At 62.9% G+C, this 56,536-nt stretch carries 51 protein-coding genes (1 of these 51 cut by a window edge); 36 read left to right on the top strand and 15 right to left on the bottom strand.

Annotated features, from left to right (window positions below):
* From AB3X39_RS00300 to glpD, 9 genes are all read left to right on the top strand, one after another.
* Window positions 1-1,343 carry the 3' portion of an acyl-CoA dehydrogenase C-terminal domain-containing protein gene (locus AB3X39_RS00300; protein ID WP_369415347.1) on the top strand. The gene continues 496 nt to the left of window position 1, outside the view, so only the last 1,343 of its 1,839 coding nucleotides appear in the window; its start codon lies beyond the left edge, outside the window; its stop codon occupies window positions 1,341-1,343.
* Window positions 1,344-1,377: 34 nt separating this feature from the next.
* Window positions 1,378-1,854, top strand: coding sequence for a DUF2147 domain-containing protein (locus AB3X39_RS00295; protein WP_369415346.1), 477 nt, complete (start codon window positions 1,378-1,380; stop codon window positions 1,852-1,854).
* 5 nt (window positions 1,855-1,859) lie between these two features.
* The gene (locus tag AB3X39_RS00290; protein WP_369415345.1) at window positions 1,860-4,262 is read left to right on the top strand and encodes a 3-hydroxyacyl-CoA dehydrogenase/enoyl-CoA hydratase family protein; all 2,403 of its coding nucleotides are present in this window, start codon (window positions 1,860-1,862) and stop codon (window positions 4,260-4,262) included.
* A 30-nt stretch (window positions 4,263-4,292) separates the two neighbouring features.
* Window positions 4,293-5,495 (top strand): acetyl-CoA C-acyltransferase, encoded by a 1,203-nt coding sequence (locus AB3X39_RS00285; protein WP_369415344.1) that lies wholly within the window; start codon window positions 4,293-4,295, stop codon window positions 5,493-5,495.
* A gap of 24 nt (window positions 5,496-5,519) precedes the next feature.
* Window positions 5,520-6,284, top strand: a complete 765-nt coding sequence (locus AB3X39_RS00280; RefSeq protein ID WP_369415343.1) for an enoyl-CoA hydratase — start codon at window positions 5,520-5,522, stop codon at window positions 6,282-6,284.
* Window positions 6,285-6,301: 17 nt separating this feature from the next.
* Window positions 6,302-7,138, top strand: a complete 837-nt coding sequence (locus tag AB3X39_RS00275) for an SGNH/GDSL hydrolase family protein (RefSeq protein ID WP_369415342.1) — start codon at window positions 6,302-6,304, stop codon at window positions 7,136-7,138.
* Between the two features lie 130 nt (window positions 7,139-7,268).
* Entirely contained in the window at window positions 7,269-7,505 is a 237-nt protein-coding gene (locus AB3X39_RS00270; protein ID WP_369415341.1) for a hypothetical protein, read from the top strand.
* A gap of 83 nt (window positions 7,506-7,588) precedes the next feature.
* Window positions 7,589-8,698, top strand: coding sequence for a BMP family ABC transporter substrate-binding protein (locus tag AB3X39_RS00265; protein WP_369415340.1), 1,110 nt, complete (start codon window positions 7,589-7,591; stop codon window positions 8,696-8,698).
* Window positions 8,673-10,178, top strand: a complete 1,506-nt coding sequence (glpD, locus tag AB3X39_RS00260) for a glycerol-3-phosphate dehydrogenase (RefSeq protein WP_369415339.1) — start codon at window positions 8,673-8,675, stop codon at window positions 10,176-10,178. Before AB3X39_RS00265 ends, glpD begins: the two co-directional genes overlap by 26 nt.
* Here the strand turns inward: glpD and AB3X39_RS00255 are convergent.
* Entirely contained in the window at window positions 10,160-11,806 is a 1,647-nt protein-coding gene (locus AB3X39_RS00255) for a DUF6600 domain-containing protein (RefSeq protein WP_369415338.1), read from the bottom strand. The two genes, glpD and AB3X39_RS00255, sit on opposite strands and share 19 nt — an antisense overlap.
* 320 nt (window positions 11,807-12,126) lie before the next feature.
* On the opposite strand from AB3X39_RS00255, the gene rsmH reads away from it, so the two are divergent.
* The 16 genes from rsmH to AB3X39_RS00175 all read left to right on the top strand — a co-directional run bounded on the left by rsmH (window position 12,127) and on the right by AB3X39_RS00175 (window position 32,693).
* On the top strand, window positions 12,127-13,089 hold the full coding sequence (gene rsmH / locus AB3X39_RS00250; protein ID WP_369415442.1) for a 16S rRNA (cytosine(1402)-N(4))-methyltransferase RsmH: 963 nt from the start codon (window positions 12,127-12,129) through the stop codon (window positions 13,087-13,089).
* Window positions 13,086-13,421 (top strand): cell division protein FtsL, encoded by a 336-nt coding sequence (gene ftsL, locus AB3X39_RS00245; RefSeq protein WP_369415337.1) that lies wholly within the window; start codon window positions 13,086-13,088, stop codon window positions 13,419-13,421. Before rsmH ends, ftsL begins: the two co-directional genes overlap by 4 nt.
* Complete coding sequence (locus tag AB3X39_RS00240) at window positions 13,421-15,238, top strand: peptidoglycan D,D-transpeptidase FtsI family protein (RefSeq protein ID WP_369415336.1); 1,818 nt, start codon at window positions 13,421-13,423, stop codon at window positions 15,236-15,238. The genes ftsL and AB3X39_RS00240 overlap by 1 nt, the downstream gene beginning before the upstream one ends.
* Window positions 15,238-18,186 carry a bifunctional UDP-N-acetylmuramoyl-L-alanyl-D-glutamate--2,6-diaminopimelate ligase MurE/UDP-N-acetylmuramoyl-tripeptide--D-alanyl-D-alanine ligase MurF gene (murF, locus tag AB3X39_RS00235; RefSeq protein ID WP_369415335.1) on the top strand — a complete coding sequence of 983 codons (2,949 nt, stop codon included), beginning with the start codon at window positions 15,238-15,240 and terminating at the stop codon, window positions 18,184-18,186. The genes AB3X39_RS00240 and murF overlap by 1 nt, the downstream gene beginning before the upstream one ends.
* Entirely contained in the window at window positions 18,176-19,357 is a 1,182-nt protein-coding gene (gene mraY, locus AB3X39_RS00230; protein WP_369415334.1) for a phospho-N-acetylmuramoyl-pentapeptide-transferase, read from the top strand. Before murF ends, mraY begins: the two co-directional genes overlap by 11 nt.
* Window positions 19,358-19,388: 31 nt before the next feature.
* Window positions 19,389-20,879, top strand: coding sequence for a UDP-N-acetylmuramoyl-L-alanine--D-glutamate ligase (gene murD, locus AB3X39_RS00225; RefSeq protein ID WP_473964875.1), 1,491 nt, complete (start codon window positions 19,389-19,391; stop codon window positions 20,877-20,879).
* The gene (gene ftsW, locus AB3X39_RS00220) at window positions 20,876-22,117 is read left to right on the top strand and encodes a putative lipid II flippase FtsW (protein WP_369415332.1); all 1,242 of its coding nucleotides are present in this window, start codon (window positions 20,876-20,878) and stop codon (window positions 22,115-22,117) included. The genes murD and ftsW overlap by 4 nt, the downstream gene beginning before the upstream one ends.
* A complete protein-coding gene (murG, locus tag AB3X39_RS00215) occupies window positions 22,117-23,232 on the top strand; it encodes an undecaprenyldiphospho-muramoylpentapeptide beta-N-acetylglucosaminyltransferase (protein WP_369415331.1) in 1,116 nt (371 codons plus the stop codon). The genes ftsW and murG overlap by 1 nt, the downstream gene beginning before the upstream one ends.
* Window positions 23,229-24,650 (top strand): UDP-N-acetylmuramate--L-alanine ligase, encoded by a 1,422-nt coding sequence (gene murC / locus AB3X39_RS00210; protein ID WP_369415330.1) that lies wholly within the window; start codon window positions 23,229-23,231, stop codon window positions 24,648-24,650. The genes murG and murC overlap by 4 nt, the downstream gene beginning before the upstream one ends.
* Window positions 24,647-25,609 carry a D-alanine--D-alanine ligase gene (locus AB3X39_RS00205; RefSeq protein WP_369415329.1) on the top strand — a complete coding sequence of 321 codons (963 nt, stop codon included), beginning with the start codon at window positions 24,647-24,649 and terminating at the stop codon, window positions 25,607-25,609. The genes murC and AB3X39_RS00205 overlap by 4 nt, the downstream gene beginning before the upstream one ends.
* Window position 25,610: 1 nt before the next feature.
* A complete protein-coding gene (locus AB3X39_RS00200) occupies window positions 25,611-26,480 on the top strand; it encodes a cell division protein FtsQ/DivIB (protein ID WP_369415328.1) in 870 nt (289 codons plus the stop codon).
* A gap of 28 nt (window positions 26,481-26,508) precedes the next feature.
* Window positions 26,509-27,738 (top strand): cell division protein FtsA, encoded by a 1,230-nt coding sequence (gene ftsA / locus AB3X39_RS00195; protein WP_369415327.1) that lies wholly within the window; start codon window positions 26,509-26,511, stop codon window positions 27,736-27,738.
* 117 nt (window positions 27,739-27,855) lie between these two features.
* On the top strand, window positions 27,856-29,244 hold the full coding sequence (gene ftsZ / locus AB3X39_RS00190; protein WP_369415326.1) for a cell division protein FtsZ: 1,389 nt from the start codon (window positions 27,856-27,858) through the stop codon (window positions 29,242-29,244).
* Between the two features lie 55 nt (window positions 29,245-29,299).
* Complete coding sequence (gene lpxC, locus AB3X39_RS00185) at window positions 29,300-30,235, top strand: UDP-3-O-acyl-N-acetylglucosamine deacetylase (RefSeq protein ID WP_369415325.1); 936 nt, start codon at window positions 29,300-29,302, stop codon at window positions 30,233-30,235.
* A 23-nt stretch (window positions 30,236-30,258) separates the two neighbouring features.
* Window positions 30,259-31,359, top strand: a complete 1,101-nt coding sequence (locus tag AB3X39_RS00180) for a hypothetical protein (RefSeq protein WP_369415324.1) — start codon at window positions 30,259-30,261, stop codon at window positions 31,357-31,359.
* A gap of 167 nt (window positions 31,360-31,526) precedes the next feature.
* A complete protein-coding gene (locus tag AB3X39_RS00175; RefSeq protein ID WP_369415323.1) occupies window positions 31,527-32,693 on the top strand; it encodes a hypothetical protein in 1,167 nt (388 codons plus the stop codon).
* A 14-nt stretch (window positions 32,694-32,707) separates the two neighbouring features.
* Here AB3X39_RS00175 and ruvC read toward each other — a convergent pair whose 3' ends face one another.
* Genes ruvC through dusB form a run of 4 tightly spaced genes read right to left on the bottom strand, consistent with a single transcriptional unit; the run spans window position 32,708 to window position 36,230 of the window.
* On the bottom strand, window positions 32,708-33,256 hold the full coding sequence (gene ruvC, locus AB3X39_RS00170; protein ID WP_369415441.1) for a crossover junction endodeoxyribonuclease RuvC: 549 nt from the start codon (window positions 33,254-33,256) through the stop codon (window positions 32,708-32,710).
* A gap of 37 nt (window positions 33,257-33,293) precedes the next feature.
* Window positions 33,294-34,880 carry a bifunctional phosphoribosylaminoimidazolecarboxamide formyltransferase/IMP cyclohydrolase gene (gene purH, locus AB3X39_RS00165; protein WP_369415322.1) on the bottom strand — a complete coding sequence of 529 codons (1,587 nt, stop codon included), beginning with the start codon at window positions 34,878-34,880 and terminating at the stop codon, window positions 33,294-33,296.
* A gap of 58 nt (window positions 34,881-34,938) precedes the next feature.
* Window positions 34,939-35,202, bottom strand: a complete 264-nt coding sequence (locus AB3X39_RS00160) for a helix-turn-helix domain-containing protein (RefSeq protein ID WP_369415321.1) — start codon at window positions 35,200-35,202, stop codon at window positions 34,939-34,941.
* Window positions 35,199-36,230 (bottom strand): tRNA dihydrouridine synthase DusB, encoded by a 1,032-nt coding sequence (gene dusB / locus AB3X39_RS00155; protein WP_369415320.1) that lies wholly within the window; start codon window positions 36,228-36,230, stop codon window positions 35,199-35,201. The genes AB3X39_RS00160 and dusB overlap by 4 nt, the downstream gene beginning before the upstream one ends.
* Window positions 36,231-36,366: 136 nt before the next feature.
* Between dusB and AB3X39_RS00150 the strand changes: the two genes are divergently transcribed.
* Window positions 36,367-36,843, top strand: a complete 477-nt coding sequence (locus AB3X39_RS00150) for a YqaA family protein (protein WP_369415319.1) — start codon at window positions 36,367-36,369, stop codon at window positions 36,841-36,843.
* 3 nt (window positions 36,844-36,846) lie between these two features.
* On the opposite strand, the gene AB3X39_RS00145 is transcribed toward AB3X39_RS00150, so the two are convergent.
* Together AB3X39_RS00145 and ssb are read right to left on the bottom strand one after the other, a co-directional pair.
* A complete protein-coding gene (locus tag AB3X39_RS00145) occupies window positions 36,847-37,785 on the bottom strand; it encodes a DUF2726 domain-containing protein (RefSeq protein ID WP_369415318.1) in 939 nt (312 codons plus the stop codon).
* Window positions 37,786-38,016: 231 nt separating this feature from the next.
* Window positions 38,017-38,529 carry a single-stranded DNA-binding protein gene (gene ssb / locus AB3X39_RS00140; RefSeq protein WP_369415317.1) on the bottom strand — a complete coding sequence of 171 codons (513 nt, stop codon included), beginning with the start codon at window positions 38,527-38,529 and terminating at the stop codon, window positions 38,017-38,019.
* 112 nt (window positions 38,530-38,641) lie between these two features.
* Here ssb and recQ point away from each other — a divergent pair, with 112 nt between their 5' ends.
* Window positions 38,642-40,564: a DNA helicase RecQ gene (gene recQ, locus AB3X39_RS00135; protein ID WP_369415316.1), complete on the top strand. Its 1,923-nt coding sequence runs from the start codon at window positions 38,642-38,644 to the stop codon at window positions 40,562-40,564.
* A 9-nt stretch (window positions 40,565-40,573) separates the two neighbouring features.
* On the opposite strand, the gene metH is transcribed toward recQ, so the two are convergent.
* From metH to AB3X39_RS00120, 3 genes are all read right to left on the bottom strand, one after another.
* Complete coding sequence (gene metH, locus AB3X39_RS00130; protein WP_369415315.1) at window positions 40,574-43,363, bottom strand: methionine synthase; 2,790 nt, start codon at window positions 43,361-43,363, stop codon at window positions 40,574-40,576.
* 41 nt (window positions 43,364-43,404) lie between these two features.
* Window positions 43,405-43,644, bottom strand: a complete 240-nt coding sequence (locus AB3X39_RS00125; RefSeq protein WP_369415314.1) for an HP1242/YdcH family protein — start codon at window positions 43,642-43,644, stop codon at window positions 43,405-43,407.
* Between the two features lie 81 nt (window positions 43,645-43,725).
* Window positions 43,726-44,781, bottom strand: coding sequence for a homocysteine S-methyltransferase family protein (locus AB3X39_RS00120; protein WP_369415313.1), 1,056 nt, complete (start codon window positions 44,779-44,781; stop codon window positions 43,726-43,728).
* Window positions 44,782-44,986: 205 nt separating this feature from the next.
* On the opposite strand from AB3X39_RS00120, the gene AB3X39_RS00115 reads away from it, so the two are divergent.
* Genes AB3X39_RS00115 through AB3X39_RS00105 form a run of 3 tightly spaced genes read left to right on the top strand, consistent with a single transcriptional unit; the run spans window position 44,987 to window position 46,437 of the window.
* On the top strand, window positions 44,987-45,412 hold the full coding sequence (locus AB3X39_RS00115) for a BLUF domain-containing protein (protein ID WP_369415312.1): 426 nt from the start codon (window positions 44,987-44,989) through the stop codon (window positions 45,410-45,412).
* A gap of 16 nt (window positions 45,413-45,428) precedes the next feature.
* Window positions 45,429-45,935, top strand: a complete 507-nt coding sequence (locus AB3X39_RS00110) for a hypothetical protein (RefSeq protein WP_369415311.1) — start codon at window positions 45,429-45,431, stop codon at window positions 45,933-45,935.
* Window positions 45,936-45,972: 37 nt separating this feature from the next.
* Window positions 45,973-46,437: a hypothetical protein gene (locus AB3X39_RS00105; RefSeq protein ID WP_369415310.1), complete on the top strand. Its 465-nt coding sequence runs from the start codon at window positions 45,973-45,975 to the stop codon at window positions 46,435-46,437.
* A 16-nt stretch (window positions 46,438-46,453) separates the two neighbouring features.
* On the opposite strand, the gene AB3X39_RS00100 is transcribed toward AB3X39_RS00105, so the two are convergent.
* Window positions 46,454-46,759, bottom strand: coding sequence for a BTH_I0359 family protein (locus tag AB3X39_RS00100; RefSeq protein WP_369415309.1), 306 nt, complete (start codon window positions 46,757-46,759; stop codon window positions 46,454-46,456).
* Between the two features lie 113 nt (window positions 46,760-46,872).
* Window positions 46,873-47,973, bottom strand: a complete 1,101-nt coding sequence (locus tag AB3X39_RS00095; protein WP_369415308.1) for a hypothetical protein — start codon at window positions 47,971-47,973, stop codon at window positions 46,873-46,875.
* Between the two features lie 94 nt (window positions 47,974-48,067).
* Here AB3X39_RS00095 and AB3X39_RS00090 point away from each other — a divergent pair, with 94 nt between their 5' ends.
* From AB3X39_RS00090 to AB3X39_RS00070, 5 genes are read left to right on the top strand one after another with little or no spacing between them, the layout of a single operon-like run.
* Window positions 48,068-48,631 carry a PhaM family polyhydroxyalkanoate granule multifunctional regulatory protein gene (locus AB3X39_RS00090; protein WP_369415307.1) on the top strand — a complete coding sequence of 188 codons (564 nt, stop codon included), beginning with the start codon at window positions 48,068-48,070 and terminating at the stop codon, window positions 48,629-48,631.
* A gap of 31 nt (window positions 48,632-48,662) precedes the next feature.
* A complete protein-coding gene (locus tag AB3X39_RS00085) occupies window positions 48,663-50,153 on the top strand; it encodes an FAD-linked oxidase C-terminal domain-containing protein (RefSeq protein ID WP_407069709.1) in 1,491 nt (496 codons plus the stop codon).
* 3 nt (window positions 50,154-50,156) lie between these two features.
* A complete protein-coding gene (gene glcE / locus AB3X39_RS00080; RefSeq protein WP_369415306.1) occupies window positions 50,157-51,278 on the top strand; it encodes a glycolate oxidase subunit GlcE in 1,122 nt (373 codons plus the stop codon).
* Between the two features lie 29 nt (window positions 51,279-51,307).
* Window positions 51,308-52,582, top strand: coding sequence for a glycolate oxidase subunit GlcF (gene glcF / locus AB3X39_RS00075; protein WP_369415305.1), 1,275 nt, complete (start codon window positions 51,308-51,310; stop codon window positions 52,580-52,582).
* A 38-nt stretch (window positions 52,583-52,620) separates the two neighbouring features.
* On the top strand, window positions 52,621-53,367 hold the full coding sequence (locus AB3X39_RS00070; RefSeq protein WP_369415439.1) for an SDR family oxidoreductase: 747 nt from the start codon (window positions 52,621-52,623) through the stop codon (window positions 53,365-53,367).
* Here AB3X39_RS00070 and AB3X39_RS00065 read toward each other — a convergent pair.
* Window positions 53,364-54,287, bottom strand: a complete 924-nt coding sequence (locus AB3X39_RS00065) for a LysR family transcriptional regulator (RefSeq protein ID WP_369415304.1) — start codon at window positions 54,285-54,287, stop codon at window positions 53,364-53,366. The genes AB3X39_RS00070 and AB3X39_RS00065 overlap by 4 nt on opposite strands.
* A gap of 139 nt (window positions 54,288-54,426) precedes the next feature.
* Here AB3X39_RS00065 and AB3X39_RS00060 point away from each other — a divergent pair, with 139 nt between their 5' ends.
* A complete protein-coding gene (locus tag AB3X39_RS00060) occupies window positions 54,427-55,380 on the top strand; it encodes an NAD-dependent epimerase/dehydratase family protein (RefSeq protein WP_369415303.1) in 954 nt (317 codons plus the stop codon).
* Window positions 55,381-55,398: 18 nt separating this feature from the next.
* Here the strand turns inward: AB3X39_RS00060 and AB3X39_RS00055 are convergent, their stop codons facing one another.
* Both AB3X39_RS00055 and AB3X39_RS00050 read right to left on the bottom strand, forming a co-directional pair.
* Complete coding sequence (locus AB3X39_RS00055) at window positions 55,399-55,905, bottom strand: hypothetical protein (RefSeq protein WP_369415302.1); 507 nt, start codon at window positions 55,903-55,905, stop codon at window positions 55,399-55,401.
* Window positions 55,906-55,908: 3 nt separating this feature from the next.
* Window positions 55,909-56,418, bottom strand: coding sequence for a glycoside hydrolase family 108 protein (locus tag AB3X39_RS00050; protein ID WP_369415301.1), 510 nt, complete (start codon window positions 56,416-56,418; stop codon window positions 55,909-55,911).
* Window positions 56,419-56,536 lie beyond the last annotated feature (118 nt).

Raw genomic sequence — 56,536 nt, 5'->3', positions numbered from 1 at the left:
GCTTGACCGAGCCGCATTGCGGCACCGATCTGGGCTTGCTGCGGACCAAAGCCGTGCCGTGCGCCGACGAAGGTGCGCCCGCCGGCAGCTATCGCATCACGGGCGAAAAGATCTTTATCTCGGCCGGTGACCACGATCTGGCGGCCAACATCGTGCATTTGGTGTTGGCGCGCTTGCCGGATGCGCCGGCGGGGTCCAAAGGTATTTCACTCTTTGTGGTGCCGAAGTTTTTGACCGATGACACCGCCGCGGCTGCGGGCGGGATCGGTGCCAAGAACGGCATCTTCTGCGGTGGCCTGGAGCACAAGATGGGCATCCATGGCAACGCCACCGCCCGCATGGTGCTGGAAGACGCGCTGGGTACTTTGGTGGGGGAGCCGCACAAGGGTTTGCAGGCGATGTTCGTGATGATGAATGCCGCGCGCCTTGGTGTCGGTTGCCAATCGCTTGGCCTGACCGAAGTGGCCTATCAAAACGCGGTGGCCTACGCCCGCGACCGGCTCCAGATGCGCGCGCTCACCGGCCCGAAAGCACCGGACAAGCCCGCCGACCCGATCATCGTCCACCCCGATGTGCGCAAGATGCTGCTGACGGCCCGCGCTTGGGCCGAAGGCGGGCGGGCGCTGGCGATCCACACGACGCTGATGCTGGACCGCGAGCTGCATCACCCTGACGAGGCGGTGCGCCGCGAAGCCGCCGATGAAGTCGCGCTGCTCACGCCCATCGTCAAGGCGTTTTTGACCGACAACGCTTGGTCGGCCACCTCGGCGTGCATGCAGGTGTATGGCGGGCACGGCTACATCCGCGAGTGGGGCATGGAGCAGTTCGTGCGCGATGCGCGCATCAACATGATCTACGAGGGCACCAACACCATTCAGTCGCTCGATCTGCTCGGGCGCAAGGTGCTGGCGGACAACGGTGCCAAACTCAAGAAATTCGGTCGCAAAGTGGCCGCGTTCATCGAGGCCTACGGGGTGGACGAGTCGATGCAGGAGTTCATCAACCCGCTGGCTGATTTGGGCGACAAGGTCAACAAGCTCACCACCGAATTGGGTTTTCGGGCCTTCCAAAACCCCGATGAAGTGGGGGCCGCGGCGGTCGATTACCTGCGGGTTTGCGGGCACTTGGTCTTTGCCTACTTCTGGGCCCGCATGGCGCAGGTGGCTTTGTCGGCGCAGGCATTAAGCAAGCAAAGCGGTGCGCAAGCCGATCCGTTCTATACCGCCAAACTGGCCACAGCGCGCTTTTACTTTGCCAAACTGTTGCCCGAAACGGCCAGCTTGATCCGCACCGCCCGCAGTGGTGCCAAGCCGCTGATGGCGCTGGATGAAGCCTTGTTCTGAATCCGGTCCAAGATCCGAGCCAAGGAGAGAGACGATGAAAGCCTTTCTGATCGCTGCCCTGCTGGGAGCAGCCACACTGGCCCAAGCCCAAACCGGGATGGTTGCCACGACACCGGCCATAACACCGCTGACCCCGGTGGGGGCGTGGAAAACCATCGACGACGACGGCAAGACCGAGAAGTCGATGGTGCGCATCACCGAACGCGCCGGGGTGCTGACGGGGCATATCGAGCGTTTGCTGGCGCCGGGGGCGAATCGCGAAGCAACCTGCGACTTGTGCAATGACGAGCGCAAAAACATGCCCTTGATGGGCTTGACCATCTTGCGCGATATCCGTCGCAACGCGGATGACCCCACGCTTTGGGAGGGTGGCGACATCCTGGATCCCAAAAACGGCAAAACCTACAAGGTGCGCCTCAGGCCGGTGGACGGCGGGCGCAAACTGGACGTGCGGGGCTACATCGGCATGCCGATGCTGGGCCGGACTCAAACCTGGATTCGAGTGGAGTGATTCCCATGGCTTTCAATGTTCGCAAAGTCGCTGTGCTGGGTGCCGGCGTGATGGGGGCGCAGATTGCGGCCCATCTGGTCAACGTGCGGGTGCCGGTGGTGCTGTTTGATCTGCCCGCCAAGGAGGGGCCGAAAAACGGCATTGCCCTGCGCGCCATCGACAACCTGCGCAAGCTCAAACCTGCGCCGCTGGGGTTGGCGGAGGAGGCGGGGCGCATCGAGCCAGCCAACTACGACGACGATCTGGACCGCTTGGCTGAGTGTGATCTGGTGATCGAAGCGATTGCCGAGCGCATGGACTGGAAGTTGGCGCTCTACGCCAAGGTGGCCGACCACATCGCGCCGCACGCCATCGTGGCCTCCAATACCTCGGGGCTGTCGATCACTCAGCTGGGTGCGGGCTTGCCCGAGGCGCTGCGGGGGCGTTTTTGCGGCATCCACTTCTTCAACCCGCCACGCTACATGAGCTTGGTGGAGTTGATTCCGACGGCGAGCACCGTGCCGAGCATCTTGGATGCCCTGGAAAGCTTTGTCACCCGCACGCTCGGCAAAGGTGTGGTGCGGGCCAAGGACACGCCCAACTTCATCGCCAACCGCGTGGGCGTGGCGGGCATGCTGGCCACGATGATCGAGGCACAGAAGTTCGGTTTGTCCTTCGATGTGGTCGATGATCTGACCGGCAAAAAGCTTGGTCGGGCCAGCTCCGGCACTTTCCGCACCGCTGACGTGGTTGGGCTGGACACGATGGCGCACGTGATCCGCACGCTGCAAGACAACCTCTCGCCCGAGACCGATCCGTTCCACGCCATCTACGCCGTGCCAGCGGTGGTGACGCAGTTGATCGCTGCCGGGGCTTTGGGTCAAAAGAGCGGTGCGGGGTTCTATCGCAAGGTCGGGCGCGAGATCCAGCAGCTCGATGTGAATGACGTCAAGGCTGCCAGCAGCGCCAGCTACGTGGCCTCGGGCGCGCAGGCCGAGCCGATCATCGAGCGCATCTTGAAAAAACCCGCGCCGGAGCGGCTGCTGCTGCTGCGTGAATCGAGCCACCCACAAGCGCAGTTTTTGTGGGCCATCTTGCGCGACGGCTTCCATTACGCCGCGGTTCATCTGGCCGAGATCGCCGACAACGCCCGCGAGATCGACTTCGCCATGCGTTGGGGCTTTGGGTCCAAACAAGGGCCGTTTGAGCTTTGGCAGGAAGCCGGCTGGCAGCAAGTGGCGGGCTGGATCAGCGAAGACATCGCTGCCGGGCGGGCGTTGTGCGCTGCACCGTTGCCCGATTGGGTGTTTGACGGTCGCACTGGGGTGCACAGCCCACAGGGCTCATGGAGCGCGGCACGCCGCACCGAGGTGCAACCTTCCATGCTGCCGGTGTATGCGCGCCAGCTTTTTCCTGAGTCGGTGCTGGGCAGCGGCGCGGCCGAGGCCTTGCGCAGCGGCACGGAGCTGTTTCGCAACGAGGAGGTGCGGGTCTGGACCTTGGATGGCGAGGTGCTGATCGCCAGCATCACCGCCAAGCTGCATCTGATCAGCCCCACCGTGACAGCGGGCTTGTTGCACGCCATCGCGCTGGCTGAGGCCGAGTACGCCGGCTTGGTGATCTGGTCGCCCGACGATGTGTTCTCGGCCGGGGCCAATCTAGAAACGCTGATGCCGGTGTTCATGAAAAGCGGTGGCAAGGGCATCGCGCCTGAACAAAAGAAGTTGCAAGACTTGATGTTGCGTCTGCGTTACGCCAGTGTGCCGACGGTGGCTGCGGTGCGTGGGCTGGCGCTGGGCGGAGGCTGCGAGCTGGCGGTGCATTGCGCCCGGCGCGTGGTGGCGATGGAAAGCTACATGGGCTTGGTCGAGGTCGGCGTGGGGTTGATTCCTGGCGGGGGTGGCTTGACCGACATCGCGCGGCGGGCGGCCGAGGCTTCGGCGGGTGTGCCGGGGCTGGAGGCTTTTACCTTCCTCAAAGAAGGCTTTGCCGCAGCGGCCATGGCCAAGGTCGGCACCAGTGCGCTCGATAGCCGCAAGCTCGGTTACGTGCAAGAAAGCGATGTGATCGTGCCGCACAAGGACGAATTGCTTTTTGTCGCGTTGGGCCAAGTGCAGGCCATGGCGCAGAGCGGCTACCGCGCGCCTTACCGGGGCAGCTTCCCGGTGGTGGGGCGCTCAGGCATCGCCACCATCAAGACCATGCTGGTGGGCATGCGCGACGGCGGCTTCATCAGCGCGCACGACTTCCACATCGGTTGCGCCATTGCGGACGTGGTTTGTGGCGGTGAAGTCGATGCCGGCACGCTGGTGACCGAGGCGTATTTGATGGCGCTGGAGCGCAAGCACTTCTGTGCCCTGTTGGATCACCCGAAGACCCAAGAACGCATCATGGGCATGCTCTCCACCGGCAAGCCGGTGCGCAACTAAACGGATCCGGACCCCCTTGAAGGCAGCAACATGAGCACCAAGCAAATCCAAGAGGCCTACATCGTGGCCGCCACCCGCACCCCCATCGGCCGCTCGGTGCGGGGCTTTTTTCGCAACACCCGCCCCGAAGAGTTGCTGATGGCGGCGATACGCGGCGCCTTGGCCCAAGTGCCGGGGCTTGATCCGGCCGTCATCGAAGACGCGGTGGTCGGCTGCGCCATGCCTGAGGGCGAGCAGGGCTTCAACATCGCCCGCATCGGCGCGCTGCTGGCCGGCTTGCCGCACAGCGTGGGCGGGGTGACGGTGAACCGTTTTTGTGCCTCGGGCCTGACATCCATCCAGATGGCCGCGGATCGCATCCGCGTGGGTGAGGCCGACGTGATGATCGCTGGCGGGGTCGAGAGCATGAGCATGGTGCCCATGAGCGGCAACAAGCCGTCGTTCAGCCCGGCGATCTTCGAGCGCGACGAGAACATCGGCATCGCCTACGGCATGGGCCTGACCGCTGAAAAAGTGGCCCAGCAGTGGAAGGTCAGCCGCGAACGCCAAGACGCTTTTGCCTTGGCGTCGCATGAGAAAGCCCTCAAGGCGCAGCAAGCGGGCGAATTCAAGGATGAGATCACGCCGTTTGACGTGCTGGAGCGCAGTCCCGATCTGCTGACGGGTGAGCTGAACCTGCGCCGGCGCACGGTCAGCCTCGACGAAGGCCCACGCGCCGACACCAGCTTGGCGGGCTTGGCCAAGCTCAAGCCGGTGTTTGCGGCCAAGGGATCGGTAACAGCGGGTAACAGCTCCCAGACCAGTGACGGCGCGGGTTGCCTGATTCTGGTGAGCGAAAAAGCGCTGCGGCAGTTCAATCTGCAACCCTTGGCGCGCTTTGTCAGCTTTGCCAGCCGAGGCGTGCCGCCACAGATCATGGGCATCGGCCCCATCGAGGCGATTCCGGTGGCGCTGCGGCAGGCGGGGCTCGCTCTGGACGATCTCGATTGGATCGAGCTCAACGAAGCCTTTGCGGCGCAGTCCTTGGCGGTGATCGATACCGTGGGATTGAACCCCGCCAAAGTCAACCCGATGGGCGGGGCGATTGCCTTGGGACACCCCTTGGGGGCGACGGGGGCCATTCGAGCTGCGACGGTGATTCACGCCTTGCGGCGTCACCAGTTGCGTCACGGTCTTGTTACAATGTGTGTCGGAACAGGACAGGGAGCAGCTGGTATCTTCGAACGTCTCTGAAACGCAACATTAAAAAGGCCCCCCGTGACCATCAAGACAGCTTATTTGAACGGTGTGGCCACCTTAGAAATCGCCCGGCCCGAGAAGAAAAACGCCCTGACCTTGGCGATGTACGACGCCTTGGCTCAAGGGTTGGCGGCCGCCCAAGCGAACGACGCCGTGCGTGCGATTCTGATCACGGGGCAGCCCGGCATCTTCACCTCGGGCAACGATCTCGAAGACTTCATGGCTCGCCCCCCCCAAGGGCCCGAGTCGCCGGTGTACCGCTTCATGCAAGCGCTGATCGAGACCGACAAGCCGGTGATCGCTGCGGTCACGGGGGCGGCCATCGGCATCGGTACCACCCTGCTTTTGCATTGCGATTTCGTCTACGCCAGCGACGAAGCACGGCTGGCCCTGCCGTTTGTCTCGCTCGGTTTGGTGCCCGAGTTCGCTTCAAGCTTGCTCTTGGCGCAGCGCATCGGGGCTGGGCGAGCGGCTGAAAAGCTCCTGCTGGGTGACCCGTTCTCGGCGCCCGAAGCCCAAGAGCTGGGTTTGGTGAATGCGGTGTTGTCGCCCAACGAGGTGGTGCTGCACGCGCGCCGTGTGGCTGAGCGCTTCAACGCTTTGCCTTTGGCGGCTGTGCAAGCCAGCAAACGCCTGATGCGTGCGCCGCAGCGCCAAGCGGTGCAAGCCGCGTTGGCCGAAGAAGGGCGGGTCTTTGCGGAGCGTCTGCGCAGTCCCGAAGCACGGGAAGCTTTTCAAGCTTTTTTTGAGAAGCGTGCCCCCAACTTCTCGCACCTCGGTTAAGCGGTCAGAGACCCAAGATGGACCCCATCCCGATGCTTCCTCCTGAGGCTGCGGAGCCCCCCAACGCCGTGGTACACGCCACCGCGCGAGCGGTGCTGGCCCCGTTGCTGATGTGGCAAGCCGCTCAGGTGCGCCGACAAACACCGCGTTTGCCCGAGGCCGAAGGCGACCGCATTGGGGTGGCTGGGTCCGGCCCCGTGCAGCTGCGTTTGTTGGTGGTGGGGGATTCGACCGCTGCCGGCGTGGGCGTCGATCAGCAGTGTGATGCTTTGGCGGCGCTTTTGGCGCGTGAGTTGGTGCCCTACATGGGCGGAGCGGTGGCGTGGCAGTTGGTGGCTCGCACGGGCTTGTCGGCGCGTGGCACCCTGGCCTTGATGGCCGCGTCCAAATTGCAGCCCGCAGATGTGATGATCACCGCCCTCGGGATCAACGATGCTTTGGAGCAAGTCAGTCCGAGCCAGTGGTTGCGCTATTTGAACGCGATTCATCACCATGCCCGGGGGCGCGCTGGGGTGCGTCATACGGTGCATTGCGCACCGCCTCGGCTCGATTTACTGCCCTTCATGCCCTCGGCCATGCGTTGGGTGGTGGGCGGGGCGGCGGGTCTGCTTGATGAGGCCTTGCAAGATCATGTGCGCGGCGCGCGGCGTCGCAGCCGTTTTGTATTGCCTTTCGATCCACAGAAAGAAAACCTGTCCCAGTGGTTGGCTGCGGATGGTTTTCACCCCAACAAAGCCTTGTATGCACACTGGGCGGTGGCCTTGGCCGCGCATGTTCACGCCATGGTGACGCATGTGCCTGAGGCCCATGCAACGCGCCCAAGCGGATTCAGTGCTTTCGATACCTTGCGTTAATTGCGTCAAAGCATGCCCAAGTGTTGTTGTCGGCTTATCCGGCGTTCGGTCAAGCTGCAATCTTTCTGGCCCCAAGGTAGGATCAGTCCAAGGCCCCCCGTGGCTCGGCTTATCTTGCAAGGAGACAGACATGGCTTGGAAGCGCGTTGAGAATTACTGGCTCGGCTACAGCGTCGAGAAGAACCAGTTTTACCTGTACTACAAACTCTTCGATGACAAGCAGGTTCATCAGCTCTACCCTGGGCCTCAGGAGTTTTTAGCTTTGGCCGATATGTTCCGCAACGAGGAACACATCAACTACAACACCGAGGGGCGTTACTTCATCGCGGGAGCGGAACTGAACGAGCAGGTGGAACCCGGTCACTAAACGCTGTATTCACGCTGAGTTCGATCGGTATGATCAAAAGCCTGTGCTGCTTGCACGGGCTTTTTGGTTTTTGGAGCGAGTTGATGCTGAAGATGCAGTCCAGAAGAGCGCTGTTGCGGGGCCTGGGAGCCGTGGGCGTTGGGGCCTTGGGGTTGACCGATGGCTGGGCGCAGCCGGGGCGGGCCATGTCGCCACTCAAGGTCGGGTTTGTCTATCCGACCTTGATCAACAGTGCGGGGGCGACGTATCAGCATGATCAGGGCCGGCTCATCATGGAGCGCAATCTGGGTGATGCGGCGGTGCAGACCACGCACCTCGACAACATCGCTGAAGGGGTGACTGCCGAAAACGCCTTGCGTGATCTGGCCCGCCAAGGCCATCAGCTGATCTTTGCCACCAGTCCGGGCTATGTGGAGGCCACACTCAAGGTGGCGCGGGAGTTCCCAGCCGTCGCTTTCGAGCAATTCGGCGGGCCGTTCAAGTTGATCCCCAATGTCAGCAGCTACAACGCTCGACTGTACGAAGGCCGCTTTGTGGCCGGGGTGCTGGCCGGGCAAATGAGCAAGAGCGGGCGGATCGGGTATGTGGCGTCCTTGCCGCAGCCGGAGGTGATTCAGGGGATCAATGCGTTCACGCTGGGTTTTCGGCTGAGTCAGCCTCAAGGGCAGGTGCTGGTGCGCTGGACCAACGTGACCATGGACGCGGCCAAGGAGCGCGCTGCCGCCCAAGCTTTGCTGGATCAAGGCGTTGATATCTTGACCCTCCATGCGGGGACCACCGCGATGGCCGAGTTGGCCGAAGCCAAGGGCGTGCGCTTCATCAGCTATCACAGCGACATGCGTCATATCGCGCCTTCGATGCAACTCGGGGGGGTGATGCACCACTGGGGCAACTACTACACCGAGCAAGCCAAGGCGGTGCAAGCGGGTCGGTGGAAGTCGCAGGCGTTTTTTGGCGGTATCCGTGCTGGCGCGGTGCGCATGCTGCCGCTGTCGCCCGCCGTGCCACCCGAAGTGCAGCGCGTGGTGAAAGAGCGTGAGCGCTTCATTGCTGCCGGCAGTTTGCAACCGTTTGCCGGGCGCATCCTTGATCAAGACGGCAAGGTTCGCCAAGCCAGCGGGACGATGAAAGACGCTGATCTGCTCAAGATGGACTACTGGGTCCAAGGTGTCCAAGGTCCGCTCCCCCGCTGAACCTTGGCAACCCTGGGACCTGTTGGTCGTTGGGGGCGGCATCAATGGGGCGGGCATCGCCCGTGATGCTGCTGGCCGGGGCTGGCGGGTCTTGCTGGTTGAGCAAGACGACTTGGCGGCACACACCTCGTCCGCCTCGACCAAGCTGATCCATGGCGGCCTGCGTTACCTTGAGCATGGCGACTTTGGTTTGGTGCGCAAGGCGCTGGCCGAGCGCGAGCGCCTCTTGGCCAGTGCCCCGCATCTGATCCGGCCGCTGCGCTTGGTGATTCCCCACGACCCGGCGATGCGCCCGGCTTGGATGATCCGTCTGGGGCTTTGGTTTTACGACCATCTGGCACGGCGTGGGGCGCTGCCCCCTTGCCGTGGGCTGAATCTGCGCTTGGATGCTTTGGGCGGCATCCTGCGGCCCGAGCTGATCCGGGGCTTTGAGTATTCGGACGGCTGGACTGACGACGCCCGCCTCGTCTTGGCGGTGGCCATGGATGCGCGTGAGCGCGGCGCGGAGGTCCGCACGCGGGTGCGTTGCACCGCAGCAAGGCGGCGGCCCAGTGGGGCACTCGGCTGGGCGGTCGAGTTGCGTGATGCGGATGGGGATGTCCACACCGAGCAGGCCCGTGTCTTGGTCAATGCAGCGGGGCCTTGGGCGGCCGATTTTCTCGCGGGCCCGCTCAGCAAACCACCGTCACAGCGACTCCGGCGCGTGCGTGGCAGCCACATCGTGATTCGTCGGCGCATGCCCGACGCTCGCGCTTTGTTGCTGCAAGCTGCCGAGGGTCGGGTGCTGTTCATGATCCCCTACGAGGGCGATTTCACCTTGATCGGCACCACCGAAGTCGAGGTGACTGAGGCCCTTCGTCACGAAGTGGCCAGCGCCGAAGAGATCGCTTATCTCTGTGCCCAAACGGCCGTGTGGCTGCGTGAGCCGGTGCGACCTGAAGAGGTGGTTTGGCATTACGCCGGTGTGCGGCCGCTGCTGGATGATGGCGAAGCGGGTGGGGCCAGCGCGTTGACGCGCGATTACCGGCTGGATCTGAGCGCCCCAGACGGTGCACCCTTGCTCACCGTCTGGGGCGGCAAGCTCACGACCTTTCGCTGTTTGGCCGAGGAGGCGGTGGACAAGCTCGGACCTGTGCTGGGCGACCCTCGTCCGGCTTGGACCGCGCGCGCCAAGCTCCTAGGGGCCGAAACCGAGAGGGATGCTGCCATCGCGCCGTGGTTGCCCCCAGCACTGAGGCAGCGGCTCGCCAGCACCTACGGCAGCCGCTTGGCAACGCTGTTGGGCTCAGCGAGTGGTCTCGAAGACTTGGGCGTGGAAGTCGCTCCCGGGTTGTTTGAGCGCGAATTGCACTACCTGATGCAAGAAACTTGGGCTCGGTGCGCCGAGGATGTACTCTGGCGGCGCACCAAGCTGGGACTGCACTTGTCCGCTCCAGAGCGCGAGCAAGTCGCGCTCTGGTTTCAGCGGTTTTCCTCGTGACGATGCTTGCGTTCTTCTTTGGGGGCTTCTTGGGCGGCGGGTTGGGCCGCAGGGGTGGCGGGTGTGGCTGCGGGTGCTTGCATCACCGGGCGTGCGGGGGAAGGGCCTTGGATGGCGGGTAATGCCGGGGCTAAAGGTGCTGCAGGTGCCATCACTGGGCGTGCCGGTTGAACGACTTGAGTCGGTTGAGCCTGCTGGATCGGCAAAGCGGGCTGAATTTGTGGCACATCGCGCGTGGGGTGCTCTTGCCGAAGGGGTATCGGCGGCCGTTGCGGGGCCACCACGGCCGGGGGATCCATGGCGGCCGGGGCTTGCAGACCCGGCGCGAGTCGGATGCCGTCAGCACGGATGTCATGGTTGCTTGGGCGATCATGGCGTCGATCGTCACGGCCCTGCTCACGGCCGGCTTCCCGAGGGTCGATCGGTTGGGGGTTGGCCGTGATGATGGGCTGTGCCGTCGGCCCGATGCGCGTCGGGGCGAGGATCCGAGGCTCTTCCTGCCGAGGTTGATGCGGATAGCGGCGTTCGCCCTGCTGGGTTCGCTGCGGCAGGATGACGGTTTGATAGCGTTCGTTGGGTCGCAACGGGGTCCAGAAATAACCTGGGGCGAATTCCGCCTGCCGCGCGTAACGATAACTGCTTGGAGGGGGTTCTTGGGACCAAGTCACCATGGCCGGAGCGTAGAACACCGGGCGTGTGACGTCATCCGGCAGCCAGCCCCAGCGACCGTGGTCTTCGATCCATCGACCGTAATGCGATGTGGCAAACCCCCATGGGGCGGCATCAATCCACGTCCAGCCCCACGGTGAGACCCAAGCCCAGCGTCCTTGGCTGTAGGGCGCCCAAGCCGCGCTCACGCGATCAGGGAACCATGCCATGCCCCATTCACGGGTGGGTTTCCAGCGGCCGTAGCGCTCAAGGTCTTCAAAACCGGTGGTGTCGGAGGAGACAAAGCGAGGTGGGCCGGGGAGATCGTCTTGCATGGCCCAGCGGGCGAAGGCATCTTGGCGCGGACTGACGCGACGCCAGTCGCCATCGGACTGCCATTGCACGGTTTGGCCGGCGCGAAGGGTGAGTGAGCTATCGGGTTGTTCCAAAGTCACTGAACCCGTCTCGACGCTGATGATCGGGTCTTGCCCCGGATCCCAATCCACCCGGAAGAGTCCCCGACCTTTCGGGCGAATACGTGAGCTGTCCACGCGAATCTCCATCTCCCGGGCATCGTCGCTTTCGGGCATCAGCACAGCCACGGTGCCGTGGCGTAGGTCGATGCGGACATCGTGGCGATCCAGCTCCAAGATACGCAGCTCTGTGCGGGCATCCAAGCGTAAACGCACCGGGCCGACACTGATTTCAGCGGACGATCCATCTTCGGTGACCAGACTTTGTCCCCGCGTGATGGGCCAGTTGAGGGGTTGGGCGATCGCTTCGGCGTCGGGGTAACCGGGCTCGGGCGGCAGATAAAGCGTGGCCTCACCTTGGACACGAGCCACCCGTCCGACGCGCGAAGGGGCGTCTTGCGGATCCGCAACGGCGGCCATGCCTAGGCCGAGCCCAAGAACCAAAGCGCCGACCGCGAACCAGCGCTTGGTGGGCTGAGCGGCGGGCGAGAGCGGGGGCAAAACCATGACAGAACCCTTCTTCGGTGCTATGCGGGGCAGGTCCCAACGCATGTTGGATGTGTGAGATGAGAGCATCATTTTTGCAGGGATCTGAGCCCGTGGGCACCCATTGTGGGGGGGGCAAGACAGTCAGGTCCAGGACCTTTCAAGCCCTAAGTCGTTGATTTGATTAGATTTTCATCTATATGTTTCTTGCCGATACAATTTTTCTAGGCTACATTGGCGGGCTGTTTCAAATCGTGGGGTTCTGTGCGCGTGTTTTGCTTGGTAATAAGACCTGCCCTTTCTTGGGCGGGCGGGGTTGAAACGGCATGACTCTCCCCACGATGGCGTCTCCGGCGCAGCACAAAACAGTGCTCCTTGATGAGGCAGTGGATGCCTTGGTGCATGACCCCGATGGGGTCTATGTGGACGGGACCTTCGGTCGCGGTGGGCATTCGCGGCTGATTTTGTCGCGGCTTTCCCCCCGAGGGCGTCTGATCGCGATTGACCGTGATCCGGAGGCCGTGGCGCATGCGTTGACCGGCGCTGAACGCATCGACGATCCGCGTTTTTCGATCACCCATGCTCGCTTCGCCCAGATGAGCGAAGTCTTGGCCGATGTCGGGGTGGCCGCGGTCGATGGTGTGTTGCTGGATCTGGGCGTTTCTTCACCGCAGATCGACACTGCTGAACGGGGTTTTAGTTTCCGCCGCGATGGTCCGCTGGACATGCGCATGGACCCGACGCGCGGCCAAAGTGCGGCTGACTTTCTCGCCAAAGCCCCTGAAGCACGCATTGCCGAAGTGGTGCGCGACTTTGGCGAGGAACGGTTTGCCTCGGCCATCGCCAAAGCGCTGATCGCTCGGCGCGAAACGGGGGTGCCGGTGCTGCGTACCCTTGATCTGGCCCAGATCGTGGCGCGGGTGGTCAAGACGCGTGAACGTGGTCAAGACCCCGCAACACGCACCTTCCAAGCCTTGCGTATCTTGGTCAACGGTGAGCTTGACGAGGTTGAGCAAGGCTTGAGAGCGGCCTTGGCGCATTTGCGGACCTCGACCGGCCGTTTGGCCGTCATCAGTTTCCATTCGCTCGAAGACCGGATCGTCAAAACCTTCATTGCCCGCCACGGGCGCGGTGAGGTGGATCGGCGTGCGCCCATGGCCGAGCCGGCTCCAGCGCGACTCCAAGCCTTGGCCCGCTTGAAACCCGGTGACGCGGAGGTCAGCGCCAATCCGCGGTCGCGCTCTGCCGTGCTGCGCGTGGCTGAACGGACCGCTGTGCCCCTGCGACCTCAGGAGATGGCATGACCACCCGTTTGAATTTGCTGCTCTTGTTGGCCTTGATCATCAGTGCGGTGTACTTGGTGCGCACGTCTTACGAATCCCGCCGGGTTTTTGTGGCCTTGGAGCATGAGCATGTCGAGGCGCGGTTGCTGGCCAGCGAAGATGAGCGGCTGCAAGTCGAGCAGCGCGCTCAGGCCACGCATTTGCGGGTCGATCGTTTGGCCCGTGAACAGTTGCAGATGCGTACAGCGACCCCTGCCGTGACTCAATATGTCGATGACCGCACTTTGCGGGCGATCCCTGTGGTGCGCTCGTCCTCTGCGCCCGCATCGGCGGTGGGTGAGGTTCGTCGGTGATGAAGGGTTTGGATTTTCTGCGCCCGTTGAGGGCGCGTCGCCATGGGGTACGGGGCGGCACCCCTTCGGTGTCAGCCGCCTCGGCGGTGCGTTATGCCACCAGCCCGTTGTTGGCTACCAAAACGCCGCTGTGGCGTTCCCGCTTGCTGGTGCTGGCGTTTGGTCTTGGCTTCATGGGGCTGATTGGTCGGGCGATTTTCATCCAGGCCATCGGCACCGAGTTCTATCTCAAGCAAGGCGAAAGCCGCTACGTGCGCACCTTCACCCTGCCGGCGCGACGGGGTCGGATCACCGACCGCAACGGTCAGATCTTGGCCGCCAGCGTGCCGTCGCCGTCGATCTGGGCCATTCCGCGCGATGTCCAGGCCACGCCCGATCAAATCCGAGCCCTGTCGGCCTTGCTGGGCATGACGCCGCGTGAACTCAGCGGTCGGCTCGACGAGAACCAGAACTTTGTCTGGCTGCGCCGCCAAGTCGATACCGATGTGGCCCTTCAGATCAAGGCGTTGGGGATCAAGGGCGTTCATCAGGAGCGCGAGTACCGACGCCACTACCCCGAAGGTGAGGCGGCCGCCCATGTGGTGGGCTTTACCAACGTCGAGGACAAAGGCCAAGAAGGCATGGAGCTGTCGTTCCAGAAGGTCCTGCAAGGGACCAACGGTTCGCGCAGTGTGGTGCGCGACCGGCTGGGGCGCATCGTGGAAGACGTCGGTGACAAGCTGGAGCCCAACGACGGCAAAGACATCGCTCTTTCGCTGGATTCCAAAATCCAGTTCTTCGCCTATCAGCGCATCCGCGACGCCGTGGCTGAAAACCATGCCAAAGCAGGCAGCGTGGTGGTGCTGGATGTGCGCACGGGCGAAGTGCTGGCGCTGACCAATTTCCCGAGCTACACGCCGGAAGATCGTCACGGTCTGACCGGGGGGCAGCTGCGCAATCGCACCCTCACCGACACCTTTGAGCCCGGCTCCACCATGAAGCCTTTTGTGGTGGCTTTGGCCCTGCAAACCGGGCGGGTGCGGCCTGACTCCATGATCCAGACCGCCCCGGGCCGGATTCAAGTCACGGGCTCCACCATCAGCGATGCCCATCCGCATGGACTGCTGAGCGTCGAGCAGGTGATTCAGAAGTCGAGCAACGTCGGTGTGGTCAAGATCGCCATGCAGATGCAACCGCGCGAGATGTGGGAGATGTTCTCCGCCGTGGGTTTGGGGCAAAAGCCGCCGTTGAATTTCCCCGGCGTGGTCTCGGGCCGCTTGCGGCCCTTCAAGAACTGGCGGCCGATTGAGCAAGCGACCATGAGCTACGGCTATGGTTTGTCGGCCTCGCTGTTCCAACTTGCTCGGGCTTACATGGTCTTTGCCCGTGAGGGCGATCTGCCGCCGGTGACCTTGCTCAAGACCGATCAGCCTCCTCAGGGGGCTCCGGTGATCTCGCCTGAAGTGGCGCATGCCGTGCGCAAGATGCTGGCCATGGCGGCGGGTGATGGTGGCACGGCACCCAAGGCGCAAGTGCCGGGCTATTCGGTCGGGGGCAAAACGGGTACGGCGCACAAGCAAGAAGGCGGCGGCTACGCCGGGAGCAAGTACCGTGCTTGGTTCGTGGGTATGGCGCCGGTGTCGGACCCGCGTGTGATCGTGGCGGTGATGGTCGATGAACCCACGGCCGGCAAGCACTTCGGCGGCGATGTCGCTGCGCCGGTGTTCAGCGACGTGGTCAAGCAGACCTTGCGCATGATGAGCGTGCCCCCCGATCTGGAAGTGAAATCGCAGCTCGTGGTTCACCAGCCTGTTCAAGCTGTTCTGGAGTCCTTCTGATGGGTATCTCTTTGACCTCCTTGGCCGCACCCGATGCAGCGGCTTGGTTGACCGAGCGCGTCACGGGCACCTTGCGCACCGACAGCCGCCACGTGCAGCCGGGTGACGCCTTTGTGGCTTGGCCGGGCCATGTGCGCGATGGTCGGGATTTTGTCGCGGATGTGTTGGCACGCGGTGCCTCGGCCTGTTTGATCGAAGCCGAGGGGGCGCCCGCTTTTGGCTTTGACGACCCGCGCATCGCCCAAGTCGTCGGGCTCAAGGGCGCGACCGGGGCCATCGCGGATCAGTTTTTCAACCATCCCAGCCAGCGGCTGAGCGTGGTCGCCACCACCGGCACCAACGGCAAAACCTCCACCGCTTGGTGGATGGCGCAGGCCTTGAGGGGCTTGGGCCAGCGCTGCGGGCTGATTGGCACCTTGGGGGTGGGCGAGCCGCCACCGGGCGAGGTGATCGCCACGGGCTTGACCACGCCGGACCCGGTGGTGTTGCACGCCGCGCTGCATCGTTTTGCGGCGCAAGGCTTTGCGGCGACCGCCATCGAGGCGTCTTCCATCGGCATCGAGGAAGAGCGCTTGAACGCGGTGCAAGTTCGGGTGGCGCTGTTCACCAACTTCACCCCCGATCACCTCGACTACCACGCCACCATGGTGGCGTATTGGGCCGCCAAGCGGCGGCTCTTTGGCTGGCCAGGGCTGCAAGCGGCGGTGATCAACATCGATGACCCTCACGGAGCCTTGCTCGCCCAAGAGCAGCTGGGCTGCGCGATCTGGACCTATGCCGTCGATCAACCGGCCCGGTTGCGCGCCACCGACGTGACGTATACCGACGGCGGGCTGAGTTTTGGCGTGCTTGAAACCCTGCCCAGCGGCGGCACGGACCTTGTGCCGATGCACACCCGCTTGATTGGGGCCTTCAACGTGGCCAACGTGTTGGCGGTGATCGGTGGCTTGCGGGCGTTGGGCGTGCCCTTGGCGCAGGCCTGTGCCCACGTGGCGCATGTCACGCCTGTGCCGGGCCGCATGCAGCGCGTGCAGCCCGGCACGGGCCCGATGAACACGGTGCTGCCGCAGGTGGTGGTCGATTACGCCCACACGCCCGACGCGCTCGATAAAGCGTTGCAAGCGTTGCGGCCTTTTGCTGAGGCTCGGGGCGGGCGGCTTTGGTGCGTGTTTGGCTGCGGCGGTAACCGTGACACCACCAAGCGCCCGGTGATGGGTGCTTTGGCGACCCGGCTGGCCGATCAGGTGGTGCTGACCAGCGACAACCCGCGCCACGAGTCGCCCGACGCGATCCTTGATCAGATCGAAGCTGGTTGCGGCCCACAGCGGCCCGCGCATGTGCGCCGCCTCAGCGACCGCCGTGCGGCGATTGCACTTGCGCTGGCCGAGGCGGCACCCGCCGATGTCTTGCTGATTGCCGGCAAAGGCCACGAGGATTACCAAGAGGTGGCCGGGCAGCGCCAGCCGTTCTCGGACATCGACGAAGCGGCTCGCGCTTTGCAGGCTTGGCGTGAACCCATGTTCACCTTGGCCGAAGCCCAAGCCTTGATCCCTGGCTCGGTGCTGGTGGCGGCCCACCCGGGCGCGGCCCAGAGCGTGGTTTTGCGGGTCCACACCGACACCCGCAGCTTGAAGGCGGGTGATTTGTTTGTGGCGCTGCGCGGCGAGCGCTGGGACGCGCACGACTTTTTGGTCACGGCGCGCGAAGCGGGGGCGGCAGCGGCTTTGGCCGAGCGCGGGCTGGCCGAGGCCGGCTTATCGGGCCTGTTGGTACCCGACAGCCTCAAGGCTTTGCAAACCTTGGCCACCGCGTGGCGAGCGCGTTTTGCCATCCCGCTGATCGCGGTCACCGGCAGCAACGGCAAGACCACGGTGACGCAGATGATCGCTTCGATCCTGCGCGCTTGGGCCGGCGAGGCCGCCTTGGCGACCAGCGGCAACTTGAACAATCACATCGGCGTGCCGCTGACCTTGCTGCGCTTGCGGCCCAGCCACCGCGTGGCGGTGGTCGAGTTGGGCATGAACCATCCGGGTGAAATCGCCGAGCTGGCCGCCATGGCGCAGCCGACCGTGGCCTTGGTGAACAACGCTCAGCGCGAGCATCAAGAGTTCATGAAGACGGTGGCGGCCGTGGCCGAGGAAAACGGCGCGGTGTTGCAGGCTTTGCCGGCTGACGGCGTGGCGGTGTTCCCGGCGGGGGATGCCTTCACGCCGCTTTGGCAAGCGTTGGCCGGGCCTCGGCGGATCGCTTGTTTTGGTTTGGATCCTGCGGCCAGCGCAGCCTCGTCGGCGCAATGGCAGGGCACGCACTGGCGCGTTCAAATGGGGTTGTTGGATTGGCGCCTGCACGTGGCGGGGCTGCACAACGTGCGCAACGCCTTGGCAGCAGCCACTTGCGCCTTGGCGGCGGGTGCGCCGGCCTCAGCGGTGATGGTCGGGCTCGATGCGTTTGAGCCCGTCAAAGGCCGCTCGCAGTTGTCGCAGTTGCGCTTGCCAACCTCCGCCGAGATGACCCAAGAGCGGACCCAAGAGCGGGTGATCACCCTGATCGACGACACCTACAACGCCAATCCGGATTCGGTGCGCGCGGCCATCGACGTGCTGGCCGCGCTGCCCGGGCCGCGTTGGTTGCTGCTGGGCGATATGGGTGAGGTGGGGGATCAAGGCCCGGCGTTCCATGCCGAAATCGGCGCGTATGCACGCGCTTGCGGCATCGAGCAGCTCTGGACCGCCGGAACTTTGGCGCAGGCCAGCGCCGAGGCCTTTGGCGCGGCGGCACGACACCATGCCGACACCGTTGCTTTGGTGGGCGCTTTGCGCGCTGTCCCGACACATTCGTTACCCCTTGCTAGCGCGGTGCTGGTCAAGGGCTCCCGATTCATGAAGATGGAACAAGCCGTGGCGGCGTTGCGCGACCACGGCGCAGAAGGAAGCGTTCATGCTGGTTAGTCTGGCCCTGTGGTTGCAGGCGCATTACCCCGAGCAATTGGGGTTCTTGCGTGTTTTTCAGTACATCACCTTCCGGGCGGTGATGTCGGCCATGACGGCCTTGTTGTTGGGTCTGGCCTTTGGCCCAAGTGTGATTCGGCGCTTGGCCGCCCTCAAAATCGGCCAGCCGGTGCGCGAGTACGGCATGCAGTCGCATCTGGTCAAAACGGGCACGCCCACCATGGGCGGCGTGCTGATTTTGCTGTCAATCGCCATCTCAACTTTGCTTTGGTTTGATTGGTCGAATCGCTTTGTCTGGGTGGTGATGCTGGTGACCTTCGGCTTTGGCGCCATCGGCTGGGTCGATGACTGGCGCAAGGTGGTGGACAAAAACCCTGAAGGCATGGCTTCGCGCGAGAAGTTCTTCTGGCAGTCGCTCATCGGTCTGGTGGCTGCGCTCTACCTCGCTTTCAGCGTTTCGGAAACGTCCAACATGCGGGTGATGGATTTGTTCTTCCGCTGGGTGATGTCGGGCTTTTCAAATGAGCTGCCCCCCAAGGCCGACTTGATCGTGCCGTTTTTCAAGACGGTGAGCTATCCGCTGGGTGTGTTCGGCTTCATCTTCATGACGTACTTCGTCATCGTTGGGGCCAGCAACGCGGTCAACTTGACTGACGGTTTGGATGGTCTGGCGATCATGCCGGTGGTGTTGGTCGGGGCCGCGCTGGGGCTCTTTGCCTACGTCACGGGTCACGCGGTTTACGCCAAATACTTGTTCCTACCGCATATCCCGGGAGCGGGCGAGTTGCTGATTTTCTGCACCGCCATGGCCGGGGCGGGCTTGGCTTTTCTGTGGTTCAACGCCTATCCCGCGCAGGTCTTTATGGGCGATGTCGGCGCTTTGGCGCTGGGCGGAGCCTTGGGCACCGTGGCGGTGATCGTGCGCCAAGAGATCGTGCTGGGCATCATGGGCGGCATTTTTGTGGTCGAAGCGCTGTCGGTGATGGTGCAGGTGATCTACTTCAAGTACACCAAGAAGCGTTACGGTCAAGGCAAGCGCATCTTCCTGATGGCGCCCCTGCACCACCACTACGAGAAAAAAGGCTGGGAAGAAACCCAAGTCGTGGTGCGTTTTTGGATCATCACCATGCTGCTTTGTTTCGTGGGCTTGTCCACGCTCAAGCTGCGTTAACCCTCGACACGGATCAAGAGAAATGCAGGGCATGCAAGGACAGTCGGTGTTGATTTTGGGGCTGGGCGATTCGGGCCTGGCGATGGCGCGCTGGGCTGCGCGTTGTGGGGCGGCGCGCATCGTGGTGGCGGACAGCCGCGCGCAGCCGCCGCGCGCGGCGCAGCTCAAGGCCGAGGTGCCCTTGGCCGAGTCGGTCTGTGGGTTCGATCCAGCCCTGCTCGATGGGATGACGCGGGTTTTCAAAAGCCCCGGCCTTTCGCCGCTTGATCCGGCGTTGGCGCCTTTGCTCGCGCAGGTCCAAGTGCTGGGTCTGCCGGTGGCGGGTGAGTTGGGTCTTTACGCCCAAGCCTTGGCCGATCTGAAAGCCGAGCGTGCTTATGCCCCCAAGGTGCTGGCGATCACCGGCACCAACGGCAAGACCACCACCACGTCGCTGACGGCGCTCTTGGTGGAGCGTTGCGGTCACAGCGTGGGCTTGGCCGGCAACATCGGCCCGACTTTGCTCGATACCTTGTCGCAAGCGCTCGACAACGACCGGCTGCCGGATGTCTGGGTGCTGGAGTTGTCGAGCTTTCAACTCGATGGGGTAGAGGGTTTTGAGCCCACGGCGGCGGCGGTGCTCAATGTCACCCAAGACCATTTGGACTGGCATGGCTCGATGGCCGCTTATGCGGCGGCCAAGGCGGGTATTTTTGGGCCGGGGACGGTGCAGATCTTGAACCGCGACGAGGCCCCGACATGGGCCATGGCGCGCTCGACCGCCGTGGGTTTTAGCTTGGGCGTGCCGCAGCGTGTGGGCGATTGGGGCTTGAGCGAAGACAACGGCATGACGTGGCTGGTGCGCGCGGGGGCGGCCGAGGATGAGCCGCAGGCTTCTTCGCGGCGACGTCGGGCTGCTGAGCCCAGCGCCGCGCTGGTGTTGCAACGCTTGATGCCGGCCGACGCCTTGCGCATTCGGGGGCGGCACAACGCGGCCAATGCCTTGGCGGCGCTGGCGCTGACCACCGCCGCCGGCTTGCCGCTGGCCCCGATGCTGCACGGTCTGCGGGAGTACACCGGCGAGCCGCATCGCGTGCAGTGCGTGGGCGTGCTCGACGGCGTCGAGCTGTACGACGACAGCAAAGGCACCAATGTCGGCGCCACCGTGGCGGCGCTGAATGGTTTGGGCGCCGACAAGGCGCCGGGGCAGTTGGTGGTGATTTTGGGCGGTGATGGCAAGGGCCAAGACTTTGCACCGCTCTTGGAGCCGATTCGCCGCCATGCCCGCGCCGTGGCCCTGATCGGGCGTGATGCGGGCTTGATCGAAGCGGCGCTGATGACTGCCAATCTCCCGCTCAAACACCACCTGAGCCTTGAAGCCGCCACCCGCTGGGGCTTTGAGCAGGCTCGCTCGGGCGACGCGCTGTTGTTGTCACCGGCCTGTGCCAGCTTGGACATGTTCCGCAACTATGCGCACCGCGCCGAGGTGTTTGTGGCCACCACCCAAGCCTTGGCCGCCGAGCGCGGAGCGTGGACCGCATGAAAACTTGGTTTGCATCCCTGTGGGCGCGTCGGCCGACTTGGCTGGCGGAGGCTTCCCAAGGCGAGGCGGCTTGGCCGGGCGCGCCGCTCGATACCCCTTCGCGCTGGGTCGGTTTCGACATGGCCCTGACGTGGGTGATTGTTGGTTTGCTGGCGCTGGGTTTGGTGATGGTCTATTCGGCCTCGATCCAGCTGCCGGACAACCCGCGTTTTGCGCTCTATGCGCCGACGCACTTCTTCACGCGCCACTTGGTGTCGATCGCTTTGGCTTGTATCGGCTCAGGGGTGGTGTTGGCCACACCGATCAAGTTCTGGGAACGCTGGGCCCCGTGGATATTCGTCGCTTCCTTGGTGCTGCTGGTGCTGGTGCTGTTGCCCTTCATCGGCAAAGTGGTGAACAAGTCGCGGCGCTGGATCCCCTTGGGCATCATGAACTTTCAGCCCAGCGAATTCGTCAAGCTGGCCATCGTGCTCTACGCCGCCAACTACATGGTGCGCAAGATGGACTTGAAGGAAAACTTCATGCGTGCGGTGGCTCCGATGGCCGTGGCTCTCGGTGTCGCCGGGGTGCTGTTGTTGGCCGAGCCCGACATGGGGGCCTTCATCGTCATCGCCATGATCGCCATGGGGGTGCTCTTTTTGGGCGGGGTGAACGGGCGCATGTTCTTGATGACCACGGCGGTGCTGGTGGGTGCTTTTGTGCTGATCATCACTTTCAGCGAAGTGCGCCGCGAGCGCATCTTTGCCTACCTCAATCCGTGGGACGAAAAGTACGCGCAGGGCAAGGGCTATCAGTTGACCCATTCGCTGATCGCCTTTGGTCGGGGCGAGGTCTTTGGCCAAGGGCTGGGGGCGTCGGTCGAGAAATTGCATTACCTGCCTGAAGCGCACACCGACTTCCTGCTGGCGGTGATCGGCGAAGAGCTGGGCTTGGTGGGTGTGCTGGCGGTGATCTTGGCGTTTTTTTGGATGGTGCGGCGCATCTTTGTCATCGGTCGCCAAGCCATCGCGCTGGACCGGGTGTTTGCTGGCCTCACGGCCCAAGGCATTGGCCTGTGGATGGGCGGGCAGGCCTTCATCAACATGGGCGTGAATCTGGGTGTGCTGCCCACCAAGGGCTTGACCTTGCCGCTGATGAGTTACGGCGGCTCGGCCATTGCGGTGAGTTGCGTGGCGCTGGCGATGGTGCTGCGCATTGACATGGAAAACCGCGACATGATGCGCGGGAGGTTGCCGTGATGGTGGGTTCTTCCAAGCCTCATCTGATCATCATGGCGGCCGGCACCGGCGGCCATGTCATGCCGGGTTTGGCGGTGGCGCGCGAGATGCTGCGGCGCGGCTGGAGCGTCAGCTGGATGGGCACGCCCACCGGGATGGAACATCGGCTGGTGGCCGCTTCGGGCTTGGATCTGCGCATGGACGTGATCGGCTTTGCCGGTCTGCGCGGCAAGGGCGCTTGGGGCGCGCTGCGTGGCGGCTTGCAGTTGTTGCGCGGCTTGGTGCAGGCGTGGGCCTTGATGCGCGCCGGGGGGGCCACAGCGGTGCTGGGCATGGGCGGCTATGTGTGCTTTCCGGGCGGCTTGGCGGCCCGCTGGCTCGGGCTGCCGCTGATGCTGGTGAACGCTGACGCCGCGTTGTTGCTCTCGAACCGGTCGCTCCTGCGCTGGGCCGATCGCATCGCCTTTGGTTTTGACGGTGAAGCTGCCCGGCGCACGCCTCGGGGCTTGGTGACCGGCAACCCAGTGCGCCCCGAGATGGAAGCCATCGCCCCGCCCCTTGAGCGTTTTGCCGGCCGCAGCGGGCCGCTCAAGGTGTTGGTGGTGGGCGGGAGTTTGGGCGCGCGGGTGCTCAACGAGACCATGCCGCAGGCCTTGGCGCTGCTGGCTCCGGCTGAGCGACCCCACGTGACGCATCAAACCGGCCAAGCCCACTGGGCGTCGGTGCAGGCCGACTATGCCAAGGCGGGCGTTGAGGCGCAGATCGTGCCCTTCATCGACGACATGGCTGCGCAGTTGGCGGCTTGCGATGTGATCCTGTGCCGCGCTGGCGCCATCACGGTGAGCGAGCTGTGTGCGGCCGGTGTGGCCAGCGTGTTGGTGCCGTTGGTGGTCAGCACCACCAGCCATCAGCGCGACAATGCCGCCTGGCTGGCCGGCCAGCAAGCCGCGATGCATCTGCCGCAGACCGAGTTGTCGGCGGCACGATTGGCACAAGTGCTCAAGCAGCTTGAGCGCGCGTCGTTGCTGACCATGGCCAACCGCGCCCGTCAATTGGCCCAGCCGCATGCCGCGCAGCGTGTGGCCGATGAGCTTGACGCCTTGATTTTTGGACAGATACGCAAGGACGCCGCATGAAACACGCGGTCAAACATATTCATTTTGTCGGCATCGGTGGGGCCGGCATGAGCGGGATCGCCGAGATTCTGCATAACTTGGGCTACACCGTGTCGGGCTCCGATCAAGCCGACAACGCGGTGACGCGGCGCTTGGCCGAGTTGGGCATCCGCGTCAGCCAAGGCCACAGCGCCGAGGCGGTGCAGGGCGCGCAAGCGGTGGTGACCTCCACAGCGGTCAAGGCCGATAACCCCGAAGTGCTGGCGGCCCGCGCCAAACACATTCCGGTGGTGCCTCGGGCGGTGATGCTGGCTGAGTTGATGCGCTTGAAGCGCGGCATTGCCATCGCGGGCACGCACGGCAAGACCACGACCACCTCGCTGGTGACCAGCGTGCTGGCCGAGGCTGGGGTGGACCCCACCTTTGTGATTGGCGGCAAGCTCAATTCGGCCGGGGCCAACTCGGCGCTCGGTAAGGGCGAGTTCATCGTGGTCGAGGCCGACGAGTCGGATGCCTCGTTCCTGAACCTGATGCCGGTGCTCTCGGTGGTGACCAACATCGACGCCGATCACATGGAAACCTACGGCCACGACTACAGCCGCTTGCGTCAAGCCTTCGTCGATTTCTTGCACAAGATGCCGTTCTACGGCTCGGCGGTGGTTTGCGGCGACGATCCGGGCGTGCGCTCGATCCTGCCGATGGTTTCGCGGCCGCTCATCACCTACGGTTTGGGGGACGACGTGCAAGTGCGTGCCATCGATGTGCAGGCCCTGCCCGGCGGGCAGATGCGTTTTGTCTGTCAGCGGCGCAACGGTGTGGCGATGCCCGATTTGCACATCACCTTGAACTTGCCCGGCGAGCACAACGTGCGTAACGCCTTGGCCGCCATTGCGGTGGCCACCGAGCTGGAGTTGCCCGATGCGCCGATCGTCAAGGCGCTGGCCGCTTTTGCCGGTGTGGGCCGGCGCTTTCAGCGTTGGGGCGAGTTGCCGGTGGCGGCGCAGTACGGCGGTGGTCGCTTCACCTTGATCGACGATTACGGCCATCACCCGGTCGAAATGGCGGCAGTGATCGCGGCGGCGCGTGGCGCATTCCCGGGGCGGCGCTTGGTGCTGGTCTTTCAGCCGCACCGCTACACCCGCACCCGCGACTGCTTTGAAGACTTCGTCAAGGTGATGGGTTCGGCCGATGCGGTGCTGCTCACCGAGGTCTACGCCGCTGGCGAAGCGCCCTTGGTGGCGGCCGATGGGCGCTCCTTGGCGCGCGCTTTGCGTGTGGCTGGCAAGGTGGACCCGGTGTTTGTCGATGCGGTGGACGCCTTGCCCGAGGCCTTGGGCGTTCAGGTCCGTGATCAGGATGTGGTGATCGCCATGGGGGCGGGCTCGATTGGGTCGCTGCCTGCCCGGTTGGTGGCGTTATTCAAGGAAGAACAAGCATGAGCACGCGTTTGGGCAAGGTGGCTGTTTTGATGGGGGGCACGTCCGCAGAGCGGGATGTGTCGTTGATGTCCGGCACCGGTGTCTTGCAAGCCCTGCGCAGCCAAGGGGTGGATGCGCACGCTTTTGATCCGGCGCAGCGTCCGCTGGGGGATTTGCGCAGCGAGGGTTTCGACCGCTGCTTCATCGCGCTGCATGGTCGCCACGGCGAAGACGGTTCGATGCAAGGCGCGCTGGAGTTGCTCGGCATTCCCTACACCGGCTCGGGCGTGATGGCCTCAGCGATTGCCATGGACAAGGTCATGACCAAGCGGGTCTGGATCGCCGAAAGTCTGCCCACGCCGGCCTATCGCTGGATCGGGCCGGATGATCGCAGCGATGAGCGCGTGCGTGACCTGACTGCTGATTTGGGCCTGCCGCTGATGATCAAGCCGCCGCGCGAGGGCTCTTCGATTGGCATCAGCAAAGTCACCGACGAAGATCAAATCCACGCAGCGGTGCAGCTGGCTGGGCGTTACGACCCGGATGTGCTGTGCGAAGCCTTCATCGCTGGCGAGGAAATCACCTGCCCGATCTTGGGAGAGGGCGCCTCAGCCCACGCCTTGCCGGTGGTGCGCATCGTCGCCCCCGAAGGCAAGTACGACTATCAAAACAAGTACTTCAGCGATGAGGTCGGCTACCTCTGCCCAAGCGGCTTGCCCGAAGCCGAAGAGCAGGCGATTCAGCGCTTGGCCGTGGCGGCGTTTCGGGCGCTGGGTTGCCGGGGCTGGGGACGGGCGGATCTGATGATTCGCGCCAGCGATCGCAAGCCCTTCCTCTTGGAGATGAACACCGCGCCGGGCATGACCGGGCACTCCTTGGTGCCGATGTCAGCGCGCGCTGCGGGCATCAGCTACGAGCAGCTTTGCCTGCGCTTGCTGGCCGCCGCGCGGCTTGATGCTTCTCCGGCAAAGCAGGCCTGAGATGTCGGACACGCCTACGCCTGCTGTCGCTCCATCGGGGGTCCCGCCGGTGGCTCCGTCGAGTGTGCCGCCGTCCACGGTGAAACCCACCTTGGCTTTGCCCTTTGATCTGCGTTTGATGCGCTCGGTCACGCTGGTCTTGCTCGGGCTGGTGGCTTTGGCGCTGGTGGTGGCGGCCGGGCTGTGGGGGACGCGTTCTGCCCTGTTCACGGTGCGCAGCCTTGATGTGCGTGGTCATGCCCCGCATCACACGGCGGCATCTTTGCAAGATGACGCCGTGCCCAGGCTGGTGGGGAACTACTTCAGCATGGATCTGAAGGCGGCGCGGGCGGTGTTTGAGTCCATGCCCTGGATTCGCCATGCGACGGTCAGTCGGGTGTGGCCCAATCGGTTGGCGGTGACGCTTGAAGAATACGAACCGGTGGCCTTGTGGGAGCGTGACGAGGGCGACGATTTGCTGGTCGATGCGCAGGGGCGGATCTTCGAAGTCAACATGGGCGACCTCGATGATGAAGGCATGGTGAGCTTGCGGGGTCCGCAAGGGTCGGCGCCAGAGGTTTTAGCGATGTGGCACGCGATGGCGCCGGTACTCAAGCCCCTTGGCTCCGAACTGGGTCGCGTGGCTCTTTCGGACCGTGGATCTTGGCGCGTGGAGCTGCGCAGTGGGCCCGTTTTGGAATTGGGTCGCGGATCACGTGAGGAAGTCCTCGCACGCACGCAGCGTTTCGCGCAAACCATTGGACAATTGCAGGAGCGTTTCCAGCGTCGCGCCGTGGAGTACGCCGATTTGCGTCACAACGAAGGTTTTGCCGTGCGTCTGGTGGGTATGGGCACGACAACGGTTGAGAGCATCAAGCGCAAGACGCGCTGAGCGCGCGCTGCTTGCGAGGAACAGAGGAATGGCCAAGGAATACAAGGAACTGGTGGTTGGCCTCGATATCGGCACCCACAAGATCATGGTGGTGGTCGCGGAGATCTTGCCCAATGGTGAGTTGCGACTGGCGGGCATGGGGGTTGCGCCGTCACGCGGGCTCAAGCGTGGTGTGGTGGTGAACATCGACGCCACGGTGGAGTCGATTCAGCAAGCGCTCAAAGAAGCCGAGATGATGGCTGACTGCAAGATCACGCGGGCCTACACGGGCATCACCGGCAGCCATATCCGTGGACAGAACTCGACCGGCATGGTCGTCGTGCGCGACCAAGATGTGACTGCGCTGGATGTGTCGCGGGTGATCGAAACGGCCAAAGCGATCCACATGCCGGCCGATCAGCGCCTGCTTTTGGTGGAGCCGCAGAACTTCGTGATCGACGGCCAACCGGTCAAGGAGCCGGTCGGGATGTCCGGTGGGCGGTTGGAGGTCAAGGTGCACTTGGTCACCGGCAACCAAAGTGCGGCAGAAAACATCATCAAGTGCGTGCGTCGTTGCGGCCTTGAGGTCGAGCAACTGGTGCTTAACCCCCGCGCCTCCAGCTTGGCGGTACTGACCGCCGATGAAAAAGATCTGGGCGTGGTGCTGGTCGATATCGGTGCGGGCACGACCGACGTGGCGATTTATGCCGATGGTGCTGTGCGGCATACCGCAGTGATCCCGGTGGCTGGGGATTTGATCACCAGCGATATCGCCATGGCGTTGCGCACACCGACACGGGATGCCGAAGAAATCAAAATTGACTTCGGCGTGGCCAAACAGTTGCTGGCCGACCCGGTGGAACAGATTGAAGTCCCTGGGCTGGGTGATCGTGGGCCGCGTTCCCTCAGCCGACAGGCTTTATCAGGGGTGATTGAGCCCCGGGTGGAAGAAATTTTCGCGATGGTCAACCAAGTGATCCGGGAGTCCGGCTATGGTGAGCGGTTGGCTTCGGGCATGGTGTTGACCGGCGGGGCGGCCGTGATGCCGGGCATGGTGGAGCTGGGCGAGGATATTTTCCTCAAGCCTGTTCGCAAGGGGTTGCCCACCTACGGCGGCCCGCTTTATGACATGCTGGCAAGTCCTCGTTCAGCCACAGCCATGGGTTTGTTGGAAGAGGCGCGACTGGCACGTTACAGAGGCACAAAAGTGGTACGAAGCTCAAGCCAAGTACAGTCGGCCTATGGCCGGGCCAGAGACTGGTTCTTGAGGAATTTCTGATTGTTGGTTGGGACCATGTTCCCAGCACGAAGATGGTGGATACCGACCGCAGACGGTGGTTTTCACGGCAATGAGGATGGTGAGGCGGGTCGCAGCGCGGTAAGCTAGGAGATCGGTATGGGAATCGAAATGATCGAAGAGTTCAATCAAGGCACGCAAATCAAGGTGATCGGCGTGGGTGGTGGTGGTGGCAATGCCGTGGAGCACATGATCCGGCAAGGCGTTCAAGGGGTCGCATTCATCTGTGCGAATACCGATGCGCAAGCCCTGAATCGCTCATCAGCGCATGAACTGTTGCAATTGGGCCACACTGGTTTGGGGGCCGGATCTCGCCCGGACGCGGGGCGGGCTGCGGCCGAGGAAGCGGTGGATCGGATTCGCGCCACGCTGGAAGGCGCCCACATGGCGTTCATCACGGCGGGCATGGGCGGGGGTACCGGTACGGGTGCTGCGCCGGTGATTGCGCGCATCGCCAAGGACATGGGCATTCTGACCGTGGGCGTGGTGACCAAGCCGTTCGAATTTGAAGGTAAGCGTCGGACGCAACAAGCGGATACCGGTTTGGTGGAGCTTGAAGCCAATGTCGATTCGCTGATCGTCGTCTTGAACGAAAAACTGCTCGAAGTTTTGGGTGACGACGTCACCCAAGAAGATGCCTTTGCTGAGGCCAATGACGTGCTGAAAAACGCCGTGGGCGGCATCAGCGACATCATCCATATCCCCGGCTTGGTCAACGTTGACTTTGAAGACGTCAAGACGGTGATGAGTGAGCCTGGCAAGGCCATGATGGGCACGGCCACAGCCAGTGGCCCGGATCGCGCGACCAAGGCAGCGGAAGCGGCCGTGGCTTGCCCGCTGCTTGATGGCATTGATCTGTCGGGGGCGCGTGGCGTGCTGGTGTTGATCGCGGCCAGCAAGGCCACGTTCAAGCTGGCTGAAAGCCGTAATGCCATGACCACCATCCGTCGTTATGCGGCCGATGAAGCGCATGTGATCTTTGGCACGGCCTACGATGAGTCGCTCGGTGACCAGTTGCGCGTGACGGTGATCGCGACCGGTTTGGCGTCGGGCAAGCGTGCGGCTCAGGGCGGCTTGTATGGCCAGCACCAGCCGGCAGGCTATCCAGCCATGCCTCAGGGCTATGCCCCGCAAGCTTTCCAGCCGCAGCAGCAGGTACCGCCGCATGTGGCTGCGGTATCACAGCCGCCGCAGCCAGGTCATCAAGGGCTGAGTGCGCAGCATCCTCAGCAGGCCGTCCAACCGCAGGCGATGGCCCCGCAACAGCACTCCGCTGCGGGAGGGCCACGTGGCACAGACAACATTCCCGTGCTCAACACGCCGGTGCCGCAAAGCGGGGGCTATACCGTGGGTTCGGGCAGCGATTTCGTGCCGCCCAGCGTTTGGCGCAACAACCGCAGTCAAGCGGCGGCGCGCGTCGATGCGCTGGCCAGCAACGGTATGGATGAAATCGAAATCCCCGCCTTTCTGCGCAAGCAGGCGGACTGAGGTCTCTGGATCTCACCGACATCGAACCGAAACATCCGGGATCTAAAATCTGCGCATGATTTGCCAACGTACGCTCAAAGCGTTGACCCGCGCAGTCGGTGTCGGTTTACACAGTGGTCAGAAGGTGGAACTCACCCTCAGGCCCGCTGCCCCAGATACCGGGATTGTTTTTCGGCGCATTGACCTGCCCAGTCCCGTCGATATTCCAGCTGTCACGGCGTCGGTGTGCGACACACGCATGGCCACGACCATTTCGGTGGGCGGCAACCCGGGTGCGCCCAAGGTTCAAACCATCGAGCATTTGATGTCGGCCTGTTGCGGCTTGGGTTTGGATAACCTCTACGTCGATATCACCGCCGACGAAGTGCCGATTCTGGATGGTTCGGCGGCTTCTTTTGTCTTCCTTCTGCAATCAGCGGGTATCGAGATCCAATCGGCGCCGAAGCGCTTTTTGCGGGTCAAAAAGCCGGTTGAAATCCGAGAGGGTGAAGGCCGGGGGTTGAAATGGGCCCGGTTGGAGCCCTATCACGGCTATCGACTTCATTTCGAGATCGACTTTGCGCACCCGGCGGTGGATGCCACGGGGCAACGGGTCAGTTTTGATCTGGGTTCGGGGCAATATCGGCGCGATATTGCCCGTGCGCGCACCTTTGGCTTTACCAAAGACGTCGAGATGATGCGTTCGCGCGGCCTGAGTTTGGGCGGCAGCATGGACAACGCCATCGTGGTCGATGACTACCGGGTGCTCAACGCCGAAGGCCTGCGCTACGACGATGAGTTCGTGAAGCACAAGATTCTTGATGCGATGGGGGATCTCTACGTGGCTGGGCATCCGATGCTGGCCACGTACAGTGCGTTCCGCAGCGGCCACGCCCTCAACAGCAAGCTTTTGCACGCTTTGTACGCCGATGCCACAGCTTGGGAAATCGTCACCTTTGACGATGCGCGTCTCGCGCCCGAAGGTTTTGCCGATCTGGCCCCGGCTTGGTGAGCCTTGCCATCCATGGGGCGGTCATGAATGTGGCTTTGACGGAAAGCGCTGCTATCAACGCAGAGAACATGAGTTTCCTGAACAAGATCACGGCCGAGTGCGAGTCGATGCTGCACTACGCCGTGGGCCAAGCCATCAAGATTCCGGATGACTTGTCCACAGCCCTTGAGCATCTGGACAAGAGCCGACCACGTCTGACCTTGGCCAACACTGTCAAGTTGCATAACCGTTTGGCCGATGTGGTCGCACCAGCGATGCCGCACACCATTCATACGCTGATGAATGACCCCTACAAGGGTACTTTGCTGGGTATTTTTGGCCCGCTGCCCAACGTGCGTTATCTGATCTTGGCGGCGTTGTTTTTCACGGCCATGTTCGTGGCGACCAGTCTATCGTCCCACGTGAACTACAAGAACTTGGAAGCCGGCATCTACAGCATGCAGGGCTGGAACTTGTTCGTTGTGCTGATGTTCTTGATGAGTGCTTCGGGCTTGGGCGCTTGTTTCAATGCTCTTTTCTCGTCCTATCGCTACGTCAGCAACGCCACCTACGACACGCGTTACGACAGCTCGTACTGGATCCGCATCATCTTGGGCTTGATGGCGGGTTTGGTGATGTCGCAAGTGATCTCGTTGGAGAGCTTGACCAGTTTCCAGACCGTCACCATGGCGTCTGCAACCGCTCCTCAGGCCGCTTCTGGCCCCCAAGAAGCAGCGACATCGGCGGCTCTCGCTACATCTGCTTCCAAGACCAAAGATCACCCGCCGGCTGGGGGCGTGGCGTTCGGGAAGCCGTTGCTGGCTTTGCTGGGGGGCTTTTCGGCCGCCATGGTCTATACCGTGCTGCAACGCTTGGTGGAAACCGTGGAGTCGCTTTTCAAGAGCGGTGGCGGCGAATCAGCGGTGATCCAGAAAGAGGCTGCGATGCGCTCCAAGATGGAACGCCAGCTTGCCGAGAGTCGCATGGCGGTGACCGGCGATCTGATCGCCCTCAACGAGGCCGTCAAGAACGGGGCACCGCAAGCCTACGTGATGGCACTGGCGAGCCAAGCGCTCGAAAACATTCGGCCGAATCGAGACGTGGCTGGCGGTCTATCCATCGCACCACCGAATCCATCGGACTGAGGGGCGCTGAATCAGCTGGTCTTCAGTAATGTGACAATTTCACTCGAATGCCCTAAGTTACGCATAGGGCATGGCGCAGAAACACTTGGAAAACACCTGTATGGCTGATGGCGTCCTACACTGCGCCGCAGCCATTTTTGGGGCGCTATTTTCAGGGAACCATCGCTATGAGTGCTGCTTTGACAGAACACCCAACCTCCGCTGTCGATCTTCAAAAAGAGAATGGGTCAACCATCCGTGCAGAAAGCACAGACTTCCTGAAGAACCTGACCGCCGAGTGTGAGTCGATGCTGCATTACGCCGTGGGCCAAGCCATCAAGATTCCAGATGAGTTGACCCACGTGCTGGAACATCTGGACAAGAAACAGCCGAGGCTCACCTTGGCCAACACCGTCAAACTGCATAACCGTTTGGCCGACGTGGTGGCGCCAGCGATGCCGCACACTATTCACACGCTGATGAACGATCCCCATAAAGGGTCCTTGTTGGGCATCTTTGGGCCGTTGCCCAATGTGCGTTATCTGATCGTGGCGGCGTTGTTTTTCACGGCCATGTTCGTGGCGACGAGTTTGTCATCCTACGTGAACTACAGGAATTTGGAAGCTGGCATTTACAGCATGAGCGGTTGGGAGCTGTTCGTGGTGCTGATGTTTTTGATGAGTGCGTCGGGGCTGGGGGCTTGCTTCAATGCGTTGTTTGCGTCCTACCGCTACGTCAGCAACGCCACTTACGACACGCGTTACGACAGCTCGTACTGGATCCGCATCATCTTGGGCTTGATGGCGGGTTTGGTGATGTCGCAAGTGATCTCGTTGGAGAGTTTGACCAGTTTCCAAACCGTGACGGTGGAGGCCGCCGCAGCTCCACAGGCCGCTTCAGCGCCCCAAGAGGGCGCGTCTTCTGCCGTCGCGCTGGCTGAGCAGGGGGGGCAGCATGACAAAGATCAATCGGCTGGAAAGCTCAAAGATCATCCGCCGGCTGGGGGCGTGGCGTTCGGGAAGCCGTTGCTGGCTTTGCTGGGGGGCTTTTCTGCGGCGATGGTTTACACCGTGCTGCAACGCTTGGTGGAAACCGTGGAGTCGCTTTTCAAGAGCGGTGGCGGCGAAGCCGCTGTGATTCAGAAAGAGGCCGCGATGCGCTCCAAGATGGAACGCCAGCTTTCCGAGAGCCGCATGGCCATCAGCGGGGATCTGATTGCGCTCAACGAGGCCGTCAAGAACCGCGCTTCGCAGGAGTACGTTGCCAAGCTTGCGGCCAAAGCGCTTGAAAACATCCGACCCAGCCGAGAGTCCGACAGCGGTATCTCGGTTGAAGGACCGAACAAAGCAGCCTGAGGAGCTCGCCTGGCTCAGTAAATCCGCCCACCCCGATACTGCGCGTGGGTGCGGCGGTTGACTTCGGTGGCTTGGCCGAGGGCGGCAAATGATTTGGCGGCGTGGGCGTGGGTGATGGCCAGTCCCAAGGCGTCAGCGGCGTCTTGACTGGGTTGACCGGGTAATCGCAGCAAGCGCATCACCATGGCTTGGATCTGCGCTTTGCTGGCGTGCCCGTGGCCGACCACGGCTTTTTTCATCTGCAAAGCGGTGTATTCGGTCACCGGCAAATCACACGACACCAGCCCCGTGATGGCTGCTCCACGGGCTTGGCCCAGCAGCAAGGTGCTTTGGGGGTTGACGTTGACAAAGACGATTTCGACCGAGGCGCACTGCGGCTGGTAGGTTGCCACCACCTCGCGCACCCCTTCAAACAAGATCTTCAACCGCCCCGGCAAGTCACCCAAAGCGATGCCCGTGGTGCGGATGGTGCCGCTGGCCACATAGCTCAAATCGTGGCTCTCGACATCGATCACGCCAAAGCCCGTGGTGGCCAAGCCGGGATCGATGCCGAGGATGCGCATACCGCTCAATGCCGTGGCATCCGTGGCATCCGTGGCATCAATGGCGGAAGTGGCGCGTGCCCGTGAAGACCATCGCGATGCCGCGCTCGTTGGCCGCGTCGATCACTTCCTGGTCGCGCATCGAGCCGCCTGGATGGATGACGCAGGTGGCCCCCGCATCGACTACCACGTCGAGGCCGTCGCGGAACGGGAAGAAGGCGTCGCTCGCCACCGCTGTGCCTTGCAGGCTCAGGCCCGCTGCTTGAGCCTTGATCGAGGCGATGCGGGCCGAATCCAAGCGGCTCATCTGCCCGGCACCGACACCGTAGGTCATGCCGTCCTTGCAAAAGACGATGGCGTTGCTCTTCACAAAGCGGCCGACCTTCCAGGCGAACAGCAGGTCTTCCATCTGTTGCGTGGTCGGCTCCAGCTTCGTCACCACCTTGATGGTGCCGACGATGTCGATGTTGTCCGCCGATTGCAGCAGCATGCCGCCGCCGACGCGCTTCATGTCCAGCGGGTTCGACGTGGCCGAGATCGGCACTTCGAGCAGACGCACATTGACCTTGCTGGCGTAAGCCGCACGGGCCGCTGGCGTGATGGCCGGCGCGATCGCCACTTCGACGAAGTGCTTGTTGGCGTTGATTCTCTCCACCACGTCGGCGTCGAGCGGACGGTTGAAGGCGATGATGCCGCCGAAGGCCGAAGTCGGGTCGGTTTTCAAAGCCTTCTCGTAGGCTTCGAGCAGATTCGCGCCGATGGCTACGCCACAGGGGTTGGCGTGCTTGACGATCACGCAGGCCGGCACGTCGAAGGCCTTGACGCATTCCCAGGCGGCGTCGGCATCGGCGATGTTGTTGAAGCTGAGTTCCTTGCCCTGGATCTGGGTCCAACCTGCGAGAAGGCCAGCAGCCGGAGCGGCTTCCTTGTAGAAAGCGGCCGACTGGTGCGGGTTCTCGCCGTAGCGCATGCCCTGCACCTTGTGCAGTTGCAGGTTGAAGACACTCGGGTAGGCCTCGCGCTTGGGCACTTCGGCGGTTTTCTCTTCCGAGCCGGCTTCGAGCGCGGTGAGGTAGTTGCTGATCATGCCGTCGTAGGCGGCGGTGTGCGAGAACACCTTTTTGGCCAGCATGAACTTGGTGGCGCGGGTCAGGGCCGTGCCGCTGGAAGCCTGCAACTCGGACAACACCTGCGGATAGTCGGTCGGATCGATCACCACGCCCACGTCCTGCCAGTTCTTGGCGGCGGCGCGCAGCATCGCCGGGCCGCCGATGTCGATGTTCTCGATTGCGTCTTCGAAGGTGCAGTCGGCCTTGGCCGTGGCTTGGGCGAAGGGGTACAGGTTGATGATCAAGAGATCAATGGTGTCGATGCCGTGCGCTTTCAGCGCGGCCATGTGCTCAGGCAGGTCCCGCCGGGCCAGCAGGCCACCGTGCACGCGCGGGTGCAGGGTCTTGACGCGGCCGTCGAGCATCTCGGGGAAGCCGGTGATCTCGCTGACTTCGGTGACGGGCAAACCGGCGCCAGCCAGCAACTTGGCGGTGCCGCCCGTGGACAGCAGCTTGATGCCATGCGCGTGCAGGCTTTGGGCAAATTCGAGGATGCCGGTCTTGTCGGAGACGGAGAGAAGGGCGGTCAGGGCCATGGTGGAAGCGGCTTTTCTAGGTAAGGAGGAAAGGAAAATCGGTGATCCGAGGCTTGAATCAGGAGGCCAGATCGTGCTCGACCAGCTTGCGGCGCAGGGTGTTGCGGTTGATGCCGAGCCATTCAGCGGCGCGGCTTTGGTTGCCTTCGGCACGCTCCATCACCACATTCAGCAGGGGCCGTTCAACCGCCTTGACCACCATCTCGTAGAGCGAGCGCGGTTCGGTACCGTTCAAGTCGGCGAAGTAGGTACTCAAGGTGGTGCGAATGCACACATCCAAGGGGCTGGCGTCGGCGGGGGGCTCGTTGTTGTCGGGGTTCATGCGGCGAGTTCTTCTGGAACAGGGGGGAAACGGGCTGGCCAGCGGGGATGGTGCTGCGCCAGCGCACTGAAAAAATCGCTCACCGCCGCGATCTGGGCGTCGGGAGTTGTCAAGGTGTTCATCTGGGCCCGAAAGACCGGGCCTTCGGCCAGCTCGGCCACGCTCCAGCCGATGTGTTTGCGGGCACTGCGCACGCCGATGAACTCACCGTACAGGGCGTGATGCTCATGCAGTTGGGCGATCAGCCAAGCCGCCACCTCGGTGGTCAGCGGTGCTGGACGCAGCGTGCCGTGCTCAAGGTAGTGGGCGATATCGCCGCCCAGCCAAGGACGACCCAGCGCGGCGCGGCCGATCATCACAGCGTCCGCGCCGGTGGCCGCCAAGACGGCTTGGGCCTTGGCGGGCGAGTCGATGTCGCCGTTGGCGACCACGGGAATACGCAGTGCGGCTTTGACGGCGGCGATGGTGCGGTATTCGGCCTCGCCCTTGTAGCCCTGTTCACGCGTGCGACCGTGCACGGTCACCAGCGCGATGCCCGCGGCTTCAGCACCACGCGCTAGGCGTTCCGCGTTGCGCTCACTGGCGCACCAGCCGGTGCGCATTTTGAGGGTGACCGGCACGTTGTGGGGCGCGCAGGCACGGACCACGGCGTCGATGATGCTGAGCGCCAGTGGCTCGTTTTGCATCAAGGCCGATCCCGCCCAAACGTTGCAGACCTTTTTGGCTGGGCAGCCCATGTTGATGTCGATGATCTGCGCCCCGTGATCGATGTTGAAGCGCGCGGCTTCAGCCATTTGAGCCGGGTCGGTGCCGGCGATTTGTACCGCGATCGGCGCGCTTTCACCGACGTGATTCAAGCGGGTGGCGGTTTTGCGACTGTGGCGCAGCTCCGGCTTGGCCGTCACCATCTCGCCCACGGCGTAGCCCGTACCCAGCCGTTTGCACAGTTGGCGAAAAGGCCGGTCCGTCACGCCTGCCATCGGGGCAAGAAAGACCGCGTTCGGCAGCTCGAAGGGGCCGATATGCATGGGATGGAGAGGAAGCCGCGCAACGCAAGTTGCTGAAAAAGGAGGCAGGAGTATAGCGGCCCAAGGAGGAGTGGGGCACACTCGCGGCTTCGTGTGATCACGCTTTCCAGCGCCTTGGAGCGCTGTCGCCTCTGTCATGGAAGCTTGGATTGCCCACGCTGTTCAACAGCTTTTGGTGTGGATGGCGTTGCCAGAGATTGGTCTGCCAGCGGTGTTCTTCATCGCTTTTGTCTCCGCCACCTTGCTGCCGTTGGGCTCGGAGCCTGCGGTGTTTGGCCTGATCAAGCTCAATCCCGAGCTGTTCTGGCCGGCCATTTTGGTCGCAACTGTCGGCAACACCTTGGGCGGAGCGGTCTCGTGGTGGATGGGCTGGGGCGCGGAGAAGCTCTACGAAAAAACCACCCATCACAGCCCAGAGCACCGCGTGCTGGGATGGTTGCGTCGCTTCGGTGCCCGAGCTTGTTTGCTGAGCTGGCTGCCCGTGGTGGGCGATCCGCTGTGTGCGGTGGCCGGTTGGCTGCGTTTGCCGTTTTGGCCCTGTGTGGCCTGCATGGCACTGGGCAAGTTTGGGCGCTACGTGGTCATGACCAGCACCCTGCTTTGGGTGTTTTAAGCCTTAACGGCGTCGGATAAACGCAGGTTGCGGTTCGCCGAAGCCATCTTGGGGCGCCGATGGCGTCATCGAAGAGGACGGGCCGCCCATGCTGGCGTGAGGTGGCCATTGCCGGTGGCTTTGCAAATCAGCGTTGTTGCCCGCAGCAAAGCTGGGGAAACGGCTGCTTGAGGAGCTGAGGCCAGCGCTGGGATCGGTCTCTGGGAAGGACTGATCGCGTAGATCCGGGGCGAAGAACGAGTCTTGGCTGAAGCCGGATTCGTACCACGGTGTGCCGCTGCGTGGCGTGCGCACGGCATGGGCCAAGGTGGAGCGACCGTTGCCACCGCTTTGCGTGGTGGCCGACGGCTGCTGCTGGTTGGCGCTGTTTCTCGGTGCGTTGGCGTTGGCGCGATCCGGCGCGCTGGCATGGGCCTGACCGGCCCCAGGGACATAGGTGCGCGCGGCCGTTTCGCCTTGCTGCGGCACGATGCCTTGCAGATCCGAGGTGGACGGCAACTGATCGCTGCGGCACTCGATGTAACGAATCCGGCAGGCTGTCAAGACCGCTTGCTTGATGACGGTGGTGCGGCGCGAGGGTTTGAAATCAGGCCGCTTGATGTCCAAGGCGGCCAGCACGCGGCCGTTGTCAGCGCAGATGATGAAACTAACGTGGATCGGGCCCAGCAGGCCAAACCAGTAGCGCACGTCGTTGCGATCGACCGGCTGGCAAAAGCGCACCAAGGGCACTTTGGCCAAGATCATGTGATGCGGCAGGGCAGCGCGCAGCTGTCGGTAGAGCGTGCGTTCTTCGGGCGAGAACAAGGGCCGCTGCACCAAAGGCCATTCGGTGGGCAGGTCATCAGCGGCTTGTTTGCGCGCCGAGCGCCACAGCAGCGTGAACACCACCACGACCAACAAGGCCAAGGCGACGACGACAAGGAGCCAAGCGCTGACAGACATGGCGTTACCCGTTCAGACGGCCCAAGGCGTGAGTCGCCGCAGGCTTATCTCTCAAGTTGCAGACTGTGATCCAAGGCACGTTGTCGATCTCGGCGGGATGGTGATAAAGAAAAAGCCCAAGGTGTGTTGGCTGTGACTGTAGCTGAAACGAAGCGCTGAACCCGAGCGACGGGCACCGTTTCAAACGCTCTGGCGCGTGAAACGGCGCAAAAACGACACCGATTTTCGAATTTAGAACGGAATGTCGTCGTCCATGCCCCCAAAGCTTGACGCTGAAGACGGCGCTGGGCTTGGGGCGCTGCGAGCCGGTGCGGGTGCGGCCGAACGTTGCGGTGCTTGGCGCGGTGCGGCCGAGCGCGGGGCGAAATCAGCACTGCCGCCACCCATATCGTCACCTCCTTGCATGCCTTCACGCCCGCCGAGCAGTTGCATTTGCTCGGCGACGATTTCAGTGGTGTAGTTGTCTTTGCCGTCTTTGTCTTGCCACTTGCGGGTTTTCAGACGGCCTTCGATGTAAACCGGCCGGCCTTTGCGCAGGTATTCGCCCGCGATCTCGGCCAAACGGTCGAAGAACACCACGCGGTGCCATTCGGTTTCTTCGGCGCGTTCGCCCGAAGTTTTGTCTTTCCAGTTCCGGGTGGTGGCGACTGACACGTTGCACACGGCCGAACCGCTGGGCTGATAACGGACTTCGGGGTCTCGGCCGAGGTTGCCGATGAGAATGACTTTATTGACGGAGGCCATGAAGCCGCTCCTGAATGCGCTGCTGAATGACCGGCGATTGTGCCCCAGCTTGGGTTCAACGAACGCACCCCTTGATGTGTCCCATCACGGCATCCCATTACCATCCCCGCCCATGCCTGCCTCGTTTGAAGATTTGCTTGAAGACCCCGTTCCCGCTGCCCGTCGTGTCTTGCACGAGGTCTTCGGCTATCCCGCCTTTCGGGGCCAGCAAGAAGCGGTTGTGGCGCATGTGGCCCAAGGCGGGGATGCGCTGGTGCTGATGCCCACCGGCGGCGGCAAAAGCCTGTGCTATCAGGTGCCGGCCATCCTGCGCCATCAAGCGGGGATGGGTGTGACGGTGGTGGTGAGCCCTTTGATCGCCCTGATGCACGACCAAGTGGGCGCGCTCGATGAAGCGGGCGTGGCCTCGGCCTTTCTCAACTCGTCCTTGAATGCCGCCCAAACCCAAGCGGTGGAGCGCGATTTGCTCGCCGGGCGCTTGACCTTGCTGTACGCCGCGCCCGAGCGCGTCATCTCGCCGCGTTTTTTGGGCATCTTGACCTCGCTGGCTGAGCGCGGCTTGTTGGCGCTGTTTGCCATCGACGAGGCGCATTGCGTCAGTCAGTGGGGCCATGACTTCCGCGCGGACTACCTGCAACTCTCGGTGCTGCACGAGCAGTTCCCGCAGGTCCCGCGTCTGGCCCTGACCGCCACCGCCGATGCCCAGACCCAAGCCGACATCTTGGCGCGCTTGCAATTGAACGAGGCGCGCCGTTTTGTGGCCAGCTTCGATCGGCCCAACATCCACTACAACATCGTTGAACGTGACAGCGCCCGCACGCAGTTGCTGCGTTTTATTCGCAGTGAACACGCCGATGCGGCCGGCATCATCTACGCCGGCTCCAGGCGCAAGGTGGAAGAAACGGCCGCTTGGCTGTGCGAGCAGGGCCTGAACGCCTTGCCGTACCACGCGGGCATGGACGCGGAGCAGCGCCGCCGCAACCAAGACCGCTTCTTGCGCGAAGACGGCCTGATCATGGTGGCCACCATCGCCTTTGGCATGGGCATCGACAAGCCCGATGTGCGCTTCGTGGCCCATTTGGAGCTGCCCAAAAACATCGAAGGCTATTACCAAGAAACCGGCCGGGCGGGCCGCGACGGTGCACCGGCCCAAGCGTGGATGAGCTACGGCTTGGCCGATGTGGTGCATCAGCGCCGTTTGATCGACGACAGCCCCGCTGACGACCTCTTCAAGCGCGCCCAGCGGCGCAAGCTTGACGCTTTGCTGGCGCTGGTCGAGGCCCATGACTGCCGGCGCGTGCGTTTGCTGAGTTATTTCGACGAAGCCAGCGAGCCCTGCGGTAACTGCGACAACTGCCTGCATCCGCCCCAGACGTGGGACGGCACCGAAGCGGCGCGCAAGGCCTTGTCATGCATCTACCGATTCACCCAGCATGGCGTGGCACACCACAGCGCACGCAGTTTTGGCGTGGCGCATTTGATCGATGTCTTGCGCGGCAAGCTCACCGACAAGGTGAGTCAGATGGGCCACGAAAGCTTGTCCACCTTTGGCATCGGGGCGGATCTGTCCGACGCCCAGTGGCGCGCCGTGATGCGGCAACTCGTGGCCATGGGCTATCTCGATACCGAAGGCGAGTTCAACACCTTGGCGCTGAACGAGCGCGCGCGGGAGGTCTTGCGCGGCGAAGTCAGCCTGCGCATGAAAACCCCGGCCTTGCCCAAAGAGGTGGCCGGTCGCAAGGCCCAAGATCGCCGGGGTTGGCGCACCGGGGCGGCGGCTGACGCGGCCAAGGTGCTGGAAGACCTCGATAGCGCCGCCCAAGCCCGTTTCGACGCCCTCAAAACATGGCGTGCCGGGGTGGCCCGCGATCACAACCTGCCGGCCTACCTCGTTTTCCAGAACATCACCCTGGCCGAAATGGCCCAGCGCTGGCCGCACAACCTCGACGACTTGGCCTGCGTGCCCGGCGTTGGCGCCAAAAAGCTCACCGCTTACGGCGCACAAATTCTGGATGTGCTGCACGGGGCCGCGTAGACCCCCTCATCACCCCAGCACCGGTGCCAGCGCGCGGCGGGCCTCGGCTTCGCTCAGGGCTTGGCGCTGGGCAAAGTCGCGCAACTGGTCGTCGCCGATCCGGCCGACGTTGAAGTACAGCGCCTCGGGGTGGGCGAGGTAAAAGCCGCTCACCGACGCGGCGGGCGTCATCGCCATGCTTTCTGTCAGGTGCATGCCGATGTCAGCGGCCCCCAGCACCTCGAACATGGCGCGTTTGACGAGGTGGTCCGGGCACGCGGGGTAGCCGGGGGCCGGGCGGATGCCCCGATATGTTTCGGCGATCAGCTCAGCGTTGCTGAGCGCTTCGTCGGCGGCGTAACCCCACAGCTCGGTGCGCACGCGCTGATGCATGCGCTCAGCAAAGGCTTCGGCCAGCCGGTCGGCCAAGGCCTTGAGCATGATGGCGCTGTAGTCGTCGTGCTGCTCTAAGAACTGCGCTTCCTTCTTCTCGATGGCCAGCCCGGCAGTGACGGCAAACAGGCCGATGTGATCCGCCTTGACGCCCTTGGGGGCGATGAAGTCGGCCAAGCTGCGATTCGGGCGCTGTATTTTTGCGCCGTTCTCACCGTCGATCACCGGTCGGGCGGTTTGCATGCGCAGCGGCTGCCAGCGCATCAGCACCTGGCTGCGGCTTTCGTCGGCGTAGATCTCGATGGTGTCGTCGTCCACGGTGTTGGCCGGCAGCAGGCTGATCACGCCGTTGGCTTGCAACCATCGACCATCGATCAAGCGTTGCAGCATTTGCTGGCCGTCTTGGAAGACGCGGCTGGCTTCGGTGCCGACCACCGCGTCTTGCAAGATCTGCGGGAACTTGCCCGCCAAGTCCCAAGTCTGGAAGAACGGTGCCCAGTCGATGCAAGCCGCCAACTCAGCCAGATCTTGATGGCGAAACAGCCGTCGGCCGATGAACTTCGGTGTGGGCGGCGTGTAGCTGGCCCAGTCGATGGGCGTTTTGTTGGCGCGGGCTTGGGCCAGCGTCACCAGCGGCGTGGTCTTTTTGCTGGCGTGCAAGGCGCGCACCTGTTGGTAATCCGCGTGCAGCTCGGCCACGAAGGCCGCCGAGCGCTCTTCGCTCAGCAGGTCCGAGCACACGCCCACAGCGCGCGAGGCGTCCGGCACATAGACCACCGGGCCGCTGTAATGCGGCGCGATCTTCACGGCGGTGTGCACGCGTGAGCAGGTGGCACCACCGATCAGCAGCGGCGTGCCACGCTCGGCAAAGTAGGGATCGCGCTGCATCTCGGCCGCCACGTGCTGCATTTCTTCCAGGCTGGGCGTGATCAAGCCGGAAAGGCCAATGATGTCGGCCCCTTCTTCTTGGGCTTTTTTCAGGATGTCTTGGCACGGCACCATGACGCCCATGTTGATCACCTCAAAGTTATTGCACTGCAAAACCACGGTGACGATGTTCTTGCCGATGTCGTGTACGTCGCCTTTGACGGTGGCGATGACGATCTTGCCTTTGGGTTTGACATCCGCGCCGGCGTTTTCCAACGCTTTTTTCTCGGCTTCGATGTAGGGCAGCAGATGCGCCACCGCTTGCTTCATGACGCGTGCGCTTTTCACCACCTGCGGCAAGAACATCTTGCCGGCCCCAAAGCGGTCGCCCACGATGTTCATGCCCGCCATCAAGGGGCCTTCAATCACATGCAGCGGCCGCCCGCCTCGGGCGTGGATGGCTTGCCAAGCTTCTTCGGTGTCCAAGTCGATGAACTCGGTGATGCCATGCACCAAGGCGTGGCTCAGGCGGTCTTCGACGCTCACGGGGTGTTCAGGCGTGCCGCGCCAAGCCAACTTGGCCGAATCATCCTTGGCGGCGCCTTTGGCCGTTTCAGCGATCTCGATCAGACGCTCACCCGCGTCAGCGCGGCGATTCAACACCACGTCTTCAACCCGCTCGCGCAAGACGGGCTCCAGATCGTCATACACGCCGACCATGCCGGCGTTGACGATGCCCATGTCCATGCCCGCTTGAATCGCGTGATAGAGGAACACGGTGTGGATGGCTTCGCGCACCGGCTCGTTGCCCCGGAAACTGAACGAGACGTTCGATACCCCGCCCGAGACTTTGGCCCCCGGCAGGTTTTGCTTGATCCAGCGCGTGGCGTTGATGAAATCGACCGCGTAGTTGTCGTGTTCTTCGATGCCGGTGGCGATGGCGAAGATGTTCGGGTCAAAGATGATGTCTTCAGCCGGAAACCCCACCTCTTCGACCAAAAGCTTGTAGGCCCGGGCGCAGATCTCGGTCTTGCGCTGAAAGGTGTCGGCCTGACCGGCCTCGTCAAAAGCCATCACCACGGCCGCCGCACCGTAGCGTTTGACCAACTTGGCTTGGCGCTTGAATTCGGCCTCGCCTTCTTTCATCGAGATCGAATTGACGATGCCTTTGCCTTGAATGCACTTCAGGCCGGCTTCGATCACCTCCCATTTGGAGGAATCGATCATCACTGGCACACGGGCGATTTCCGGCTCGCCCGCGATCAGATTCAAGAACCGCACCATGGCCGCCTTGCTGTCGAGCATGGCTTCATCCATGTTGATGTCGATGATCTGCGCGCCGTTTTCGACCTGTTGGCGGGCAACGGCCAAGGCCTTTTCGTACTCACCGGCCAAGATCATCTTGGCAAAAACGCGTGAGCCGGTGACGTTGGTGCGTTCGCCGACGTTGACGAACAGCGTGCCCGCGCCGATCTCCACCGGCTCAAGGCCGGAAAGACGCAGCGGGGGCGGGGGAAGAACGGAAAAAGAAGAAGACGAAGAAGATGAAGAAGAGGTCATGTCGCGGCAGCTCGATAGGCGGCCGCGATTTTCGCCGATGTTCAGGCCTCAGCCGTCAGCAAGGCGTAGAGCTCGTCTTTCAGGTGGACGCGGCGCAGCTTCAACTGCTCCAACTCTTCGCCGGAGCAGTGCTCCAGTTGCTGCTCAAAACGCACCACCGACTTGTCCACGGTTTCGTACTCGTTGGCCAAGTGGGTGAAGTGCGCATGGCTCTTCAGCGCGCTGATGCGCTCACGCAGTTCGGGGAAGTCTTTGCTCAAGGGGTGATGTTCGATGATCATGCGGGTTTCTTTGAAGGCAGAAGTGATGCTCTGTTGTAGCGCGATCGCCGCTGGCAGAAATTGACCCGCATCAACAAGGGTTTACCCGGCTAAAACGGCCTCACTGAAAAGGCGGTCATGGCGACTGCGGGGCCGGTAGGCGCTGACGCGCTCGGCGATGGCGCGGATGTGGTCGGGCGTGGTGCCGCAGCAGCCGCCAGCGATGTTCAGAAAGCCGGCGCGGGCGAACTCTTCCATCAAGCTGCCGGTGACAGCCGGGGTTTCATCGAAGCCGGTGTCGCTCATCGGGTTGGGCAAACCGGCGTTCGGGTAGCACGAGACGGCGGTACTGCCTGCGATCTTGGCCAGCTCTTCGATGTACGGCCGCATCAAGGTGGCCCCCAAGGCGCAGTTCAGACCGATGGCCAGCGGTTTGGCGTGGCGCACGCTGTGCCAGAAGGCGGTGACGGTCTGGCCCGAGAGGATGCGCCCTGAAGCGTCCGTGACTGTGCCCGAGATGATCACCGGCAGGCGCTCACCGGTGTTGTCCATCAGTTCATCCAAGGCAAACAGCGCCGCTTTGGCGTTGAGCGTGTCGAAGATGGTCTCGACCAAGAACAGGTCCGCTCCGCCGTCGAGCAAGCCTTGGGCCTGCTCGTAGTAGGCCGCGCGCAGTTCATCAAAACTGGTGTTGCGCGCGCCGGGATCGTTCACATCTGGGCTGATGCTGGCCGTGCGTGGGGTCGGGCCCAAGGCACCGGCAACGAAACGCGGCTTGTCGGCGCTGGAGAACTTGTCGCAGCTGGCGCGTGCCAGCTTGGCGGCGGCCACGTTCATGGCGTAAGACAACTCGCCCAGACCGTAGTCGTCTTGCGCGACCCGATTGGCACCGAAGGTGTTGGTTTCGATCAGATCAGCGCCAGCAGCCAAGTACTGGTCGTGGATCTCGCTGATCACATCCGGCCGGGTCAGCACCAAGAGATCGTTGTTGCCTTTGAGGTCTTTGGGGTGCGCAAGCAGCGCGGCGTTGCGGAAGTCGGCTTCGCCCAGTTTGTAGCGCTGAATCATGGTGCCCATCGCGCCGTCAAGGATGACGATGCGCGTTTGCAGCAAGGCGGGCAGGGCTTGGGCCCGGGTGTAGGGGGTCGGATCGCTCATGGGGCGGGATTGTAGGCAGCCGCACGTTGTGTGAGGTCCCCACTTTTGAGGCGTGCAACCGACACATCGCTTCAGTTTCTATACATATTTGTGATCCAAAGGCTGTAATTGTGAGTTATGCCAACACTGTCACGCTGTGTTATGGATATGCGGCTTATAGTTGTCTAAGACATTTCTGCAAACCATTTCATTCTAGGATTGACCGATGTTAGTTCGTCTTTTATATGCCAGCCGTTGCAGCAGCAACATCACGCCTGATTTGGTGGAAGCTGTTTTGAAAAGTGCCCGTAAAACCAATCCACCGCTGGGTTTGACGGGTTTGTTGTGTCATAGCGACAATGTTTTTCTGCAAGTGCTTGAAGGTGATCGCGATCAGGTGAATTTTCTCTATAACAAAATCGCCAAAGATCCGCGCCACAAGGATTTATGCCTGTTGCATTACGAGCCGATCATGGAGCGCCGTTTTCCCGGTTGGGCGATGGGTCAGGTGAGTTTGTCGCAGACCCACGCGGCATTGTTGTTGAAGTACGGTGCCAAGCCACAACTCGATCCGTATGCGATCTCAGGGCGCGCTTCGCTGGCGATGCTTGAAGAGTTGATCTCGTCGGCCCAGGCCGGCGGTCGCTCCTGATCCACAAGGCTCGGCGATGAACCATCAAGAAGCGGCCTGTCGGCGCTCTGCTTGCGCAGCAGCTTTGCGCACGGTGCTTGAGGACAGTGTGGTGGCCGAGGCCCTCTGGGAGCTAGAGCGCTATTTCCAAGCTGTGGAGGCGCAAGGCTTATCCATTTCGCCCGATCCCCAAGATCCAGCGTTGCAGCGGGTGCTGAAGGACTTGGGCCGCAACTATCTGCTCAACGAACGCGCCTTGCAGCGCCTTGGCGACGCCATGACACGGGCATGGCGCGTTGATCCGGATCTGCTTCCCGAGGATCCTTGGGTCGAAATGCAAGCGCAACGCGGGGTCCGTCCGGTGCGTCAACCTGCGCGCAGTGAAAAGGAGCAGTACTGGCATCACATGACCATCCATACGTTCCAAATCTTGTGGCATACGTCATGGCATGGCCGTGTTTTGTACAAGGCACGTCAGTGGTTGTATGCGCTGGATCAATGGTTATTGCGGCGTATGGAAGAAAACTATGGACGTTTTGGATAACGGATCATTGTCCCAGGTGACATAAAGGGCTGACCCCATGAGTGACGATATGTATGCCAAGCGCCGAAGAGCCGCATTTCTGACTTTCAGCGATTTGTCGCACGGGGGGTTGATCGATGCCTTGTGGGAAATTGATGAGAGTTTGAATTCTGAACGTGTTCTGGATGTCATTCGGGTGGTCGATAAGATTGCCAAAGCGCAGCAAATCAGTCTTCATGACACCAAGTTACTGTATGCCGCGCTGTTTGCTGCCCTGAAGAAACATGACGATGAGTTGCCGCCTGATCCGTGGCCCATGATGGCTGCCGAGCGCCCGGATCGGGCGCGGTCTTCGAAGCGAGCGGTGAAGCCGGTGGCACAGTCGCTACGCGTCGAACCCGGTGTCGGCGTGGTCATGCCGCCGATGCCACCCGCTCCCGTGGCCTCACCGCCACCCCCGCCACTCCCCTCGCCCCCGCCTCCCAGCGGTGGGCAGATGTGGGAATTTGTGGATATTGCCTAAGCGTTGGCCGTGGTCTTCAGTGCAGCATCACCGATTGCTGCGCCATGACGGCAAAGCTTTCGACAAAGTCGTCGAAATCGTCTTGGCTGGGCGACGTCTCGATCAGATCTTCGACCCCGCGTTTGAACTTCTCAGCCAAAGCCCCTTCGAGGAAAATTTCCCGGCGGGCAAATTTGTCCACGATCTCGTAGCCGCCGCGCATCAAGCGCGTATCCAGTAAAGGCACCGCCACTTGGAATTGAAGAACGGTAAACGTCTCCGAGTTGTAGAGCATGTGCACGCTTGGCACGGTGGTATCAGGGCTGGCAGTGGTCGAAGACATGGGAAACCTCCTGTGCCCATAGCTTGGCGCATGGCACGGCTTTTCAAGCTGAGGATTCCCTGATGGCGGCGCTTTGGGCGTGACCAAGGCGTGCAAACGCCACAGCCCATCCTTCAATCTTCGGTGATCTGCCTCAGCTCCAAGGGGTCACCGCCCGGATCGGTGAGACGGATGCGCACGGGCATGTGGTGTTGGGCGGGATCCAGCCAGATGTCGGTGCGGGTCTCGAACGGCGTGCTGGGTGGGCGAACCAGTCGCACCAAACCCTCGGCTGGTTCGGTGCGGATATGCCAAGACTCGACGCTGCCGCTCACGCCGGCAACGACCAAATCGACAGCGTTGGACTGAGCGCTGCGTCCGCCGTGTCCAGCGGCGCGTGCTTCAAGAATCGCTGCGGTTTGCACCATCCAACTCAGCTTGTCTTGGCTTCCAGGAGCGAAGGGCAGGACCTCGGTTTTACTGGAGAACGACAACTGCGCCGGGGTGGTGTTGCGCTGCACGCTCAAGGCGCGCTCACTCACGCCCCGGCGGCGGTCGGTGTGGCGCTCAGGGGCAAGGCCTGCGCTGTCAAAGCGACCGCGACTGCTTTGCACCATCACTGAGCCAATGAGCACGGCGTCCACTTGGATGCTCATCTCATAGTGCTGGCCGTCGTGCTGCCAATCCAAGGCCGCATCACCCGAGAGAAAACCTCGGTGCCATTTGAAACGCACCCGCTGTGGCGGTGGGATGTGGGTGGGATAGATCACCACGCTGGGGCTGGGCTCCGGCGGCGCAGCAGCGGTGCTGCTGACCGCCACGGGCTCGCTGGGGTGCGCCAAGGCGACGGTGGGCGTGGCCGCAACCACCACCGATGCCGCAGAAAGTGGCACAGCCGCTGAGATGGTTGGGGTTGCGGACGCTGCTGTGCTGGGCTTGGGCGGGGAGCGGTGCGCGTTGGGTCGAACCGGCTTGAGCCTTGGGCTGGCCGAAGACGCTGATGCTGATGCTGATGCTGATGCTGATGCTGATGGTGCCGGCATGACGCTGGGTGTGGGCGGGGGGATGACCGAGGTCAGCACGGCCACGGGTGGGAGCGTCGTGGCTGTGGGTTCAGCATGGGCTTGGGTGTACCCACTGCTGAGCAAGAGCGCATGCAAAAGACTGACCGGGAGAGTCAGCAGACTCAGTAGGCCCAGACCGAGGGGGTGGCGAATCGAAAAAGAGGACTTCACAAGGCGGGAGTTTCGCCGATCAGGGCCACGGATGGGGCGGCTAAGGGCACAATCTGCGGCCGAGCTAGCTCATCTTTGATGCGAGGACCGCGCCATGACCTCTCCCTTTCCTTCCATGCCCCCCATGCCGGATTTCGCCAAGATGGTGACGGGCTTCGATTTCCTCCAAAGTCTGATGAAAAACGCCAGCACCCAGGTGCCGGGTGTGCCGCAGTGGGTCGCCCCGACGCTCGACCCCGAGGAACTGGATCGCCGCATCCATGAATTGCGCACGGTGCAGTTCTGGTTGGAGCAAAACGTGCGCATGCTGGGCAGTACCATTCAGGCCCTTGAAGTGCAGCGCATGACGCTGTCCACCCTCAAAGGGATGAACGTGGCGGTGGGTGATTTGCAAGAAGCCTTGAAAGTGCGTATGCCGGAGGCCGCATCGACGCCATCGACCCCCCCATCGGAAGCCGCTGCTTCGGGCATCGATCCCATGCCATGGTGGCAAGCGCTGACGCAGCAGTTCAGTCAGATCGTGGCGCAAACGCAGGCTCACATGACGCCCCCGGCAACCCCTTCGGCGAACGCTGAGGCACAGACTGATCCATCCCCTGCTGCTGAGCCAGCCGCAGCGGCCAAGAAAACCACCCCCCGCCGCAAGGCCGCAGGTTGAGAGCGTTGTTGTGATCAGTGAGATATCTTCCGTGGGCGCTCCTTCCCTTGAGTCGCAGGAGCGCGCCCGCCGCCAAGCCGAATTGATCAAGGCCTTGGCTCCGGTGTTGCCGCCACACGCTTTGCTTTGGCAAAGCGAAGACACCACCCCCTATGAGTGTGACGGCCTGACGGCCTATCGCGAGCGGCCCTTGGCGGTGGCTTTGCCAGAAACCGAGGCACAGGTGGCGGCGGTGTTGGCGGCTTGCCATGCTTTGGCGCTGCCCGTGGTGGCCCGAGGGGCGGGCACAGGCTTGTCGGGCGGCGCAACGCCGCATGCCTTGGGCCTGACGCTGTCGTTGGCGCGTTTCAACCGCATCGTGGCGATCGACGAGCAAGCCCGTACCGCCGTGGTGCAGGCCGGGGTGCGCAACTTGGCGATCAGTGAGGCAGCCGCGCCCTACGGCCTGTACTACGCGCCCGATCCGTCGAGCCAGATCGCCTGCACCATCGGTGGCAACGTGGCCGAGAACTCGGGCGGGGTGCATTGCCTCAAGTACGGCTTGACTTTGCAAAACGTGCTGCGGGTGCGCGGCTACACCGTCGAAGGCGAGGCGATTGAGTTTGGCGCGCAAGCCCTGGATGCCCCAGGCTTGGATCTGCTCAGCGTGGTGGTGGGCAGCGAAGGCATGTTGGCGGTGGTGACCGAAGTGACGGTGCGCCTGACGCCCAAGCCGCAGGTGGCGCGCTGCATCATGGCCAGCTTTGCCGACATCCGCCACGCCGGTGATGCGGTCGCCTCGGTGATCGCCGCCGGCATCATTCCGGCAGGCTTGGAGATGATGGACAAGCCCATGACGGCGGCCGTCGAGGACTTTGTCCATGCCGGCTACGACCTAGACGCGGCGGCGATTTTGTTGTGTGAAAGCGACGGTACGACCGAAGAGGTCGAGGAAGAAATCGGCCGCATGCAGGCGGTGTTGTCGCGTTGTGGGGCCACGCGCATCGAAATCAGCACCGATGAGGCGCAGCGGCTGCGTTTTTGGAGCGGCCGCAAGAACGCCTTCCCGGCCTCCGGCCGAATCAGCCCCGATTACCTCTGCATGGACTCGACCATCCCGCGCAAAAAGCTGGCCGAGATGCTGATCGAGATTGCCTTGATGGAGCGCCGCTACGGCCTGCGTTGCTGCAACGTCTTCCACGCGGGGGACGGCAATTTGCATCCGTTGATCCTGTTCAACGCCAACATCCCCGACGAGTTGCGTCGCGCGGAGTTGTTTGGCGCCGATATTTTGGAAACCAGCGTGCGCCTTGGCGGCACGATCACGGGTGAACACGGGGTGGGTCTGGAAAAGATCGCCTCGATGTGTGTGCAGTTCAGCCCCGAAGAGCGGGCGCAGATGGAAGCCCTGAAGCGCGCTTTTGACGCCAAGGGGTTGCTGAATCCGGGCAAGGTCATCCCGACCCTGCACCGCTGCGCCGAGTACGGAAAGATGCATGTGCGGCGGGGCCTGTTGCCCTTTGCCGATCTGCCGAGGTTTTGAGTCATGGGTGATGTTGTGTTGCAGCGTTGGACCGAACGTGTCCAAGCGGCCCGTTCAGCGGGAACGACGCTGTTGATCAAAGGCGGCGATACCAAAGAGTTCTACGGTGAACCTCGGGCGCCGGAGGTGGATCCTGCCGAAGTGCTCGACACCCGTGAGCTGCGTGGCGTGTCGAGCTACGAGCCCAGCGAGTTGGTGGTGACGGTGCGTGCCGGCACCTTGCTGTCGGACTTGGAAGCGTGTTTGGCCGAGAAAGGCCAGTTTCTGGCCTTTGAGCCACCGCGTTTTGCCCCGGGGGGGACGGTCGGCGGCATGGTGGCGGCGGGCTTGTCGGGCCCGAGTCGGGCCACGGTGGGCTGCGTGCGTGATTTCGTGCTCGGCGCGACCTTGCTCAATGGTCGCGCTGAGCTGCTCAGCTTTGGCGGCCAAGTGATGAAGAACGTTGCCGGCTACGACGTCTCACGGCTTTTGGCGGGCTCGATGGGCATGCTGGGCGTGATCTGCGAGGTGTCGCTCAAGGTCTTGCCCCAGCCCACCGCCAGCCTGACCCTGCGTTTCGACATGGATCAGCCGGTCGCGCTGGAAACCCTGCACGCCTGGGCGGGTCAGGCCCTGCCGCTCTCGGCCAGTGCGTGGTGGGACGGGGCCTTGGTGCTGCGTCTGGCGGGCGCTGAAGCCGCCGTCAAGGCAGCCGCCCAGCGTTTGGGCGGTGATGTGATCGAAGCGGCCTTGGCCCAGCGTTTCTGGGGCGGCTTGCGTGATCACTGCGATGATTTTTTCCTGCACGCTGATCGGGCCATCGCCCAAGAAGGCGCTTGCCTGTGGCGCTTGTCCCTGCCGCAAACCGCGCCGCCGCTGGCCTTGAGCGGCGAGCAGCTGATCGAATGGGGTGGTGGGCAGCGGTGGTGGCTGACGTCCGAGTCGGCGGCGGCAGTGCGCCGCGCTGCCACCGCCGTCGGTGGTCATGCGACCTTGTTCCGTGCTCGCGATCGCCGCCCAAGCTTCAGCGGTGGCAGTGTTTTTGCGCCTCTTTCAACCCCCCTGGAGAAACTGCACCGGCAGCTCAAGCGGGCCTTTGACCCGGAGGGCGTGTTCAACCCCGGCCGGCTCTACCCCGGGCTCTGACGTGCCTCCAGACCGTTGTCCTTTTGCCCATGCAAACCCATCTCGCTCCTGAATTTGAAGGTACACCGGACGGTGAAGCCGCTGAGGCGATCCTGCGCCGCTGCGTGCATTGCGGTTTCTGCACCGCCACCTGTCCGACCTACCAACTGCTGGGCGATGAGCTGGACGGCCCGCGAGGCCGGATCTACCTCATCAAGCAAGTGCTCGAAGGCCATGAGCCGACGCGCAAGACCCAGCTGCACCTTGACCGTTGCCTGACGTGCCGCAACTGCGAAACCACCTGCCCCTCGGGGGTCGAATACGGCCATTTGGTCGAGATCGGCCGACGCATCGTGGACGCCAAGGTTGAGCGCCCGCGCAAGGAAAAAACCGTGCGCTGGTTGCTGCGCGAGGGCATGACCTCGCCGTTGTTCAAGCCCGCCTTGAGCCTCGGTCAGACCGTGCGCCCCTTGCTGCCCAAGACCTTGCAAGAGCATGTGCCGCCGCATCAAACCCAAGCCAGCCGCGCCAAGCGCTGGCCGCAGCGCAGCCATGACCGCAAAGTCTTGATGCTGCTGGGCTGTGTGCAGCCGGCCTTGCAGCCCAACATCAACAGCGCCACCGCCCGGGTGCTTGACGCCTGCGGCATCCAAACCTTGGTGTCGGACGAAGCGGGTTGCTGCGGTGCGGTGCGCGGCCATTTGGGCGAGCAAGAAGCCTCGCTCAACGAAGCGCGCCGCAACATCGATGCTTGGTGGCCGCGCATCAAAGGCAGCTCGCCTGAAGATCGGGTCGAGGCCTTGGTGGTCAACGCTTCCGGCTGCGGCCTGATGGTCAAGGAATACGGCCAAGCCCTGGCGAACGACCCGGCCTACGCCCAAAAGGCGCGCAAGATCAGCCGCATGACGCGCGATCTCTCTGAGTTGCTGCCCGACTTGATGCCGCGCCTGAAGATGTACCTCAGCCAAGGCAGCGGCCGAGACTTGCCGCGCCCGCGTCTGGCTTGGCATCCGCCGTGCACCTTGCAACACGGCCAAAAACTGCGCGGTGGTGTCGAAGGCGCGCTGCGCGAACTCGGCTTCGAGGTTGAACTCGCCGCCCAAGACAGCCACCTCTGCTGCGGCTCGGCTGGCACTTACTCGGTCTTGCAACCCGAGATCTCGCAGCAACTGCGCGAACGCAAACTCACCCAACTCGAAGCCGTGATGCCCCAGGTGATCGTCTCAGCCAACATCGGCTGCATCAAACACCTCCAATCCGGCACCGCGCTCCCCGTGCGCCACTGGATCGAAGTCTTGGACGACGTGCTGGAGGCGGCGCGCTGAATCGGTGATTCACCCTCGAAAGGACGCAAACCATGGCGATGTTGTTGATCACGGGCGCGAGCCGGGGCATTGGGGCGGCAACAGCGCGCGTGGCGGCGGGGCGGGGCTGGGATCTGGCCCTCAATTACCAGCGGGACGCTGCTGCCGCTGAGGCGTTGGCGGCCGAGGTGCGCTCGCTGGGGCGGCGGGCGATCACGGTGCAGGCTGACGTGGCCGACGAGGGGCAGGTGGTGCGCATGTTTGAGCGCATCGATGCCGAGCTTGGGTCGCTTGGATCTTTGGGCGGCTTGGTCAATAACGCTGGGGTGGTGGATCAGCCCGCGCGGGTTGAGGCGATGTCGGCTGAGCGCGTGCAGCGCATGTTTGCGGTCAACGTTTTTGGCAGTTTCACCTGCGCTCGCGAAGCGGTGCGGCGCATGAGCACCCGCCATGGCGGCAGCGGTGGCGCGATTGTCAACCTCTCGTCCAGCGCCGTGCGCTCAGGCGGCGCGGGGCAGTACGTCGATTACGCCGCCGCCAAGGGGGCGATCGATGTCTTCACCTTGGGGCTGTCGAAGGAAGTGGCCGGCGAAGGCATTCGTGTCAACGCCGTGCGCCCCGGCATCACCGACACCGAGATCCATGCCTCCGGCGGGCAACCCGGGCGTGCTTGGCAGATGGCACCGCAATTGCCCCTGCAACGCCCCGCCCGCGCCGAAGAAATCGCCCAAGCCATCCTCTGGCTGCTGTCTGACGCCGCCAGCTACACCACCGGGGCGCTGTTGGATGTGAGCGGGGGACGCTAGCCCGTGGCGATCTGCCCCAGCCGCTCGGCCAAAAAATCCCAGACCACGCGCAGGCGGGGTGAGGCGCGCAGTTCGCGGTGAACGGTGAGCCAGACGGGCAGGGTGGGGATGGGCCAGGTTTCGCCGGGGTTGGCGGGGCGGACTTCGACCAGATCGGGTTCGGCCGCCGCCAAGTGACGCAGACCGATGCCCACGCCCAAGCCCGCCCGCACCATCATCCAGTTGGCGATGTGGTTGTCGCTGCGGAAGGCAAAAAAGTGGCGGTCGATGGCCAGGCCGGTTTGACGCAAGCCGTCGAGCAGATCGGTTTGGCTATCGAAGCCGATCCAGCGCAGTCGGTGAAGCTCGGTCCGCTCTAGGCGGCCATCGGCCACGCCTTGGCGGGCCAAGTGATCGCGGTGGGCATAAAACCCCAGCCGCCAGTCGGCCAGATGGCGGGTGATCACCGCGCTTTGGGTGGGGCGCACCATGCGGATGGCGATGTCGGCTTCACGCTCCAACAGGTTGTCGAGGCGATTGCTGGCCAGCAGTTCCACCTCGATGCTGGGGTGCCTTTCGGCCAATGCGCGCAGTAGCGGCGGCAGCACCCACGCGGAGACGATCTCGCTGGCCGTGAGGCGCACGGTGCCGGCCACGCTCTGGCTTTGCTGCGCCGCCAAGCCCAGCGCCAGCACGGCCGAGCGCATGTGCAAGGCAGGCTCCACCAGCGCTTGCCCGGCAGCGGTGGGCGCTAGGCCGCGCGCGGTGCGCTCAAACAAGGCTAGGCCGACAGCCCTTTCCAGGGCTGCGATGCGGCGTGACAGGGTGGGCTGGCTCAGGCCAAGGTTGTCTGCCGCCCGCGTGAGCGAGCCGGTTTCCACCACCGCCAACAGGGCGTGGAGCAGATTCCAATCAAGATGACGCGGGTCGAGATCAGCCATGGTGGCGGCAAGTATCGCTGGGATCGGTTCACCAAGAGCTATTCAAAAATGAATGATTGGCTTGCATGAATGCGTCTTGTGGTGAGCTGTGTTGGCAGCGAACATGGCTTCATCGTTGGCCTTTTGTTGGGTTTTGAGCATGAAAATTTCCGCGACATCGACCGTTCTTGTGCTGGGTGCCGGTGGGCGGCTCGGACGACAGGCGGCGCAAGCGTTTGCCGCCCGGGGTTGGCGGGTGCTGGCCTTGAGCCGGCGGCCGCTTCAAGCGTGGCCGGCCCTGCTGGCGGATCGGATCGTGACGGTTCAAGGCGATGCCTTGGCTGGGGCCGCCTTGCTGTCGCAACAGCCTGAACTTGCGCAGATCGACGTGATCGTGCATGCGCTCAATCCCCATTACGCCCGCTGGGCCACGGAGCTGCCGCCACTCACCGAGGCCGTGCTGGCGCTGGCCCGCGCCACGGGGGCTACGGTGATGCTGCCGGGCAATGTTTATAACTTTGGGCGTCACCTGCCGAGCGTGTTGCGGGAAGACACCCCCTTTGTGCCCGATACGCCCAAGGCCGAGCAACGCATCGCGCTCGAAGCGGCGCTGGCGGCGGCCGCTCCCACGGTGCGCAGCATCGTGATTCGTGCCGGGGATTTCTTGGCTCCAGCCGGTGAAGGCACTGAAACATGGCTGGCGCTGGGCTTGGGGCGGCGACTCAAAGCCGGGGTGTTTTCACCGATGGGGCCGCCGGACATTTTGCATGCCTGGGCGTGGTTGCCCGATCTGGCCGAAGTGTTTGCCCGGGTGGCTGAACGGCGAGCCGCATTGCCCGCCTTCAGCGTGTGGCACTACGAGGGCTTGAGCCTGAGCGCTGAGCAGTGGCAACAAGGCTTGGAGGCCCACCTTGGGCAAGATCTGCGCACGCGGCCTTTTGCGTGGTGGCCGCTCAAGGTGCTGGCGCTGGGCTCGCCCCTGATCCGGGCGCTGGTGGCGATGCGGTATCTCTGGGAGCGGCCACATCGCTTGGAGGGGCGTCGGCTGGCCGAGTTGCTCGGGGCCGACCTGCCCAGAACCCCGTTGCAACGGGTTCTGGCGCAGGCGCTCTGAGGGGGCGGCGAAAGCTGTTTACGGCTGCTTGTTCAGCACCGCGTTCAAGCTCTTGGTTTTTTCGGCGCTGCCATGGCTGGAGCCGAAGAAGTACGACACCACTTGGGCCGAGATGGTGGTGAGGGCTCCCAAGATGTAGATCACGATGTCTTTGGTGCCTTCCTTGGCCAGCTGCGAGGGATCGCTGCCGAACAGGATGTACCAGAACAAGTAGAAGGTGATGCCGATGATGAAGATCGACAGCAGGGGCTGAATGTTCTTCGCCAACCAGCTGGCATGGTCCGATTGCTGCACCAAGGTCTGGTTGTTGCGCGCATCGGCAACGTCTTCCATGACCGCTTTTTTGTCTTCGAGATCCAGTTTGGCGTACTCAAGCTGGTACTGCATTTGGGCGCGTTGCATCTCGTGCTCGAAGGCCGCGTGGTCCTCGTCGGTGTGACCCCCTTTGTCAATCGCGTCGCCGACGGTGTCGGCCAGATTGGTGCCGGCTTTGGGATCGATGCCGTTGCTGATCAGATTGGCCATGGTTCAAACTCCTTCAAGCGCACGACGGACCCAGCCGAAGATGAATTTCTTCTGGTCGCCATTTTTTTTGCAGATGTCCACATAGCGAGCCACCTTGTTCAGCGTGAACTTGCTGATGAAGAGCTCGGGGTCGATGGCATTGAGGGCCTTGAGCGAATCGTCGTTCATCACGCCGCTGGCAGGGCTGACCTTGGCTGCGATTTGGGCCAGTTTGATGCTGGTGCCGGTACCCGCGTTGACGCCGAAGTCGAACACCGATTCAGCGATGTGCTGGTCTTGGATGTCGTCGCCGCGCACTCGGTCCCAGTAATTGATCTTGTAGAAGCGCGCAATCTGTTGCAGCAAATTGGCGTCGCTGTCCAGATTTTTGGGGAAATTGGGTTTCTTGCGCAGCTCATCGACGGTGATCCAACCCTCCCACTTGGGATTCATCTTGCGGGCAATGCCGCAATAGGTCTCGCCGCCCCGATCGGTGGGGTCGTTGACATAGCCCCCTTCCGACTTGCTATCCATTACCCACAAGTTGATTGAACTCTGTGGCGAAGTGTCTAAGCTGAACAGAGGGCAGCAGGAGTGTGGTGATGACGTGGGCAGCAGAGGAATTGCGAACGGTGGATCTGGGGGATGCAAG

This window comes from Leptothrix ochracea (assembly GCF_041083635.1).
GTDB classification, from domain to species: Bacteria; Pseudomonadota; Gammaproteobacteria; order Burkholderiales; family Burkholderiaceae_C; genus Sphaerotilus; species Sphaerotilus ochraceus.
Note: the sequence above shows the minus strand (reverse complement) of the source record. Positions and strands in the feature narration are given on the sequence as shown.

Bases quoted from the DNA above. Each gene is read 5' to 3' on its own strand.
- AB3X39_RS00295 (WP_369415346.1), top strand. From the start codon at position 1,378: ATGAAAGCCTTTCTGATCGCTGCCCTGCTGGGAGCAGCCACACTGGCC.
- AB3X39_RS00290 (WP_369415345.1), top strand. From the start codon at position 1,860: ATGGCTTTCAATGTTCGCAAAGTCGCTGTGCTGGGTGCCGGCGTGATG.
- AB3X39_RS00285 (WP_369415344.1), top strand. From the start codon at position 4,293: ATGAGCACCAAGCAAATCCAAGAGGCCTACATCGTGGCCGCCACCCGC.
- AB3X39_RS00275 (WP_369415342.1), top strand. From the start codon at position 6,302: ATGGACCCCATCCCGATGCTTCCTCCTGAGGCTGCGGAGCCCCCCAAC.
- AB3X39_RS00270 (WP_369415341.1), top strand. From the start codon at position 7,269: ATGGCTTGGAAGCGCGTTGAGAATTACTGGCTCGGCTACAGCGTCGAG.
- AB3X39_RS00265 (WP_369415340.1), top strand. From the start codon at position 7,589: ATGCTGAAGATGCAGTCCAGAAGAGCGCTGTTGCGGGGCCTGGGAGCC.
- AB3X39_RS00255 (WP_369415338.1), bottom strand. From the start codon at position 11,806: ATGGTTTTGCCCCCGCTCTCGCCCGCCGCTCAGCCCACCAAGCGCTGG.
- rsmH (WP_369415442.1), top strand. From the start codon at position 12,127: ATGGCGTCTCCGGCGCAGCACAAAACAGTGCTCCTTGATGAGGCAGTG.
- ftsL (WP_369415337.1), top strand. From the start codon at position 13,086: ATGACCACCCGTTTGAATTTGCTGCTCTTGTTGGCCTTGATCATCAGT.
- AB3X39_RS00240 (WP_369415336.1), top strand. From the start codon at position 13,421: ATGAAGGGTTTGGATTTTCTGCGCCCGTTGAGGGCGCGTCGCCATGGG.
- murF (WP_369415335.1), top strand. From the start codon at position 15,238: ATGGGTATCTCTTTGACCTCCTTGGCCGCACCCGATGCAGCGGCTTGG.
- mraY (WP_369415334.1), top strand. From the start codon at position 18,176: ATGCTGGTTAGTCTGGCCCTGTGGTTGCAGGCGCATTACCCCGAGCAA.
- murD (WP_473964875.1), top strand. From the start codon at position 19,389: ATGCAAGGACAGTCGGTGTTGATTTTGGGGCTGGGCGATTCGGGCCTG.
- ftsW (WP_369415332.1), top strand. From the start codon at position 20,876: ATGAAAACTTGGTTTGCATCCCTGTGGGCGCGTCGGCCGACTTGGCTG.
- murG (WP_369415331.1), top strand. From the start codon at position 22,117: ATGGTGGGTTCTTCCAAGCCTCATCTGATCATCATGGCGGCCGGCACC.
- murC (WP_369415330.1), top strand. From the start codon at position 23,229: ATGAAACACGCGGTCAAACATATTCATTTTGTCGGCATCGGTGGGGCC.
- AB3X39_RS00205 (WP_369415329.1), top strand. From the start codon at position 24,647: ATGAGCACGCGTTTGGGCAAGGTGGCTGTTTTGATGGGGGGCACGTCC.
- AB3X39_RS00200 (WP_369415328.1), top strand. From the start codon at position 25,611: ATGTCGGACACGCCTACGCCTGCTGTCGCTCCATCGGGGGTCCCGCCG.
- ftsA (WP_369415327.1), top strand. From the start codon at position 26,509: ATGGCCAAGGAATACAAGGAACTGGTGGTTGGCCTCGATATCGGCACC.
- ftsZ (WP_369415326.1), top strand. From the start codon at position 27,856: ATGGGAATCGAAATGATCGAAGAGTTCAATCAAGGCACGCAAATCAAG.
- lpxC (WP_369415325.1), top strand. From the start codon at position 29,300: ATGATTTGCCAACGTACGCTCAAAGCGTTGACCCGCGCAGTCGGTGTC.
- AB3X39_RS00180 (WP_369415324.1), top strand. From the start codon at position 30,259: ATGAATGTGGCTTTGACGGAAAGCGCTGCTATCAACGCAGAGAACATG.
- AB3X39_RS00175 (WP_369415323.1), top strand. From the start codon at position 31,527: ATGAGTGCTGCTTTGACAGAACACCCAACCTCCGCTGTCGATCTTCAA.
- ruvC (WP_369415441.1), bottom strand. From the start codon at position 33,256: ATGCGCATCCTCGGCATCGATCCCGGCTTGGCCACCACGGGCTTTGGC.
- purH (WP_369415322.1), bottom strand. From the start codon at position 34,880: ATGGCCCTGACCGCCCTTCTCTCCGTCTCCGACAAGACCGGCATCCTC.
- AB3X39_RS00160 (WP_369415321.1), bottom strand. From the start codon at position 35,202: ATGAACCCCGACAACAACGAGCCCCCCGCCGACGCCAGCCCCTTGGAT.
- dusB (WP_369415320.1), bottom strand. From the start codon at position 36,230: ATGCATATCGGCCCCTTCGAGCTGCCGAACGCGGTCTTTCTTGCCCCG.
- AB3X39_RS00150 (WP_369415319.1), top strand. From the start codon at position 36,367: ATGGAAGCTTGGATTGCCCACGCTGTTCAACAGCTTTTGGTGTGGATG.
- AB3X39_RS00145 (WP_369415318.1), bottom strand. From the start codon at position 37,785: ATGTCTGTCAGCGCTTGGCTCCTTGTCGTCGTCGCCTTGGCCTTGTTG.
- ssb (WP_369415317.1), bottom strand. From the start codon at position 38,529: ATGGCCTCCGTCAATAAAGTCATTCTCATCGGCAACCTCGGCCGAGAC.
- recQ (WP_369415316.1), top strand. From the start codon at position 38,642: ATGCCTGCCTCGTTTGAAGATTTGCTTGAAGACCCCGTTCCCGCTGCC.
- metH (WP_369415315.1), bottom strand. From the start codon at position 43,363: ATGACCTCTTCTTCATCTTCTTCGTCTTCTTCTTTTTCCGTTCTTCCC.
- AB3X39_RS00125 (WP_369415314.1), bottom strand. From the start codon at position 43,644: ATGATCATCGAACATCACCCCTTGAGCAAAGACTTCCCCGAACTGCGT.
- AB3X39_RS00120 (WP_369415313.1), bottom strand. From the start codon at position 44,781: ATGAGCGATCCGACCCCCTACACCCGGGCCCAAGCCCTGCCCGCCTTG.
- AB3X39_RS00115 (WP_369415312.1), top strand. From the start codon at position 44,987: ATGTTAGTTCGTCTTTTATATGCCAGCCGTTGCAGCAGCAACATCACG.
- AB3X39_RS00110 (WP_369415311.1), top strand. From the start codon at position 45,429: ATGAACCATCAAGAAGCGGCCTGTCGGCGCTCTGCTTGCGCAGCAGCT.
- AB3X39_RS00105 (WP_369415310.1), top strand. From the start codon at position 45,973: ATGAGTGACGATATGTATGCCAAGCGCCGAAGAGCCGCATTTCTGACT.
- AB3X39_RS00100 (WP_369415309.1), bottom strand. From the start codon at position 46,759: ATGTCTTCGACCACTGCCAGCCCTGATACCACCGTGCCAAGCGTGCAC.
- AB3X39_RS00090 (WP_369415307.1), top strand. From the start codon at position 48,068: ATGACCTCTCCCTTTCCTTCCATGCCCCCCATGCCGGATTTCGCCAAG.
- glcE (WP_369415306.1), top strand. From the start codon at position 50,157: ATGGGTGATGTTGTGTTGCAGCGTTGGACCGAACGTGTCCAAGCGGCC.
- glcF (WP_369415305.1), top strand. From the start codon at position 51,308: ATGCAAACCCATCTCGCTCCTGAATTTGAAGGTACACCGGACGGTGAA.
- AB3X39_RS00070 (WP_369415439.1), top strand. From the start codon at position 52,621: ATGTTGTTGATCACGGGCGCGAGCCGGGGCATTGGGGCGGCAACAGCG.
- AB3X39_RS00065 (WP_369415304.1), bottom strand. From the start codon at position 54,287: ATGGCTGATCTCGACCCGCGTCATCTTGATTGGAATCTGCTCCACGCC.
- AB3X39_RS00060 (WP_369415303.1), top strand. From the start codon at position 54,427: ATGAAAATTTCCGCGACATCGACCGTTCTTGTGCTGGGTGCCGGTGGG.
- AB3X39_RS00055 (WP_369415302.1), bottom strand. From the start codon at position 55,905: ATGGCCAATCTGATCAGCAACGGCATCGATCCCAAAGCCGGCACCAAT.
- AB3X39_RS00050 (WP_369415301.1), bottom strand. From the start codon at position 56,418: ATGGATAGCAAGTCGGAAGGGGGCTATGTCAACGACCCCACCGATCGG.